Source organism: Microcoleus pseudofavosus SVA1_A4 (genome assembly GCF_036700565.1).
Lineage (GTDB): Bacteria > Cyanobacteriota > Cyanobacteriia > Cyanobacteriales > Microcoleaceae > Microcoleus.
The window spans coordinates 115,344-173,014 of record NZ_JAUBPE010000004.1 but is presented as its reverse complement, the minus strand read 5'-3'; the positions used below and the strand labels follow the sequence as shown (position 1 = coordinate 173,014).

General features: G+C 45.6%; 48 protein-coding genes, 1 tRNA gene and 3 pseudogenes (2 of these 52 cut by a window edge). 22 read left to right on the top strand and 30 right to left on the bottom strand.

Features of this window, described 5'->3' with window-relative positions; all coding sequences use genetic code 11:
* Positions 1-1,166, top strand: the 3' portion of a protein-coding gene (locus tag QUA02_RS03370) for an energy transducer TonB (protein ID WP_333025295.1). The gene continues 472 nt to the left of window position 1, outside the view; 1,166 of the gene's 1,638 nt are visible here — the last part of the coding sequence; its start codon lies beyond the left edge, outside the window; the stop codon is at positions 1,164-1,166.
* Between the two features lie 87 nt (positions 1,167-1,253).
* Complete coding sequence (locus QUA02_RS03365) at positions 1,254-2,339, top strand: MORN repeat-containing protein (protein WP_333025294.1); 1,086 nt, start codon at positions 1,254-1,256, stop codon at positions 2,337-2,339.
* 219 nt (positions 2,340-2,558) lie between these two features.
* Here QUA02_RS03365 and QUA02_RS03360 read toward each other — a convergent pair whose 3' ends face one another.
* From QUA02_RS03360 to purE, 5 genes are all read right to left on the bottom strand, one after another.
* Complete coding sequence (locus QUA02_RS03360; RefSeq protein ID WP_333025293.1) at positions 2,559-3,764, bottom strand: 4-hydroxy-3-methylbut-2-enyl diphosphate reductase; 1,206 nt, start codon at positions 3,762-3,764, stop codon at positions 2,559-2,561.
* Between the two features lie 270 nt (positions 3,765-4,034).
* Positions 4,035-5,414: an ammonium transporter gene (locus QUA02_RS03355; RefSeq protein ID WP_445305122.1), complete on the bottom strand. Its 1,380-nt coding sequence runs from the start codon at positions 5,412-5,414 to the stop codon at positions 4,035-4,037.
* A gap of 469 nt (positions 5,415-5,883) precedes the next feature.
* Positions 5,884-6,813, bottom strand: coding sequence for an SGNH/GDSL hydrolase family protein (locus QUA02_RS03350; protein WP_445305116.1), 930 nt, complete (start codon positions 6,811-6,813; stop codon positions 5,884-5,886).
* A 355-nt stretch (positions 6,814-7,168) separates the two neighbouring features.
* The gene (locus tag QUA02_RS03345) at positions 7,169-8,761 is read right to left on the bottom strand and encodes an ammonium transporter (RefSeq protein ID WP_333025289.1); all 1,593 of its coding nucleotides are present in this window, start codon (positions 8,759-8,761) and stop codon (positions 7,169-7,171) included.
* 82 nt (positions 8,762-8,843) lie between these two features.
* Positions 8,844-9,365, bottom strand: a complete 522-nt coding sequence (purE, locus tag QUA02_RS03340; protein ID WP_333025288.1) for a 5-(carboxyamino)imidazole ribonucleotide mutase — start codon at positions 9,363-9,365, stop codon at positions 8,844-8,846.
* A gap of 86 nt (positions 9,366-9,451) precedes the next feature.
* Here purE and nagA point away from each other — a divergent pair, with 86 nt between their 5' ends.
* Positions 9,452-10,681 carry an N-acetylglucosamine-6-phosphate deacetylase gene (gene nagA / locus QUA02_RS03335; protein ID WP_333025287.1) on the top strand — a complete coding sequence of 410 codons (1,230 nt, stop codon included), beginning with the start codon at positions 9,452-9,454 and terminating at the stop codon, positions 10,679-10,681.
* 53 nt (positions 10,682-10,734) lie between these two features.
* Here nagA and QUA02_RS03330 read toward each other — a convergent pair whose 3' ends face one another.
* The gene (locus QUA02_RS03330; RefSeq protein WP_333025285.1) at positions 10,735-11,373 is read right to left on the bottom strand and encodes a hypothetical protein; all 639 of its coding nucleotides are present in this window, start codon (positions 11,371-11,373) and stop codon (positions 10,735-10,737) included.
* Between the two features lie 745 nt (positions 11,374-12,118).
* Here QUA02_RS03330 and bchM point away from each other — a divergent pair.
* Complete coding sequence (gene bchM / locus QUA02_RS03325) at positions 12,119-12,805, top strand: magnesium protoporphyrin IX methyltransferase (protein ID WP_333025283.1); 687 nt, start codon at positions 12,119-12,121, stop codon at positions 12,803-12,805.
* A 118-nt stretch (positions 12,806-12,923) separates the two neighbouring features.
* Here bchM and QUA02_RS03320 read toward each other — a convergent pair whose 3' ends face one another.
* Genes QUA02_RS03320 through QUA02_RS03315 form a run of 3 tightly spaced genes read right to left on the bottom strand, consistent with a single transcriptional unit; the run spans position 12,924 to position 15,656 of the window.
* Positions 12,924-13,142 carry a DUF6887 family protein gene (locus QUA02_RS03320; RefSeq protein ID WP_333025282.1) on the bottom strand — a complete coding sequence of 73 codons (219 nt, stop codon included), beginning with the start codon at positions 13,140-13,142 and terminating at the stop codon, positions 12,924-12,926.
* 2 nt (positions 13,143-13,144) lie between these two features.
* A complete protein-coding gene (locus tag QUA02_RS33540) occupies positions 13,145-13,324 on the bottom strand; it encodes a DUF6888 family protein (RefSeq protein ID WP_333112348.1) in 180 nt (59 codons plus the stop codon).
* A 19-nt stretch (positions 13,325-13,343) separates the two neighbouring features.
* A complete protein-coding gene (locus QUA02_RS03315; protein WP_333025281.1) occupies positions 13,344-15,656 on the bottom strand; it encodes a tetratricopeptide repeat protein in 2,313 nt (770 codons plus the stop codon).
* 434 nt (positions 15,657-16,090) lie between these two features.
* Here QUA02_RS03315 and QUA02_RS03310 point away from each other — a divergent pair, with 434 nt between their 5' ends.
* The 3 genes and pseudogenes from QUA02_RS03310 to QUA02_RS33535 form a co-directional block, all read left to right on the top strand.
* Positions 16,091-16,414 (top strand): hypothetical protein, encoded by a 324-nt coding sequence (locus QUA02_RS03310; RefSeq protein WP_333025280.1) that lies wholly within the window; start codon positions 16,091-16,093, stop codon positions 16,412-16,414.
* A 464-nt stretch (positions 16,415-16,878) separates the two neighbouring features.
* Positions 16,879-20,862: pseudogene (locus tag QUA02_RS03305) on the top strand (RHS repeat-associated core domain-containing protein); the annotation flags it as partial.
* Positions 20,863-21,206: 344 nt separating this feature from the next.
* Positions 21,207-21,434, top strand: a pseudogene (locus QUA02_RS33535) (Ig-like domain-containing protein); the annotation flags it as partial.
* Between the two features lie 2 nt (positions 21,435-21,436).
* Here QUA02_RS33535 and QUA02_RS03300 read toward each other — a convergent pair.
* Together QUA02_RS03300 and QUA02_RS03295 are read right to left on the bottom strand one after the other, a co-directional pair.
* The gene (locus tag QUA02_RS03300) at positions 21,437-21,622 is read right to left on the bottom strand and encodes a hypothetical protein (protein WP_333025277.1); all 186 of its coding nucleotides are present in this window, start codon (positions 21,620-21,622) and stop codon (positions 21,437-21,439) included.
* Between the two features lie 7 nt (positions 21,623-21,629).
* The gene (locus QUA02_RS03295) at positions 21,630-21,911 is read right to left on the bottom strand and encodes a hypothetical protein (RefSeq protein WP_333025276.1); all 282 of its coding nucleotides are present in this window, start codon (positions 21,909-21,911) and stop codon (positions 21,630-21,632) included.
* Between QUA02_RS03295 and QUA02_RS03290 the strand changes: the two genes are divergently transcribed.
* The 7 genes and pseudogenes from QUA02_RS03290 to QUA02_RS03260 all read left to right on the top strand — a co-directional run bounded on the left by QUA02_RS03290 (position 21,807) and on the right by QUA02_RS03260 (position 26,081).
* Positions 21,807-23,144 (top strand): integrin alpha, encoded by a 1,338-nt coding sequence (locus QUA02_RS03290; protein ID WP_445305121.1) that lies wholly within the window; start codon positions 21,807-21,809, stop codon positions 23,142-23,144. The genes QUA02_RS03295 and QUA02_RS03290 overlap by 105 nt on opposite strands.
* A gap of 143 nt (positions 23,145-23,287) precedes the next feature.
* Positions 23,288-23,929 carry an ISAzo13-like element transposase-related protein gene (locus tag QUA02_RS03285; protein ID WP_333025274.1) on the top strand — a complete coding sequence of 214 codons (642 nt, stop codon included), beginning with the start codon at positions 23,288-23,290 and terminating at the stop codon, positions 23,927-23,929.
* Positions 23,847-24,494 (top strand): ISAzo13 family transposase, encoded by a 648-nt coding sequence (locus QUA02_RS03280; RefSeq protein ID WP_333025273.1) that lies wholly within the window; start codon positions 23,847-23,849, stop codon positions 24,492-24,494. The genes QUA02_RS03285 and QUA02_RS03280 overlap by 83 nt, the downstream gene beginning before the upstream one ends.
* 48 nt (positions 24,495-24,542) lie before the next feature.
* Positions 24,543-24,971: pseudogene (locus tag QUA02_RS03275) on the top strand (hypothetical protein); the annotation flags it as partial.
* A gap of 279 nt (positions 24,972-25,250) precedes the next feature.
* Positions 25,251-25,466, top strand: a complete 216-nt coding sequence (locus QUA02_RS03270) for a hypothetical protein (protein ID WP_333025272.1) — start codon at positions 25,251-25,253, stop codon at positions 25,464-25,466.
* A gap of 2 nt (positions 25,467-25,468) precedes the next feature.
* A complete protein-coding gene (locus tag QUA02_RS03265; protein WP_333025271.1) occupies positions 25,469-25,891 on the top strand; it encodes a type II toxin-antitoxin system VapC family toxin in 423 nt (140 codons plus the stop codon).
* On the top strand, positions 25,869-26,081 hold the full coding sequence (locus tag QUA02_RS03260) for a hypothetical protein (protein WP_333025269.1): 213 nt from the start codon (positions 25,869-25,871) through the stop codon (positions 26,079-26,081). Before QUA02_RS03265 ends, QUA02_RS03260 begins: the two co-directional genes overlap by 23 nt.
* Positions 26,082-26,083: 2 nt before the next feature.
* Here QUA02_RS03260 and QUA02_RS03255 read toward each other — a convergent pair whose 3' ends face one another.
* The 4 genes from QUA02_RS03255 to QUA02_RS03240 form a co-directional block, all read right to left on the bottom strand.
* Positions 26,084-26,419: a DUF5615 family PIN-like protein gene (locus QUA02_RS03255; protein WP_333025268.1), complete on the bottom strand. Its 336-nt coding sequence runs from the start codon at positions 26,417-26,419 to the stop codon at positions 26,084-26,086.
* Positions 26,403-26,723 carry a DUF433 domain-containing protein gene (locus tag QUA02_RS03250; protein ID WP_333025266.1) on the bottom strand — a complete coding sequence of 107 codons (321 nt, stop codon included), beginning with the start codon at positions 26,721-26,723 and terminating at the stop codon, positions 26,403-26,405. The genes QUA02_RS03255 and QUA02_RS03250 overlap by 17 nt, the downstream gene beginning before the upstream one ends.
* A 190-nt stretch (positions 26,724-26,913) precedes the next feature.
* Positions 26,914-27,333: a helix-turn-helix domain-containing protein gene (locus tag QUA02_RS03245; RefSeq protein WP_333025265.1), complete on the bottom strand. Its 420-nt coding sequence runs from the start codon at positions 27,331-27,333 to the stop codon at positions 26,914-26,916.
* 58 nt (positions 27,334-27,391) lie between these two features.
* Complete coding sequence (locus tag QUA02_RS03240) at positions 27,392-27,616, bottom strand: type II toxin-antitoxin system HigB family toxin (protein WP_333025263.1); 225 nt, start codon at positions 27,614-27,616, stop codon at positions 27,392-27,394.
* Between the two features lie 652 nt (positions 27,617-28,268).
* Here QUA02_RS03240 and QUA02_RS03235 point away from each other — a divergent pair.
* Positions 28,269-28,661 (top strand): DUF423 domain-containing protein, encoded by a 393-nt coding sequence (locus QUA02_RS03235; protein ID WP_333025261.1) that lies wholly within the window; start codon positions 28,269-28,271, stop codon positions 28,659-28,661.
* A gap of 50 nt (positions 28,662-28,711) precedes the next feature.
* On the opposite strand, the gene QUA02_RS03230 is transcribed toward QUA02_RS03235, so the two are convergent.
* Positions 28,712-29,806: a bilin-binding protein gene (locus QUA02_RS03230; RefSeq protein WP_333025259.1), complete on the bottom strand. Its 1,095-nt coding sequence runs from the start codon at positions 29,804-29,806 to the stop codon at positions 28,712-28,714.
* Between the two features lie 619 nt (positions 29,807-30,425).
* Between QUA02_RS03230 and QUA02_RS03225 the strand changes: the two genes are divergently transcribed.
* Both QUA02_RS03225 and QUA02_RS03220 read left to right on the top strand, forming a co-directional pair.
* Positions 30,426-31,859, top strand: coding sequence for a phosphoglucomutase/phosphomannomutase family protein (locus tag QUA02_RS03225; protein ID WP_333025257.1), 1,434 nt, complete (start codon positions 30,426-30,428; stop codon positions 31,857-31,859).
* Positions 31,860-32,228: 369 nt separating this feature from the next.
* A complete protein-coding gene (locus QUA02_RS03220; protein WP_333025255.1) occupies positions 32,229-32,504 on the top strand; it encodes a LapA family protein in 276 nt (91 codons plus the stop codon).
* A gap of 16 nt (positions 32,505-32,520) precedes the next feature.
* Here the strand turns inward: QUA02_RS03220 and QUA02_RS03215 are convergent, their stop codons facing one another.
* From QUA02_RS03215 to QUA02_RS03205, 3 genes are all read right to left on the bottom strand, one after another.
* The gene (locus QUA02_RS03215; RefSeq protein ID WP_333025253.1) at positions 32,521-33,546 is read right to left on the bottom strand and encodes a hypothetical protein; all 1,026 of its coding nucleotides are present in this window, start codon (positions 33,544-33,546) and stop codon (positions 32,521-32,523) included.
* 155 nt (positions 33,547-33,701) lie between these two features.
* Positions 33,702-34,769 (bottom strand): hypothetical protein, encoded by a 1,068-nt coding sequence (locus tag QUA02_RS03210; protein ID WP_333025252.1) that lies wholly within the window; start codon positions 34,767-34,769, stop codon positions 33,702-33,704.
* A gap of 558 nt (positions 34,770-35,327) precedes the next feature.
* Positions 35,328-36,002, bottom strand: a complete 675-nt coding sequence (locus QUA02_RS03205; RefSeq protein ID WP_333025251.1) for an Npun_F0813 family protein — start codon at positions 36,000-36,002, stop codon at positions 35,328-35,330.
* Positions 36,003-36,801: 799 nt separating this feature from the next.
* Here QUA02_RS03205 and QUA02_RS03200 point away from each other — a divergent pair.
* The 4 genes from QUA02_RS03200 (at position 36,802) to QUA02_RS03185 (ending at position 40,623) form a co-directional block, all read left to right on the top strand.
* A tRNA-Arg gene (locus QUA02_RS03200) sits at positions 36,802-36,875 on the top strand.
* Between the two features lie 480 nt (positions 36,876-37,355).
* Entirely contained in the window at positions 37,356-38,882 is a 1,527-nt protein-coding gene (locus QUA02_RS03195) for a site-2 protease family protein (protein WP_445305119.1), read from the top strand.
* Between the two features lie 227 nt (positions 38,883-39,109).
* The gene (locus tag QUA02_RS03190; RefSeq protein ID WP_333025248.1) at positions 39,110-40,054 is read left to right on the top strand and encodes a PIN domain-containing protein; all 945 of its coding nucleotides are present in this window, start codon (positions 39,110-39,112) and stop codon (positions 40,052-40,054) included.
* A 134-nt stretch (positions 40,055-40,188) separates the two neighbouring features.
* Positions 40,189-40,623, top strand: a complete 435-nt coding sequence (locus QUA02_RS03185; RefSeq protein WP_333025247.1) for a hypothetical protein — start codon at positions 40,189-40,191, stop codon at positions 40,621-40,623.
* Positions 40,624-40,679: 56 nt separating this feature from the next.
* Here the strand turns inward: QUA02_RS03185 and QUA02_RS03180 are convergent, their stop codons facing one another.
* The 3 genes from QUA02_RS03180 to glpX form a co-directional block, all read right to left on the bottom strand.
* Positions 40,680-43,679 carry a UPF0182 family protein gene (locus QUA02_RS03180; RefSeq protein ID WP_333025246.1) on the bottom strand — a complete coding sequence of 1,000 codons (3,000 nt, stop codon included), beginning with the start codon at positions 43,677-43,679 and terminating at the stop codon, positions 40,680-40,682.
* A gap of 229 nt (positions 43,680-43,908) precedes the next feature.
* Positions 43,909-45,201: a glutamyl-tRNA reductase gene (locus tag QUA02_RS03175; protein ID WP_332979618.1), complete on the bottom strand. Its 1,293-nt coding sequence runs from the start codon at positions 45,199-45,201 to the stop codon at positions 43,909-43,911.
* Between the two features lie 173 nt (positions 45,202-45,374).
* Positions 45,375-46,412 carry a class II fructose-bisphosphatase gene (gene glpX / locus QUA02_RS03170; protein WP_333025245.1) on the bottom strand — a complete coding sequence of 346 codons (1,038 nt, stop codon included), beginning with the start codon at positions 46,410-46,412 and terminating at the stop codon, positions 45,375-45,377.
* A gap of 430 nt (positions 46,413-46,842) precedes the next feature.
* Here glpX and QUA02_RS03165 point away from each other — a divergent pair, with 430 nt between their 5' ends.
* Positions 46,843-47,460, top strand: coding sequence for a CP12 domain-containing protein (locus QUA02_RS03165; protein ID WP_333025243.1), 618 nt, complete (start codon positions 46,843-46,845; stop codon positions 47,458-47,460).
* A 128-nt stretch (positions 47,461-47,588) separates the two neighbouring features.
* Here the strand turns inward: QUA02_RS03165 and QUA02_RS03160 are convergent, their stop codons facing one another.
* The 8 genes from QUA02_RS03160 to QUA02_RS03125 all read right to left on the bottom strand — a co-directional run.
* Positions 47,589-47,993 (bottom strand): MAPEG family protein, encoded by a 405-nt coding sequence (locus tag QUA02_RS03160; protein ID WP_333025242.1) that lies wholly within the window; start codon positions 47,991-47,993, stop codon positions 47,589-47,591.
* A gap of 29 nt (positions 47,994-48,022) precedes the next feature.
* Positions 48,023-48,412: a VOC family protein gene (locus tag QUA02_RS03155; RefSeq protein WP_333025241.1), complete on the bottom strand. Its 390-nt coding sequence runs from the start codon at positions 48,410-48,412 to the stop codon at positions 48,023-48,025.
* 598 nt (positions 48,413-49,010) lie between these two features.
* Positions 49,011-49,874 (bottom strand): class D beta-lactamase, encoded by an 864-nt coding sequence (blaOXA, locus tag QUA02_RS03150; protein ID WP_333025239.1) that lies wholly within the window; start codon positions 49,872-49,874, stop codon positions 49,011-49,013.
* Between the two features lie 122 nt (positions 49,875-49,996).
* The gene (locus QUA02_RS03145; protein ID WP_333025238.1) at positions 49,997-50,668 is read right to left on the bottom strand and encodes an SOS response-associated peptidase; all 672 of its coding nucleotides are present in this window, start codon (positions 50,666-50,668) and stop codon (positions 49,997-49,999) included.
* 363 nt (positions 50,669-51,031) lie between these two features.
* The gene (uvsE, locus tag QUA02_RS03140) at positions 51,032-51,976 is read right to left on the bottom strand and encodes a UV DNA damage repair endonuclease UvsE (RefSeq protein WP_333025237.1); all 945 of its coding nucleotides are present in this window, start codon (positions 51,974-51,976) and stop codon (positions 51,032-51,034) included.
* Between the two features lie 210 nt (positions 51,977-52,186).
* Positions 52,187-52,393, bottom strand: a complete 207-nt coding sequence (locus QUA02_RS03135) for a hypothetical protein (RefSeq protein ID WP_333025236.1) — start codon at positions 52,391-52,393, stop codon at positions 52,187-52,189.
* Between the two features lie 473 nt (positions 52,394-52,866).
* Positions 52,867-53,931 (bottom strand): sigma-70 family RNA polymerase sigma factor, encoded by a 1,065-nt coding sequence (locus tag QUA02_RS03130; RefSeq protein ID WP_445305118.1) that lies wholly within the window; start codon positions 53,929-53,931, stop codon positions 52,867-52,869.
* Between the two features lie 566 nt (positions 53,932-54,497).
* On the bottom strand, positions 54,498-57,671 hold the 3' portion of the coding sequence (locus QUA02_RS03125; RefSeq protein ID WP_333025234.1) for a DEAD/DEAH box helicase family protein. It continues 138 nt past the right edge of the window; 3,174 of the gene's 3,312 nt are visible here — the last part of the coding sequence; its start codon lies beyond the right edge, outside the window; it ends in the stop codon at positions 54,498-54,500.

Genomic DNA, 57,671 nt, shown 5'->3' with positions numbered 1-57,671 from the left:
CGATTCCAGAGGAGTCACAGGTTGCGGCAGCGCCACCACCAGAGATTAATAATAAAGAGCAGCCCTTAACGGAAACTTCGCCACCAACTCCTGTGGAGCCTTCCCCGATCGCACCTACACAAGATTTCAATTCCCCAGAAAATCCTAAAACCCCGATCGCCAACGAACCCCAAAACCCCTCGCCCGATCCAAAAATTGATAGCCCCAGCACAACGGCGAGCCAGGAATCCCTTCCCAGCGAACCACCCGTTACCGCCTCCCGCCCCAGGGGCGCTAGGAGTTCCGCAGACTTTACAAAAGATGCTGGAAACCCCAAGTCCTCCGACAGCCCTGAAAAAAATAACCCGCTCTCCCCATCTGCTTCGGCGGGTAGCGGTGAGCCTTCCTCAGATGCACCAAATTTTTCTTCCGGGCCCATACAGCGATCGCCCGGGGCTGGCTCGCCAGTCACAGCTACTAGGCCAGGAGGAGGCGGCAATTCTGGAAATGCGATCGGAGGTGTAGGAAACCTCGCCTCCTCTGGAAGCCCAGGAGGCGGAAGCCCTGGAGGAAGTGCGTCAAACTCACCATCCGGCGGCGCCACCGAAAATGGCGACATACCTTCCTCAGAGCCATTTGGGACTGGTTCGGGGCGATTGGGGGGCTCGTCTGCTGCTGGCTCACCAGTCACAGCTACTAGGCCAGGAGGCGGTGGCAATTCTAGAAATGGGAACGGAGGTGTAGGAAACCTCGCCTCCTCTGGAGGCCCAGGAGGCGGAAGCCCTGGAGGAAGTGGGTCGAACTCATCATCCGGTGGAGGTGGAAATGGCGGCGGGCTTTCGTCAGAGCCATTTGGCAGCGGTTCGGGAGCGGTGCCAAAACCGACAAATCCAGTCCGAAGGGTGAGTCCTTCGCGGGCTTCCGGCCCGGCTCCAGGCACTTGCATTAGCTGCGATAAACCTGACTATCCGAGCGCAGCCAGACAAGAAGGGCGGGAAGGCCGAGTGCAAGTCAAGTTTGACGTTGACCCCAACGGTAAGGCATTCAACATCGCAATCTTGATTTCTAGCAACTACGACGACTTCGATCGCGCAGCGATTAAAACAGTAGAAAAATGGAAATTCGCCTCATCAGAGAGTGGCATTCAAGGAAAAACAGCATCCATTACCTTCCGGCTCGATGATTAGGGAATTGCTGGAAACATCAGTAATTTGCCTGGGAATTCAGTACCAGGCACGCAAGTGCAAACTTAAAAATTTAATTTTTTGTGAATTATGAATTTGGGAATATCGTCAGAAAAATTAAGTAAACTTCAGCGACTTGGACTCGCTCTATTACTTGGTTCTAACTTGGGAATGGCTATGTTGTTTGCCAACCCTCACAGCGCAATGGCAGGAGTAATTACTTTACCCGATGGCGGACGTTGCGAGGGAGAATTGAGTGAGGGAAAACTCAGCGGCCCCGGCATCTGTCAATATGCCAACGGCGATCGCTACGAAGGCCAATTTCTCAACGGCCAACCTCACGGTCAAGGCATCTATACCTTTAAAGAAGAAGGTCGATACCAAGGAGAATTTGCCTTGGGTGAATTCAACGGTCAAGGTGTCCGCGAATTTCCTAACGGCAACCGCTACGAAGGCAGTTTTAAAAACGGTGAGTTCGATGGTACAGGTACTTTTACCTCAACTAACGGCATTCGTTACGAAGGCTCTTTTACCAATAGTTCTCCCAGCGGTCGAGGGGCTTTTACGTTTAGTGATGGCACTCGCTGCGAAGGAGATATTAAAGAAGGAAAAGTTAACGGCAAAGGCGTCTGTCAATATGCTAATAAAAACCGCTACGAAGGAGAGTTGCTGAATAACTTGCCTCACGGACAGGGAACCTATACCTTTGCTGAAGGAGGTCGTTATGAGGGGCAATTTAGTGAAGGGCAATTTCACGGCAAAGGGGTTCGCGAATATCCGAACGGCAACCGCTATGAAGGAGATTTTGTGAAGGGCAACCCTCAAGGTCAGGGATTGCTTACTTTTAAAGAAGGGGGACGTTATCAAGGGCCGTTCGACAGTGGAGACTTTAGTGGTGAAGGTGTCCGCGAGTTCGCCAATGGAAATAGCTATAAAGGCACTTTTGTCAAGGGTAAGATGAGCGGGAAAGGAGTTTACGTTTTTGCGAATGGCGATCGCTGCGAAGGCGAATTTCGCGAGGGTCAGTTCAGCGGCAAAGGTAGCTGCATTTACGCCAATGGCGATCGCTATCAAGGTGAATTCCTCAACGGTCAAAAACACGGTCAAGGTTCCTACATTTATACAGATGGAACTAAGCTAGAAGGAAATTGGCAACAGGGGCAGCTTCAAAAATAACCCTATAACCTATCTCGTCCTACTTGTTTCCCCCCCTCCTCACCAATGACATCATGTGCTTTATAGCCGGCATACTGGCGTTTTATAGCGCTTTTCAATTTGATGAGTGTAGGGGAGGGCTTTTAATTTCACCTCCGATTTACACTCTTTTTGCGAGTGCGGTCGATCGCACTGCACCCAGAAAATTCTGATTTCGAGTGCAGTGGGGAAACAAGATAATTAGATAACAGCAGGGGCTTTCATCGCCAAAATGCGATCGATCGCATCCTCAACAACCTTATCAGGCGTCGAAGCACCCGAAGTCACGCCCACCACAATTTTACCATCAGGCAACCAACCTTCAGCCACGACCAAATCTCCCCCCAAAGGCTTGTGTTCGATCCGATTTCCAGGTAAAATGCGCTCCGCACAATCAATGTGATAAGAAGGAATAGTTTTATCGATCGCAATCTCCTGCAAGTGCGTAGTATTAGAAGAATTAAAACCCCCAATTACCAGCATCAAATCCAACTTTTCCTCAACCAAACTCAACATAGCATCTTGCCGTTCCTGAGTCGCATCGCAGATAGTATTAAAACTCAGAAAATGCTCGTTCAAATTCTCCGGTCCAAACTTCCGCATCATCGTCTTTTCAAACAACTTGCCAATGTTCTCTGTCTCAGTTTTGAGCATAGTAGTTTGGTTAGCAATCCCTACACTTTCCAAATCCACATCTGGGTCAAAACCAGCAGAATAAGCCTTGCTAAACCTAGCAAGAAACTCAGCCCGATCGCCCCCGTGCAAGATATAATTGCTGACATATTCAGCTTCGTGCAAATTCAGCACAATCAAATACTTATCAGCAAAAGAACTCGTCGCCACAGTTTCTTCATGCTTGTACTGACCGTGAATAATCGAAGTATAATCCCTCTTCTTGTGCTTCTCAACAGTATTCCAAACCTTAGAAACCCAAGGACAAGTAGTATCAACAATCTTGCAGCCCTTATCGTTAAGCAACTGCATTTCTTGCACGCTCGCCCCAAAAGCCGGTAAAATTACCACATCGCCGCTATCGACAACCGAAAAATCTTTAAGTCCCTTTTCAACAGAAATAAAACCAACTTCCATATCCCGCAAATGCTGATTTACAGAAGGATTGTGAATAATCTCATTAGTAATCCAAATCTGTTGGGAGGGGAAATGCTGGCGAGTCTCGTAAGCAATAGCCACAGCGCGTTCCACCCCCCAGCAAAAGCCAAAAGCCTGAGCCAGCCGGATCGTGACTGCGCCGCGTTCCAGCCTGTAATTATTGTCGCGAATTTGCTGGATCAGACTGCTTTGATAAGCCGTATCCATCACAGTCGCTACTTCCGCTTCATGTCCGAAACCCTTGCGGTGGTAGTTTTCAGACTGTTGGAGCGATCGTTTAAAAGCTTTAGTATCCATGCGGTATCGAGTTGAAATCTAGGTGAATTACCTTTGATTTTAGAACCATTGGAGAATTCCTATCTCAAATTTGAAAACCCCGTCTGCAACAACGGCAAAACGGGGCTACACAAGTATTTTTGACTTTGACTGCAAATCCTAGCTTCAAACCTTCTTCAGCGCAAAATCCGGCAAAGAAACCCGGTTTCTTAGAAAAATTTGCTTGGGAGCTGATAAATCTACAAAAAAACCGGGTTTCACAGGCTTGAGTGCGTCAGCCTTATGATAGTTTCAAACCTTTTTCGGCGCAAAAGGAGAACCCGATTCAAGCGAAGTGAAACCGCCGGCAAAATCCTCACCGTAAGCTTCTTCCCCGTGCTGGCCGATATCCAAACCTTGGTCTTCAGCAGATGACGGCACTCGCAGTTCCATAAGCTGCCCCAGAATTTTCAGGATGACAAAAGTGCCGACAGCCGCAAACACGTAAGTAGCTAGAACGCCTACAAACTGGGTCACGATTAGCCCCGGATTCCCGGCAAACAGCCCGTCATTTCCGGCAGCGTTAACCGCTTTAGTCGCAAATACGCCAGTGAGAATCGCGCCTACAGTTCCGCCGACGCCGTGAACCGGGAACGTATCCAAAGAGTCGTCAAATCCCAGCTTAGCCCGCCAACTAACGGCAAAAAAGCAGCAAACCGAAGTGATCGATCCGATCAAAAGCGCTCCCACTGGAAGCACGAATCCAGCCGCAGGTGTGATGCCCACCAATCCCGCTAGGAAACCGCTAGCAATTCCCACTGCTGTCGGTTTGCCTTTGAGCACCCATTCTACAATTGTCCAAGTTAAACCGCCTGCTGCTGTTGAAATCATGGTGGTGACAAAAGCCACTGTTGCTAAAGAACCAGAGCCCAAAGCACTACCACCGTTGAAGCCAAACCAGCCGAACCACAGCAGCCCAATTCCCAGCAAGACGTAGGGTACGTTGTGGGGGGTGTGGGGCTTGTTCAAGTGGTCTTTGCGGGGCCCGATTACCCAAGCTGCGACAACGGCTGATACGCCGGAACTGATGTGTACGACTGTGCCGCCGGCAAAGTCTAAAGCTCCGATCGCCTGCAGCCAGCCTCTACCCCAAACCCAGTGGGCTAAAGGAGAGTAGATGAAGGTAGACCACAGCAGCACGAACCAGAAATAGGTTTTAAATGTTACCCGTTCGACGATCGCCCCGGAAATCAAGGCTGGAGTGATGATCGCGAACATCATCTGGTACACCATGAAGACTTGGTGGGGTATTGTCGGTGCGTAGCCGATCGGATCTGGTTTGTCGGCCGTGACGTTGTTCAAGAACATCCAGTCGAAGCCGCCGATAAAGGTTTCGATCCCTTTACCAAAGCCTTCGGACGCTGGAGTGGAAACGTCAAAGGCCAAGCTGTAACCCCACAGAGTCCAGGTGACGCCGATCAGTCCCATCATGACTAAGCTCATCATCATGGTGTTGAGGACGTTGCGCGATCGCACCAGTCCCCCGTAGAAAAACGCCAGCCCCGGTGTCATAAGCAATACCAGTGCTGAGGAAACCAACATCCACGCCGTATCGCCGGTGTCGATCGGATTCGGTGCAGCAACAGCAGCAGCAGCAGCAGGGGCAGTGTCTTGAGCTAAGGCATTGTCCATCAGCGGCCCGCTTAGCAGCCACAGGGCGATGATGCCGATCGTTAAACTTTTTTTGATCACGTTAGTTGTACCTTCTCATACTCAGCAATTTTCAGGGAAGACCGGGCCAATTTTAGATGCGAGAATTTTAGATGCAATAGTGCTTTGGTTTTAAGTCCCTGTTTTAGCGGAACAAATCTTCAATAGATAATTCCCCCATCCTCAACCCCCGACTTCGTATAGCCGGACTCATCTAAATTCGTCAACTATCAATCCAATGGTCTATGCCTTTTGGATTGCACCATTTGTACAAACAGGAATTCTGTATCACCCTATACTAAATAGCTCAGGATCGTATTTCTTAATCTATCGGTCGCTACTTGACATAGCCTTTGACAGCAGAGTATTTGGGGAGGGCGAGTTGAGGAGAGGGGGAAAGTTTTGAGTTGGGGAGGGTGGGAAAATATGACTTCATCCTTCATCCTTCTAACTAATGACTCATTAGTGATGACTCATTTTTCAACTGCATCTGACCGAACATTTGCAGGGCCGATCGCCAAACCAGATAACCTCGATCGTTAAGGTGCAAGCCGTCTGTGCTGAGTTCAGTTAGTAAATTGCCGTCAGCATCAGCAAACAGCGGGTGCAAATCCAGATACAAAACATTTTCAGAACTAGCAATTTCTTTCAGTCGCCGATTTATTTCCCGAATCCGACTGTTAGGAATAGCCAAAAGCCGATCGCGATTTTCCCAAGTAGCTTGTTCCCCGCTGTGCGGCAAAATCGACTGCACCACCACTTGTGCTTTGGGGTGAGCCCACCGCAAATCGCGGATAATCTGGCGCTGGTTGTCCACAATCCCTTCGTCGCTGGCCCCCCGCAACAAATCGTTAATCCCGATCATCACAAACACCGTATCCGGCACAGTTCGATCGAACAACTGCAACCGCTTCAGCAAACCCACGGAAGTCTCCCCCGAAATCCCTTGATTCAGCCAAATTCGATCGGGCGGTAACAGCTTCGTCGGAAACCACATACTCAGAGAATCCCCAGCCAAAACATTCAGTTTTGGGGGTCGATTCGCCGCCGCCGCCTCAGCTTCTCGGCCCAACTGCGTCACCCACTGCTGGTAAGTCCATTTGTGTCGCTGTCCCGGAACGGGCACGTCTAGCACTGCCTTTGCAGAGTTTGTCGCCGGGCGAATTTGTTCATCAGGGCTTTCTACCGTCACCGCAGCACTAGCCGGGGAACTTTCTGCCAAGTTGTGTCCCCGCAGCAGTTGAGCGACTGCGAGTATCAGTACCCCGTTCGTCAGCAGAGATAGCAAAGCCCAAACCGGAACAGTTTTCGATCGGCGCCCTTCCATCCCTAAGAGGGATTTATGATTTCTACTTCTGCTAACTCCTCCAAACTTCTCCATAAACTCAAGCGATTTGCAGGCACCACACTGAATAATTGGCACTTATTGCTACATCAAATTTTGCCGCTCAATTAAAGCCTCAATTCTTGTAATAATCAAGCACTGTGCTGTCTTGGGCAAGGGCGGCGATGCAGAACTTTGCTTTTTGGCACTACTGTACCATAATTCGCATCGAAGATTTGAGGGCGATCGCCAAAACAAGGCACATATCGCAATCTAGGAGGCAGAAACCAGGTTTTTTAAAGTAATTTGGCGATCGTAGCAGCAATTTGAGAACTTTGAAAAAGCCCTAGATTCGCGTACAAATCGCCAATCTAGGGCCCGAAAGCTGCTGCCGGTCGATCGAGCGCGCGGTCTAAAGTTGAGTAGTCCTCCCCCCAGAACCGCCGCCGTAGCCGCCCTCAATTCTGTTGTCCAAGCTAGTTTCCTTCACAAACCCGGTGTAAGCTTCCATCCCGTGTTCGCCGATATCCAAACCTTCAGCCTCCTCTAAAGCAGAAACGCGGATACCCAGCAAAGCTTTAAGTGCCATCCAAAAAATCGTAGTCAGCAGCACGGTCATCCCGCCCACAGAGATAATGCCGACCAACTGCGCCCAGAGTTGACCGAAACCTCCGCCCAAAAGCAATCCGGCTGCCGGGCCTGCGGTATAAAGTCCAGTTGTAGGCCCGTCAGCAAATAAGCCAACTGCCAGAGTTCCCCATATGCCGCAGACTAAGTGAACTGAAGTTGCGCCTACAGGGTCGTCAATTTTTAAGTTGTCAAAGAAAGTTACGGCGAAAACTACCAGAATGCCGGCGATCGTGCCGATAATGGCAGAGTTGGGAACGTTGATCCAAGCACAGCTAGCTGTTACCCCGACTAAGCCGGCGAGGATGCCGTTGATAATCATCGAAAGGTCTGGTTTGCCAAGGTACAGCCAAGCAGTAATTGTTGCAGCAACTCCCCCGAAGGCACCCGCAGTGTTGGTGGTGATCGCAATGTGGGCGATCGCATTTGGATCGACTGCCATTGTCGAACCGGGATTGAACCCGAACCAACCCAACCACAGAATCAAACAGCCCAGGGTGGCAATGCTCATATTGTGACCCGGCATCGCCACAGTATCGCCGTCGCGGTACTTGCCGTTCCGCGGCCCCAAAAATGCCGCTCCCATCAAAGCAGCCCAACCGCCTACCGAGTGAACCACTGTCGAACCTGCAAAATCCCAGAAGCCGGCTTTTGCCAGCCAGCCGCCGCCCCATATCCAGTGTCCGGTAATCGGGTAAGCAATTCCTACTAGCAGCAAGCTGAAAATTAAGAATTCAAGGAATTTAATTCGCTCTGCAACGGCTCCAGAAACGATCGTGGCAGCAGTTCCCGCAAAAACTAATTGGAAAAAGAATTTAGCGTTGAGGGGGACTCCCGTCCAGTTAAGCGAGTCGAAAATGCCTTGATAAGCCTCTCCTGTGGCGGGGCTGTTGTCCGCTACATTCCACAGGAAATATCCGCCGCTGCTGCCGATAAAACCGTTGCCGTCGCTGAACATTAAGGCAAAGCCGATCGCCCAAAATGCGATCGTTGACAGCGCAAAAACAATCAAGTTTTTGGACAGCACGTTAACCGCATTTTTCTGGCGGCAGAAACCGGTTTCCAACATACCGAAACCGGCGTTCATAAAGAACACTAGCATCCCAGCCACCATGACCCACATGGTATCCATGCCCACCTTAAGGCTGGCTAATTGTTCCTCGGTGGTTGGTGTGGCAGGGGTTTGGGCTACCGCGGCATATCCCCACACCAAGACGATGATTGCAGCTAAAGGTATGCAGGCTTGCCAACTTGGACTGAGGCGGGCGATCGTCCTTTGTAATTTCTTCAACCTGTTAACTTTGGTCAAAAAGTTAGCTGCTGGCAAATTTAAAGACTCCCGCCTGACTTGTTTCGACTTTTTCTTTCCGACAGTCATTTTAATCACTTTCACCCTCTTTACGGCTAGTAAGCTCAGCAATATTCGGAAAACTTTCCAATTTTACTACAAAGTTTAGAGATTATTTGTTCAGATTGAGATAGTTTTGATAGCCTAGCTCTTCTAGCTGAGTTTGTTTTTTCATTACTGATTCGGACAAAGTTTTGCGGTACTGCAGGACCCGCTCTAGCAATTCTGGCTGATGAGCTGCTAGTATCTGAACTGCCAGCAAGCCAGCATTCTTAGCGTTGCCGATCGCCACTGTTGCTACGGGTATCCCGGCTGGCATTTGCACGATCGAGTACAGCGAATCTATGCCTTGCAGGTGGCGGCTCGGTACCGGCACCCCAATTACTGGCAAGGGCGTTAAAGATGCTACCATACCCGGAAGGTGTGCCGCTCCCCCGGCACCTGCGATAATTACTTTCAAGCCCCGTTGGTGCGCGGTTTGGGCGTATTCCACCATGCGCGAGGGGGTGCGGTGGGCCGAGACGATCGCCACGGAGCAAGGTACGTTGAATTCTTCGCAAACTGCGATCGCATCTTTCATGGTTGGCAAATCCGAATCGCTACCCATGATAATTCCAACTGTCGGTTGATTCATGCAATTTTAAGATTTCAGACTTCAGATAGATGCTAATTGTAAATTATTGTATTCCCTCAAATTTATAAATTTTCCTCTAAATAGTGATGAATAAAGCCACAACCCCAACTGCCGCCCCCATAGATATTCTGAATGCTCGCCTCCCGGGCTGCAAGGATTTGCAGATGCTTGCTGTTGACGAAACGGGCATCATTCAAGAAGTTTGCCCGATGGACGCGGTATTTAAACGGATTTCTGCTCCCGATTTGCAAGTGCTTGATGCAGCAGGCGATTGGCTTTCTCTGGGCGGTGTTGATTTGCAGATTAACGGGGCCCTCGGTTGGGCTTTCCCCGATTTAGAAAGCAAGCATATTGAAGTTTTACCGAAAATTTGTCAGTTTTTATGGTATCAGGGAGTCGATGCTTTTTTGCCGACTTTGGTGACAACTTCGCTGGATAAATTTAGGCGATCGCTCTCGACTATAGCTAATTATATCCGCACTGCAAAAACCGCTGCTCCGGCAAGCAATAAAACCAAAACAGCGGAAATTCTCGGCGTTCACCTCGAAGGCCCTTTTCTCAACCCCCAGAAGCGAGGAGCTCACCCAGTTGAGTTTCTACTACCGCTAACTATAGAAAATGTCAAGCAAGTTTTAGGAGATTGTGCCGATATTGTCAAAATAATTACTTTAGCGCCGGAGTTAGACAGCACGGGCGAAGTCATTTCCTATTTGCAAAGTTTGGGAATTGCCGTCAGTCTCGGACACTCCCAAGCGACGGAAGAGCAAGCGCAGCAAGCCTTTGCCCGGGGAGCTTCAATGGTAACTCACGCTTTTAATGCGATGCCCAGTTTGCACCACCGAGAACCGGGTTTGTTAGGAGCGGCGATCGTTTATTCGGGCGTAAAATGCGGTTTAATTGCTGACGGGAAGCACGTTTCTCCGACAATGATTGATTTTTTGCTGCGCGCTGGTAGGTATGAAAAAGGCGTTTTTTTAGTGAGCGATGCTTTGGCTCCTTTGGGTTTGCCTGACGGTGTTTATCCTTGGGATTCCCGACAAATTGAAGTCAGAAAAGGTACGGCTTGGGTAAGATTAGATTACCACTCGCCCCTGGAATCTGCTACTTTGGCGGGTACAACTCTGCCGCTGTTGGCGGGTGTGCAGAATTTGGTGAAGTGGGGGATTTGCGATGTCGAAAGTGCGATCGCCCTGGCGACTGATTCTCCCAGAAAGGCGATCGCACTTTCGGGAATTATCGGCAATTCGGCAAGTCAATTGTTGCGCTGGAATTTGGATGAGCAGACAAAGGAATTAACTTGGCATCGGTTGTTTTAAGTGTTGTCAGATCCTGTTAGGTTAATTTGTTCTTCCTTATTCGTTCTGCTATGCTAAACGCTGGTGACAGCAATTCGGTGTTCTCGGCAAGTTCGATCGTAAATATGATTTAATTCCACAGCCAAGCAAATCTCGCCCCGCAACCACAGCGGTAAAACAGGGAGCTCGCAGCCGACAGCCAGTTTTTCCTGCCAAATATCGAGGCATTGGTTGCCGTGAAGCTCGATCGGTCGATAAGCTGTAGCATAGAGGTCAGCGTCGAAGGGCGAAGCGCTTCCTCCCGCCAAACGGACTAACAATTCATTGTGAAGATTTGCCTTCCTTCCTGTCACAACATCAACTATTACCAACCCAATTCCCTGCCGCAAATACGTCTCGCACTTAGAAACAAAAGCACCGCGATGAGTAGAACGATCTTTGTTGGCAGGACTTACTAATTCAATTGCACCGGCTAATACCGGGCCAGATTCAGTGTTAAAAATACTGACTTGCACGGTTTCCGCCGCAGTTAGAAAAGGCACGGTTTGGGCTGGCGGTGGCAACCAATTGTTTGGGAAATCTATTGGCAAACGAATTACTGTCTCTGGGTTCTCAAACTCCGGTAACGATTCCTCTTCTTCTGCTACATCAATTTCAATCCCAAACTGCACGTTGGGTTCGGCAAAGTAACCTTCGGGTAATTTGGTATTCAAATCTGATGCAATATAGCAATCCTAAATGAGTCGTAAATTTTTTACCCCACCCCAGCCCTCCCCTTAGTAAGGGGAGGGAGTAAGAAAGTCACAAATGATTTAGGATCGCTATATAAGTCGCCCAGGCATTGTGAAAGGCGTGCCAGTGACGGCGCACCGACAGCGGCGGGCGGAAATGGTCTTGTAGTAAGTAGTTGGACAGAATTAATTACACAAAATAGAATCTGAAATTCTCTTTCTGTGAGCCTTGCAAAATTATATCTGTGTAAATATTTATGTCCATGTACTTACCATATTTTTAAAAGTTAGGATTTATTGAAATTATCGATCGCACGGGCGATCGGCTGCAACTCGGTTTTTATGGAATTAGTTTCTAAATGCGGGATTGTTCGAGTTGCGATCGCCCGTATCAATAAATCTAACTCAATTTAATTGAGTCATATCAATTCCGGCGCAGCCGGAATGATAAGCGAGGACACGGCAGTGCCGTTTCCCTACAATTAATCTGGCCTAGGGAAACGGCAATGCCGTGTCCTGATTTCGGGTAATATTAATTCCGATGCAACCGGAATTGATATCAATCGATTTTAGATTTTAGATTTTAGATTAAAGAATTGAAAATTGAAGAACTGACCCCACTGATAAATCCGGGGGCCTCGGACTAAATTACTTTCGGTCAACAATAACTGTCGCTGTGGCTTTATAATATTTAACCGTTGGCAATAACTCAGCAGCAGGCAGAAAGATGAATTTGGTAGATGACAAGACTATAGTTAGACAGTATTTTAACTCCACGGGATTCGATCGCTGGCAGCGAATATACGGCGACGGCAAAGTCAATAAAGTGCAGCTAGACATCCGCACCGGGCACCAGAAAACGGTGGATACAGTGCTCGGCTGGCTGCAAGCTGACGGCAATTTGCGCGGGCTTTCTGTCTGCGATGCCGGCTGCGGTGTGGGATCTCTGAGCATTCCTCTGGCTGAGGCTGGGGCAATTGTTTGTGCGAGCGATATCTCTGAAAAGATGGTAGCAGAAGCCTACGATCGAGCTACAGCCGTTCCCGGCAAGCTCTACAACATCTCCTTCGCCGCCCAAGATTTGGAAGCTTTAACGGGCAAATTTCACACGGTGATTTGTTTGGACGTGCTGATCCACTATCCTCAAGATAAGGCTGCGGAAATGATCGCTCACCTAAGTTCGATCGCCCAATCGCGACTAATTCTCAGTTTTGCCCCCAAAACTTTAGCACTCACCGCCCTCAAAAAATTTGGCGAACTTTTCCCCGGCCCGAGCAAAACTACCCGCGCTTACCAGCACCGCGAAGCAGATATTATCAAAATCCTAGAAAGCAACGGCTTTGTTGTTAACAGAACAGCCATGAATAGCACTAGCTTTTACTATTCTCGCTTGCTGGAAGCCGTTCGGAAATAGGGTAAAAATATCTGCCCATTCTGAGGCCAGTTTATATAATTTGTCGGCGGGGTGGGGGCGGGTTTATACAATTTGTTGATGCGTGTCAAAAATTTAGGTGAATCCGCCCTAACTACATCTAAGCTGATTCTTGGTGACCCGGATCGCGGCGGAGTTTTTCTATAAACTCTGGATAATTTTCCATATCTTCTAAAGATTTTGCGGGTGGATGCGTTACCCGGTTCCCTTCAGCATTGATTTTATCAATATAGGCATAGAATGCCTCATTATCATCTCGATGAGCGAGTACATAAGTGCGTAACTCTTTCTTGCTCATTTCATTGAAGTTGGGTTTCATATTTACTCAATCCATTCTCCGTCGGGTTTAATTTCCATTTCGATTTCTTCACCAACCAAGATGAACACATTTCCTGTGCGCTCATCTATACGGACTAAGTTAACACTCCGATACAATTTTGTTGCCCAGCAACAAAGAACGAAGGTTTGCCATATCTGTGCTGTTGTGGGAATATCTTGCACTCCTGAAATTCACCACTTTTCATTTTACACTTTCTTTGCTAAAATAGCCATTGAGACAAGCTTCAACTTTTATCACCAGTTTAGGCGTTTTCATTTGATTAAATATTTTAATAGCTTGCTGCCAGTGATTCTGAGCTATTTCTAATTCTCCCAAATCCCGGTAAGTCAGCCCGATGTAATAATTGCTAATCCCTAATTCGTACTTAGCACCAATTTTCGTATAAAATTCAATGGCTTGGTTTTGATATTTAAAAGAAGCTGAAAAATCATTACTTTCCCGAAAAACATCGCCCAAAATGTACCAGGCACGGGCGATGTCTGATGTAAAGTTGCAATTTTGGGCGATCGCCACAACTTGCCCTAAAGTTTGCTTAGCTTGTTCGTACTCGCCAATATGTTTTTGAGCCAAACCAGCCATATTCAAATCCCAGCAAGCTTGCCAAGGCGGAACGCTTTCTAAAGGTTGTTGCAAGTGTCTTGTAGTTTCTTTCAATGCTGCCTTTGCCTCACTCGCTTGTCCTAAATATGAATGCAAAAGAGCAACTTCGCAATAGCAACTATTTAGCCTAGATTGAATTGCAGGAGATACTGGAGATAAAGCTAGATTAAGTTTGGCTTCATAAATAGCTAATCCTAACTCGTATTCACCAGCAGCAATATAGCACAAACCCATATCACTGTATGAATTAAATTCTGTCCATTTATCGCCTTCACGCTTAGCAGCAAATTGAGCTTGGCGGTGATATTCTAAAGCTACCTCAAAGCCATCCGCTAGCAAATAGGCGTGACAGTCACCGATGCAGCGATACAGACTTGCCTCCCGGCTAGGCGAAACTCGATTTAACAGTTTTTCTGCTAATTCTAGAGTTTGGCTGATGTATCCCCAAGATAAAAAATATAGAAACAATTCTTCTGGTAAAATAGGTATGGCAGGGCGGCACAATACATCCCAGGCTGAATCATAATCTTCAATTTCTCGGAAATGATAATAAGCTTCTAAAACTTGCAAACCTAACTGAGGCGATTGAATGTGTTCTACACTGGTAAACCAATGTTGGGCGATCGCCCTTTGAGTTTGTTCCCATTCGCTGCTCTTTTGCAACTGATTCAAACCCGCCGCCCGAATTGCTGGGTGCATTCGGTATTTGCCCCGATGTAATTGTAGCAAGGAATAGTCGCACAACTGCCGCGTTACTTTCAATTGTTCTGCTGGCGTTACATCCCACAGCAAAGCCTTGATACAAGTATCTGGCAACCATTCAATTTCTTGATACCGACAAGCTCCCAAACGGCATAGCAAGCGGTAAGCTTGCTGAGAATGAGCGTTGAGGCGATTTAATTGATTGTCGATAAGAAATGAAAATGGATCTAGCTGCTGTAATTCCTGGCGGTTTTGTTGCCAAGCTTCGGCAATATCTCCATCATAATTATTTTGAATATAGTTGTAAAGAATCTCCATTGCGTAAGCATTGCCATTATAAAGTGCGTGCATTTCTTGCACAGCTTGTAAATCTTCTGAAGTTTGGGGATATTCAAAATATTGTTGCCATGCTTCTAGGCTCAAGCCTTGTAAAATGTGAGTTTGAACGCCTCTGACGTTTGGTTCATTTAATCTTTCTCTACTGGTGATCAGGGTGACTCCTCTGATGTTTGGATCGCTGAGTACCCGCAGCAATTCTACATAATTGCGGTATTCAGGTAAAAACATACCGTTGCGTAAGGCAGACTCTAAGTTATCTATAAAAATTGCGACTTTGAATTGACGCAGTTTCTTTTCTAGCAAGCTTAAACTCAGGCTAAAATCTCTGGGTGCATCTTCTTGAAAATCTAGTTGCAGCCAAGTCTGCACAAATGAATCGGCACTCCGCAAGTCTTCTGGAGTGTAGGCAATTTTCATATCTAAGATTTTTTCAAATTGGCAACTAGCTAAATATTGATGGACTAAGGTGGTTTTGCCGATGCCGCCTTCTCCTACTATTATCAAAATTTTAAAGTTTTCTGATGTCCATTTTTGGAGTTTAGTAATATCTGAAGTTCGTTCTACCCAGCGATAATTTAATGGTTGTGGTTCTCCAGGTGGCGCTGGGATTAGTTCGGGCATGAATTGAAAAAATAATGACTGCAAATCTGACCATTTACCACGTTTATTATCGTCGCTGATTCTAAAGGTTTCATAAGCTTTACTCAGATGTTGCCGGACAGTAGTTGCTGATTTGATATCGAGGAATTTGGTAATTTGTTGGTCAGTTTTTCCGAGTAATTTTTGCTGTAAAACTTGTCGGCATTTGTTGCCTAAATTATTGTAAATTGTGATAAATTCTGTTTGATTCATCGGTGGTTTTCCTATAGAAGTGCGATCGCGCGGCTATCTAGGGGGTGCGATCGCCTGGGATGTTTCAAAAAATGCGATTTCCTAAGTGCGATCGCGTAGGGCCGCAAAATGTCAGAGGTTGGTGACTGCTGCCTGTGACTGCACAATTGTGAGTTTTGAATGTTTATTGATTTTACACTGAGTTGCGGGTTAAAAAGTTATTCAATAATTTAATTTTTGCAAACATCCTTTTGGAGGTAAGAAGTATGGAGTTTCTGGCGGATGGGAATTGTGCGGATGCAACGCTGCTAATTGTTGTGCGATGCTGTGCGTCATCGTCTGCGACACTGGGAGCGATCGTGTAAATGATTGTTACAAAAGCTGGAAGTATGCGTAAAAACATAGGGCTATTTCCGAAATCTATGTAGAGGCTGAAATTTAGGGAGTAAAAAACTATGAGGTTGGTATCAGAGGATGCAGCAGGCGATTGGGCTGATAAAGCAGGCGACAGCAACAGCAAAGCTAAGTCTACTCAGAAGGTGGAAACAGATATGTCATCAGCGCCAGAAAACAGAGAGAATCAGATTAATAAGGTTTTGAATCGAATTGAGGACATTTTGTATGAAACTTGGACAGAAACAGGGTTTGGACAGGTGACTATTGAGAGTGAGAAGGCGGAAAAGGGTAAAGGTAAAATTCACGTGACTGTGAAGGGTTCTACTTTTTATCGGTATCACATTTCTGAGGAAGATGTTCGGGAGTGGAATTCCAAGGAATAAGATCGGTTGGGTGGGGGCGGGTTTTTATAATTTGTTGATGGGTGTCAAAGATTTAGGCGAACCCACCCCTACAGGTCTGGTAAAATATTCCTATAAATTTGTAGGGGCGGGTTCACCGATCGATTCTGTCACCCACAGATCGTCTTTTTAAACCCGCCCCCACCCCACCATGAAACTTACTAAAAAAAGATAACTGGAGTATTGACAGGTTAAATTAAATCGTGTAGATTATTTTTACGTCGGGTAAAGTACCCGCAATGATATACTCTGTTCAGCCTCGATGATGGGCGACAGCATCATTGTTTAAACAATTGAATATTAGGTAAAAACCTAGCTTGAGATATGAGGTTTCAATCCCCACGGGGCTGGTGAAAGGGCAAGCGCGATCGCTTCGATTGCATTTGTCACTTATCCGGCTCTTTGTGTTTTTTGGCAACAATTAGCTTTTTTGAGGAGATAAAGATATGGCTAACACCAATAACAACATACAAGTATCCATTAATGCCCCCCGTGGCATCCGCCCTAACAAAATAGGCGAGGTGACAGTTACCTACACCAATGTGGGTCAAACAGATGCCGTTGCTCCTTTAATTTCATTGTCAGCGACAGGAGCGCAATTACAGTCTGCTAGTGGCGAATTTGCGGAAAATGTACAGTTTTTGGGCATCAACAACCAAGGTGCTGCTGGTATTTTGCCGCCGGGAGCTAGTAGTAGTTTTAAAGTATCTTTTCAACCAACGGTAGAGGCTAATACTGATATTAAATTCAGTGCCGGGGTTGTAACAGAAAATGCGCCGATAGATTGGAATAGCATCAAAAATGACGCTCGTCCTGATAGCGTACCTGCCGATGCTTGGGATGTTATTTGGAATAATTTTACAGGTTCGGTTGGCAATACAGCCGGTCAATATCAGGCAGTTCTAGCTGATAACGCTACCCATCTCAGTCAGTTAGGCGACTATAGTAATGATGTTTCTCGGTTGCTGGCATTTGAACTAGAACAAGCTGGCAACTATGGAAGCATAGCTCAACGCTACAATCTGGGTTTCCTCGGTCGCGGCTCGACTTTTCCTTTTGACATTACGGCAACAGAAAATAGTGATGGCAATGTAACAGTTAACTCCTCTGGTAGTTTACGATTATTTCGCAAGCAAGCCGATGGAAAATATTTGAATCAACCGGGAAATGAGGAAACTTTAACTAAGGTAGAAAATACATTTCAAATACGGGAGAAAGGGGGAACTCTTGTTGTTTTTCGACCTGATGGCAAGTTCGATTTTATTGAAGATACTAACAGCAATCGCATCACAGCGACTTACACGGGAAACCAGTTAACTCAGATTAATTCTACTAACGGCGACAACCTCAGTTTTAGCTACAATTCTCAAAGCCGGATTAGCCAAGTTGTTGACCAAGCAGGAAGAACCACGACCTACAGCTATGACCCCACTGGTGAACTACTTCTCAGCATCACTGATCCTCAAGGCACAACTAGCTATACCTACAACGCGGCTAAAGCTCTTACCTCTGTGACTTTTGCCGATGGTACGCAAACATTATATGACTATGATGCTCAAGGACGGGTTATCAAACAAAGTCTGAATGGTGGTGCTGAGGCGATTACTTTTGAGTATGATTCTGCGGGTGGAGTCACGGCGAGTGATGCAACGGGAGCTAAGACAAAACTACTGTTAAATGATCTGGGTCAAATTGGTCAGTTACAAGATGCTCTCGGTCGTAACTTACAGTTTAAATATGATGCCGATGGCAACCTAATTCAGCAGATTGCACCAGGGAATATTAGCTCTAATTTTACCTACGATCAGCAGAGCAATCTCCTTAATCAAGTTGACCCCCTTGGCAATTCAGTTAAATTTACTTACGAGCCTACCTTTAACCAAGTGCAGAGTGTCAGCGACCAACGCGGTAATGTTACTGGTTACAACTACGATGATAAAGGGAATTTGGTAGAAATCGAGTATGTTCCCAGCAGCGATGAGCAGTTGAATTACCCTGTTGGTAATTTAAACGGTTTAGTCAGCAATCGTACTTTCGGACGGCTGGATAGTTTAAGCAATAGCACTGGCACGAATCCAACTGTTAGTTACTACGATAAAAATGGCAAGCTAATAACGAGCAAAGTTGCCTATACTAACGAGAGTATTAAAGAGCAGTTTGATTACGATCCGCAGGGTAATGTAGTTAAATATGTTAACCGTCGCGGTCAGGGAATTGAATACACTTATGATGACCGAGAACGGCTGATCGAACAGACTAACCCTGATGGTTCCCAAATCAATTTTACTTACGACCAACGTGACAATCTGATTTCTACTACTGATGCTAAAGGTACGATTACTCAAGAGTTTGACTCTGCTGACCGACTGACAAAAATTACTTACCCGAATGGTCGTTTTTTGCAGTACACCTACGATGCGGGAGGTCGTCGCACTCGCATGGTGGATCGAGATGGTTTTGCGGTTAACTATGGTTATGATTCAGTTGGGAGATTGGCGGGACTGACTGATAGCAACGGTCAAAAAATTGCTGGTTATACTTATGACAATTTAGGTCGTTTGAGTCGGGAAGATAATGGCAATGGTACTTACACCACTTATGGTTATGATGCTACTGGGCAACTGCTGAATATCGTCAACTACGCACCTAACGCTTCAGTTAATTCGCGTTTTGACTATACTTATGACCAGCTAGGTCGGCGTAGCAGCATGACGACTTTGGAAGGCACTTCTAAGTATGGGTACGATGCCAATGGTCAGCTAATTTCTGTTACTTTGCCGGATAATCGAACCATTCAGTATCAATACGATGCTGCGGGAAACCGGATTGCTGTTACTGATAATGGGGTTGCTACATCTTATGAAACGAACAGTCTGAATCAGTACACGGCGGTAGGGAAGGGAAACTACACTTATGATGCTGATGGAAATCTGATTTCTAAGACTGAGGGAGGTAAAACTTCGACTTACACTTATAATGCTGAGAATCGTCTAGTGGGTGTTGTTACGCCTGATGGGATTTGGAGTTATGATTATGATGCTTTTGGCAACCGCATTGCCAGCACTCACAACGGTCAACGGACTGAATATTTGCTCGATCCCAGTGGTTTTGGCGATGTGGTGGGTGAATACAGCAATGGTAATTTAATTGCTCGTTACACGCATGGATTAGGGCTGGAAAGTCGCGTTGATGCTACTAATACGATAGATTATTATGATTTTGATGCGATTGGATCGACAGCAGGATTAACAGGAGGAAATGGCAGCTATGTTAACCGCTATAGCTATCTGCCTTTGGGTGAAGATTTAAACAAAGTTGAGGCAGTTTCTAACCCCTTTGAGTATGTTGGGCAATTTGGGGTGATGGATGAAGAAAATGGTCTTGATTTTGTACGGGCGAGGTACTACAGGCTATCTGAAGGTCGGTTTCTCACCTCCGATCCTATTGGTCAAGGCGGTGGTTTGAATTTGTATGCGTATGTAGTAAATGACCCAATCAATTTGGTGGATGTTACTGGTAATGATGCAACTACTCCATATGGACTTAATGGAGCAGGCAAAACACCAACACCAAAGCAAACAGGACGAAATCCAGGAGGTGGTAGCAATGGTGGCCCATTTCAACAACCGGACAAACCAAAACCACAACCACCAAAAGAAACACCAAAAGAAACACCAACACCAAAACCACAATCACCAGGAATAGGAAAAGAGATTAATGTTGACGCAATTGTGTCTGCGGATATCACTAATCTCGTCAACACTGGTCTCAACGTTGCTGCTGGCGTTGCTGCTGTCGTTGCTGTCGTTGCTATTGCTGCTATTGCTGGGCCAGAGCTTTTAGCAGGCGCAGCATTTTTACGAGCTGCTACCGGACTAGCGACTCTAGTATTATTACTCCCAAGATCTGATAGCGCTCAAGCCAGCACCAAACGATTCCCACCCCCTCCACCCCATCCAGAAAACAGCGCCAGTACCTACAACGACCCCCGCATAGTAACTTTCGACAAACAATATCACGACTTCCAAGCCGCCGGAGAATTTACCTTAATCGAGTCAACAAGTGGCGACCTAAAAATCCAAGTTCGACAACAACCTGTTGGTAACGACCCGCGCAATAATGTTTCCGACAACACTGCCGTAAGTACAATTATCGGTGAAAAACGCATCGGAATTTACAAAGACCAAGGACTTTTAATAGATGGAGTTCCTACTGAAATTCCTGACCTTGATTCCCTCGCTGTCGGAGATGGTCGCATCTACCGCGAAGGCAAAACTTATACTGTTGTTTATCCTACAGGAGATCAACTCGTTGCTAAGGTAAGCACAAGTCGCGTCAACATTAATGTTTTCCTAACCAAAGAAAGGGAAGGTAAAATTACCGGACTACTCGGCAACTTGAACAAAAACCCCAAAGATGACCTGATTAAGCGCGACGGAACTGTATTGACAGAACCCGTTGCTACCAGTCAACTTTATGGCGAATATGCTGATAGCTGGCGAGTCAATCAAGCTGAATCCTTATTCGACTACAATCCCGGCGAAAACACCAACACCTTTACCCTGCAAAATTACCCCCGCCAGAAAGTTAAAATCTCCGACTTAAACCCCGCCGATGTTGCAAAAGCCGAACAACTAATAGGCGATAGTATTACCAATCCCACGATTCGGGAAGCTACTATTATTGATTTAGTGCTGACGGATTTTGACCCTGAGATTCTTGAAGCAGCAATCAACGCACCAGATCCAGATAGCGTACTTGCGATCGCCTCCCCATTCACCGCCAACAGCGACTTTACCACCACCACCGTCAACACAGCAATCAAAATCAATGTATTAGCCAACGATACCACCGCCAAAGACCCCCTCTCCATCAAAGAATTCAACACAAAATCCGTTGCCGGCGGCATCATCACCTCGACAACAACAACACCCCAGACGATAAAAGCGACGACAAACTCACCTACACCCCACCCCCAGACTTCACCGGCACCGATAAATTTAACTACCTCCTAACAGACGGCAAACAAATACAAGCCGCCACCGTTAACATCAACATCAACAGCCTCAAACTTGACAAACTTTCCGGCAATAACGGCTTCGTCCTCAATGGCACAGAAGCAGGTAACTTCTCAGGAGTTGCTGTTAGCAAAACCGGAGATATCAACGGCGACAAAATTGACGATATCATTGTCGGATCATTCGGTGCCGACCCCAATAACGTCAACGCCGCAGGCAAAAGTCAAGTCATCTTTGGCACTCAAAAATTCCCCGCCAGCGTCAATCTTTCCCAACTCAACGGTCAAAATGGTTTCACCCTCAACGGCACCGATGCCGAAGGTTTCAGCGGCGGAACAGTCAGCAGTGCAGGGGATATCAACGGCGACGGCATCAAAGACTTTATTATTGGTGCCTTCGGTGCCACTGTCAACGGTCAAAATAATGCCGGAAAAACTTACATCGTCTTCGGCACAAATCAAGGATTTCCTGCTAACTTCAACCTCGCTAATTTGAACGGGAATAATGGTTTTGCCGTTACAGGAACCAACACCTTTGACTACGCCGGCCTCTTTGCTACTGGGATTGGAGATATTAATGGCGATCGCATTGACGACGTACTCATCAGCGCACCCGGCCCCCTCGGCGGCACACCCGGTAAAAGCTACGTCATCTACGGCCGCACCACAGGTTTTTCTCCTAACTTAAACCTAGCTGAAATTAACAGCAATAACGGCTTTGTAATTAACGGCATCGACGGCAATTCTAGCGGTACTGCCAGCAGCGGCGATATCAACGGCGACGGCATCCCCGACCTCGTAATTGGTGCAGATGGCGGTACTACCAACGGCGGCATTAATGCAGGCAAAACTTACGTTATATTCGGTCAGCAAGGAGGATTTTCTGGCAGCGTTAACGTCCCAGAATTAAATGGAACTACCGGATTTGTCATCGCCGGCCTCAGTGCCGAAGAACGTTCTGGAATCGCCCTCACCGCCACAGGAGATATCAACGGTGACGGCAATAAAGACTTGGTAATTGGTGCTCCAGGTGCGACAGTTGGCGACCAAATTAACGCAGGCAAAACCTACGTAATTTTTGGCAAAAAACAGGGATTTCCTGTCATTGTCAACCCTGCTGAATTGAATGGCAGTAACGGCTTTACAATTTCCGGTTTCGATGCCGAAGGCTCAGCCGGAAATGCCGTTAGCTATGCCGGAGATATCAACAAAGATGGCTTTGACGATTTGTTAATCGGAGCCTCCAGCGCCAACTCTGATGATAAAAACAATGCAGGCAAAACCTTTATTGTTTTTGGCAAAAAGGAATTTTCAGCTAATTTCAGTTTAGCAGAAGCTAACGGTAAGAATGCCTTAGTTTTAAATGGGGTAGAAACCGATGGTTTAGTTGGCACGGCTGTCAGTGGTGGCGGAGATATTAACGGCGACGGCATCGACGATATAATTGTTGGCGCACCTGGCAGTTTATTTCAAGATTCTCCCGGCAAAAGTTATGCCGTTTTTGGTAGCCGAGGTTTCGGTTTTGCTAATCCGAATAATGGTTTGCAAGGCACGGTTCAAGATGATATTATCAATGGAACCCAGGAAGATGATACTATTTCCGGCCGCCAAGGAAATGATAAAATCTTTGGCAATGTAGGTCAAGATGTGTTATCAGGAAATCTCAATGATGACTACTTAGGAATGAAAATTTAATAACATCAGCGATGTATAATAAATAAATGAGTGAATATGAAGAAATTTATGTTTCGGTAGAGATGTCAAATATTATACCTACTTAGTTCTTCTTATGTCGCCCAAGATTTTTTGATTTAAATCATTTCTTACTAACTTAATTTATGTGTTACTCAGACGAAATTACTGATTTAATGCGAAAACATCATCAGTCTTTATCTGAAAAAGACCAAAGAAAATATGCGGCGATAGAAGCCGTAAAACTTGGACATGGTGGAATTATTTACATAGCCCGAGTTTTGGGAGTAGACAGGAATACAATAGCCAAGGGAATTAAGGAATTAAAAACTGAATCAGACACTACTTTTGATCGACAGAGAATTCGCCGACGTGGAGGAGGAAGAAAAACTAGGGAGTCTGAAATACCTGATTTAAATGAGCGTTTTTTAGAAGTCTTAAAAAACCATACAGCCGGAGATCCCATGTCGGAAAAAATTAAATGGACAAATCTTACCCAGCAACAAATAGTTGAAGGTCTGAAAGCTCAGGAAACAATAGTCAGTACAACAGTTGTTCAAAAACTGTTAAAAAAACATGGATATGTGAAACGCCAAGCTCAAAAAAAACAAACAACCGGAGTAACCAAGAATCGTAATGAACAATTTGAAAATCTTGCCAGAATTACCGCCGAGTATGAGTTGCAGGGAAATCCGATTGGAGCGTATGGACACGAAAAAAAAGGAATTTATTGGAAATCTATATCGAGCAGGAAGTCTATATACTACGGAAGCTATTACGACATTTGACCATGATTTTTGGAGTTTGGCTGAAGGAAAAGTAGTACCTCATGGAATTTATGATCTGCAACATAACCGAGGATATTTAAACCTCGGAATCAGTAAAGACACGAGTGAATTTGCTTGTGAATCGATAAAATTATGGTGGGTTAATTACGGAAAATTTATCTACCCTCAAGCCGATTCAATTTTGATAAAATGCGATGGCGGTGGCAGTAATAATTCCAATCATCATATCTTTAAATCGGATTTACAAAAATTAGTTGACGAGCTAGGAATAGAAATTAGAATCGCACACTATCCCCCCTATACATCGAAGTATAATCCGATTGAACATCGTTTGTTTCCTCACGTAACCACAGCCTGTCAAGGAGTAATTTTTACTTCTCTTGAGTTAGTGAAAAAACTCATGGCAAAAACTCATACTAAAACCGGGCTTTCTGTGGTAGTAAATGTGAGCGATAAAATTTATGAAACTGGTCGAAAAGTAGCTAAGGGATTTAAAGAAACAATGAAAATTATTTTTGATGAATATCTACCAAAATGGAATTATCGTGCAGTTCCGACTATTTAGCAGACGCTAAAGTTATTAAATTTTCATTCCTTAGATGGTGAGAAAGGGCAAGACATTCTCATCGGTGGTGATGGCAATGATAGCCTATTTGGTGGACTTGGTAACGACGTGCTTAAAGGCGACAATGGTAACGATATCCTCACCGGAGTTGACATCAATGCTATCAACCCCGGAATTGAGGAAATTGACACTTTAACTGGTGGAAGTGGGAGCGATATTTTCGTTTTAGGAGATGTCAATAACACTTACTACGATAACCTCGATAGCGACTACGCGCTGATTACTGATTTTAATGCCAGTGAAGATAGTATTCAATTGCAGGGTAAAGCCGATGATTACTTGCTAGTTCCTTTCTCGCAAGCTAACCAAACTGGTACGGCTATTTACCGCAAAGCTTCGGCTCAAAATGAATTAATTAGCATTCTCCAAGGAGGTGCAAATTTGAGCTTGAGTGGTGGCTATTTCAGGTTTAGCTGAGTTAAATCTAATTTGTAGGGGCGGTGCCCCCGTGCCCGCCCGATCGATTATGCCACCCACAGATAATCTTGATAAACCCGCCCCCACCCAACCGTGAAACTTGCTACAACAATAAAATATTGCGATCGCCCTTATTCCATTCACGTTTATCTGCGGTAAAAAAGGGCGATGCGATCGCCTTTCTCCCATCCACGTTTATCTAAAGTGCGATCGCTCATCCCACGCATTGTAAATAAAAATGATAGACTGATATTGTCCTAAAATCCAGGTCAATCCACCATGTCAACCTTGTCAATTGAAGAAAGAGTCGCCGCGCTAGAAGCCGAAGTCGTACAGATCAGACAGAAGGTAGAAAGTCCAGCAGTTTCGGTAACGCCTTGGTGGGAAAAAATCGCAGGTACTTTCGCCCAAGATTCGGTTTACAATGAAGCCATGAAATTGGGCCATCAATATCGGCGATCACTCCGCCGTCAAGGACTCCGAAAACGAAACTAATCATGTACATTCTTGATACAGATTCCTTAAGTATCCTCGAACATAGTGGAGCAAATACGCGACGTTTATTAGCTAAACTCTCTACCCTGCAAGCCGATGAGTTATCAGTAACCATTATCAGCTATGAAGAACAAATGCGCGGTTGGTTGAGCTATCTTGCCAGAGCCCGATCGATTCAAGCACAAATTGAAGCTTATAAACGCTTAAAAAAGCAATTAGAAAATTATTGTGCTATCTCAGTCATTGAGTTTGATGACAACTCTGCTGCCGAATTTCAACGGCTGAAAAAGCTGTATCCTCGTCTGGGTTCGATGGATTTGAAGATTGCAGCGATCGCCATAGCTAATGATGCGATACTTCTCACTCGTAACTTAACAGACTTCGGGCAGATTCAGGAATTACGTGCTGAAGATTGGACGGTTTAAATTCATTAATTTTGACAAAAGTTTTGGGATTGTCGTTGTCGTTGAGGCTCAGGCGTTGCATTCCCCAAATTCAGTTATCGATCGCATCAAAGATTCTCGTGGGAATGCTTCGCGCCTACAGATATTGTGGGGCGATCGCTTTTTTGGAAGAAGGGCGATCGCCTTTCTGGATAGGAAGGGCGATTGTTAGTCTTAAATAAACTCCACACGCCCTGTCAGATCGTCCAAATCAAGATACTCCCAAATCATTACTAAACTTCTCAAAATTTCCCCAATTGATCGACTATTTTTCTGACAGTAAATAATTCCATTATGAGGTAATCCAGCTTGATGTATCCTTAAAAAATCTGCATCTTGAGTAAAAATCACTCTCCCTTCTGCCATCGCAAATTCTACATGAAGTTCATCAGGCTTTCCCAATAAGCCTGCTTCAGTTGTAGTCGTCACATTAATCTCATACCTTCGCAGGCCGATCGCAATGGCATTACTTACATTTTCATCTAAATGAAAGTTAATACTTCTTGACATTTAGGCTTTTTAATTTTTGCTGAAGGATAGACGGATTTTGGGCTTGCAACTCGCGGACAAAGGTTTCATCTGCTCTAATTTGTGTCCTAATTTCTTCACGACGATCGTGATAATAAGTCAAAGCCGCATAAACATCAGCTAGAGTAATTGAAGGATAATGGTAAATAATCTCCTCTGGTGACATTCCCATTTCCTCATGCCAAATTACCACATCTTGTACCTTAATTCGATGTCCAGTAATGCAAGGTTGCCCACCGGAAAAACCGGGATTAATTGTAATATGTTCAGAAATTATGTTTACCATAAATTAGCCTTTGAGTCAGTTTTGTTAGTTCATCCGATCGGTGTATTTTACCAGTTAATAATCAGAGAAGTAGATATTTATTTTACCTGACACAAACTTGGGTGTCAAGCCAGTCGTGAGGAATGCGAAAGCCACTACAGATATTGTGTGGCGATCGCTCTTTTGTGTGAAAGGGCGATCGCTGTTGCTGTTAGATAGGCTGCGATCGCGATTCGATAAACAAACTAAGATCGACTTGGAAAAAGTCGGCGATTTTTCTGGCTTCATCTATTTCGATCGCCCTTCGATTAACCATAATTTCCTCAACCTCTGTTTCCGTTCCCAAAACTGGAATCAAGTCAGATTTATCTAAATTTCTCGCATCCATTAAATGTTGCAATATTGAAGCAGAATTGCCTGCGGTTATTGGATAATTTTCAGCTTCAAATTTTTCAATCAACGTTATCAAAAGATCCAGAAATATATCTTCCTCCGGCGATCGCGCGGGGCGGTGTTCCAGTTCGCAAGCGAGAGCGATCGCGGCATCGTTTTCTGCTTCAGTTGCGATCGGTTTTGGTTGATATCGAACCAGTAAATCTGTATAAGATTTTGCATCAAAAGTACGGAGCATTTTTCCACTCATCCTTATCATACTCAGCGTGAGTCAAAACATATTTGATGTAGATCCTTTAAGAATCGTAAACCAAATCAACTATCAGGCGATATCGATTTCCCTTAATATTAAATACGGTAAAATTTCCAACTGCTTCAGCTTTTGGATAAGTCTGCTGAACATCAATTAAGTTCTGCCATTCAGCTTTACTTGACACTCTATACCAGTCATAAAGTACATCACAGGAATCCGCATGGCTTTCACAGAAATCTCGCAGGACTTTTCGGCTGATAACACGCATTTAACCTTTTTTTATAAACCACACCAGATTTTGTTCTCAACTTACGCATTTGTCATATTATAAACATTTGTAAGTGCGATCGCAACATTATAGCCATAACGACATGAATAGGATAAATTATATCATACTATTATTCGATTAAACAAGCTTTTTGTTAATTTTTATAGCGACTTTTCCACCACTACCGTCAACACAGCCACAAAAATCGATAAAAGCGATCGCCCCTCTCTCTCCATCAAAAATAATGGACATGAAGCTGCTATAACTTTAGCGTTAATTAAGGTAAAAATCCGATCCAGTTCTAATAAACTTGCTAGTTCTACAACCTCTTCTGAAGTTAAAAGATTAGCCTTTTTTGCTCTGCCAATTCTTTTAATCTAGCTTGCAGATTTTCCGTAAATTTGAATAAGTAAAGATTTCTGACTTTCTGAATCGAAATCTCACTATCAATCCAGTAAGAAGGTTGTACCATAAGTTCAGCTATCATGGTGATTTAATTGCTCAATTACTACATGGATAGTCTTAATTTTATCATAAAAACGATCGCCCTTTCATCCATCCACATTTATCAGCGGTAAAAAAAGAGCGATTGCTTTATCGACAATCCCCACCCAACGGTAAAATTAAATTAAATTCAATTAATCATTAAATTATGTCATCACTAATCTTAACTCGAATCTTCCTAGCAACCGCAGCCGTATTCGGAGGTTTATCTGTCGCCGGTGGCGCCTTTGCCTCTCACGCTTTAAAAGAGAAATTGACCGATCAAGCTTTAGCAATTTTTGAGACCGGCGCCCGATATCAAATGTATCATGCCCTGGCTCTATTACTCGTCGCTTTACTCTTGAGCCGCGCCCAAGAGTCTCAAACCTTTTTTGCAGTCGCTGGATGGGCTTTTATTGCCGGCACGATCGTCTTTTCCGGCAGTTTGTACGCCCTGAGTTTGACTGACATCAAATGGCTGGGTGCCATTACCCCATTGGGAGGAGTTGCTTTTATTGTCGGTTGGGGATGTTTGGCAGTTGCAGCTTGGAGTTTCAAATAGAGATTGGCAATTACCCATGCCCAATGCCCCAATGCCCCATTACCAATTACCTAATTTTCAAAGACATTCCTCGAAAACATCTCTGTCAAAGTACGCAAATAAGGTAAAAATACCGTTAAATCTTCAGTAGGAAGCCGATCGGATATTTCCCCACACAAAATTAGCAGCATATCCTGCACTAGCTCCCAACTTACACGAAGTTTCGGATACAGCATCACGCAAATTGGAAATAATTCTTGCTGTACCGGGCCCATGCTTTCTTCCAAAACGCACCAGCACAAATAGCTTTGAAAAATCTCGACATCCCGGATGCCAGAAATTTTTACCTCCCGATCGCTCAAATAACCGCTGCTGCTGCGGTATCCTTGATGCTGGGAACTAGCCCGATCGTACACTGCACTAGCAATCTTAGTCGTCTGCTGCAACAAATGCTGAACCGCTAATAGAGCTCTTGAATTCGGGGGCTGATTCGCCGCAGCCTCGTTAATCTCTCCGTAGGGAATGTGCAGGTAATCGTCTACAACTTTGAAGTATGGTGCAAATTCCGATCGCTCCGACTCCGAAAGACATCCTAACAAGATTTTGCTAGTGTATTGAAACTCTAACGTCACAAATCCCAGCACTAACGGATCTGTCTCTGAGTATTTCCGCCTCACTTGGATAATATCTTTTCCCACCAGCACTGACAAGCGGAAAACAGGTTCTCTATCGGCGTAAGCGTCTATTGCTTTCCGATATAAAGTGCTAGTGTCGGCAGCAATTTCTAAAGGATTAATTAAGCTCGGATCGATCGCGTGCCGCTCTATTTGTTCCCCTAAAACAGCTTCTACTCTACTCCAAGCTATCTCGCTGGCTAATTTCAGGGTATTTGTCAATTTGTCAACTATTTTAGCTCGATTTCCCTCAAAATTAGTCAACTCTGGGCTTGGGGGAATTTGCCGCTGCGCTTGGTTTTCTCGTGCCGCCACGGTACTGTAATATTTTTTTGCCCAGCTAACTGCAAAGGAAGAAACGCTGACACTTTTAGCCTCTGGGATTTTGTGAGTGTCCGAGTCGGTAATACCCTGTGACGCAAGACTGTCGCCCTGTTGAATTTCGTCTGCTGCTGGTAAAGACTTTGAAGATACTTGTGAAATATCCGTCATCAGAAACCTCGTTTTTTTAGAAAATCGCACTCGATCAGTTCTCCTAATTTTTAATGTTGTTAACTACAATTTTCTGCATTTGTACGCTGACAGTCATCCGCCATTGTGCTTAAAACTATAGGTCATTTGGCTATACTGCCTGCATTTTTTATAATATATACGTTAATAACGTTATTGATTGTGCTTTAGAACACAGTCATCCTGTGAGTCGCCACCATATTTTTTTTTACCAGTAAAACCTGCAGGAAATAAAATTAATTTGTCTTACAAGTTCAGACTTAAAGTCAATTGTGTCTCAAAAAAAGTGAGATTTGAAATATTTTATCTTTGTTTTAAATCGGTTTTGTCGATCGCCCTACTTTCTCAAAAAATCTAGGCTACAGCACGATCGAGCGGTGACTTTGATTAATTTATCTGTCGTAGTGGTTTGGGGGGATTTGAGATTTTACCCACTCCGGCTGGTTCGAGTCCTCCTCCCGCAGAGAGAGCTTGCCCCTACAACGATAAGATTAGGTTGATTGGGCCCCACGGGCGATCGCTCCTCAAAAACAGCACGGCCACTAGCTCTTTAAGGCTATACCTTCGGGTAGGATTAGTAGGACGAGAGGAAGTGGATAAAATGAGCGCCAGCAGCAATTCAACAGAAATTAAGTTCGGAACCGATGGGTGGCGGGGACTGATTGCCCATGACTTTACTTTTGCCAACGTGCGGAAAGTCACCCGGGCGATCGCCAGTTACCTAGAAACCGCTTACACTAAAGACCGCCCAGTTCTAGTCTCCTACGATACCCGCTTTCTGGCAGACGAGTTCGCCCGCACGGCGGCTGAAGTCTTGGCAGATTTGGGATGGACGGTGCTCGTGGTCGATCGAGATTGCCCCACACCAGTCATCGCCTACAGCGCCAAGCATCTCAACTCCGCAGGAGCTCTGATGTTCACGGCTTCGCACAATCCCGCACCTTACTGCGGCATCAAATACATCCCCGACTACGCGGGCCCGGCAACCCCGGAAATTACCGATACAATTGTGGCAAATATTGCTGGTGCTTCTGATGCCCCAGCCAAAGGCAGTCACAACGATAAAATCTCCACTTTTGACCCGAAACCCGAATATCTGAAGTTTCTTTATACTTTGATCGATGTGGAGCGGATTCGCTCTGCTAAGTTGAAAGTCAAGTACGACGCTCTTTATTCGACTTCTCGCGGCTATCTCGACGGCGTTTTGGAACACTGCGGCTGCGATGTCGAAAGTTTTCACACCTACCGCGATGTGCTGTTTGGGGGCGGAATGCCCGAGCCCAAGGGCGAACAGTTAGTCGAGTTGGTGGAAGCTGTTAAGAAGGATGCGGCTGATTTGGGTTTGGCTACCGATGGCGACAGCGATCGCTTTGGGATTGTTGACGAGTTGGGAAATGTCTTGACTCCAAACACTGTGCTGTTGCTGCTGGCGCGTCACTTAGTTAAGAATAAAGGCTTGACTGGGGCGATCGTCCGTACCGTCGCAACTACTCATTTGCTCGACAATTTGGCCGCCAAGTACGGTTTAACAATCTACGAAACCGCAGTCGGTTTTAAATACATCGGCGAAAAAATGCGGGAAACAGCGGTGCTCATCGGCGGCGAAGAATCCGGCGGTTTGAGCGTTTTGGGTCACATCCCCGAAAAAGACGGGATTTTGGCTGATATGCTCGTCGCCGAGGCGATCGCTTATGAAGGCAAACCGCTTTCTCAGCTAGTCGAAGAAGCCATTAAAGAAGCCGGCGGCCCCCTGTACAACAAACGCTTGGACTTGCACCTAGATGAAGCCCACAAAGCAGCCGTTTTGGATTCTTTTACCAAGAATCCCCCGACGGAAATAGCGGGTATTGGTGTTAAGGAAATCGGCCGCAAAGACGGAATTAAACTTTATCTTGAAGATGGCGGCTGGGTATTGCTGCGGCCTTCGGGAACCGAACCCCTAATGCGCGTTTACATGGAAACAAATTCTGTGGAAAAAGAAGCCAAAGTTGCCGAATACATGGAAAAGGTAATTTCCCACTTAGAACCTGTTTAAATTTCCACCTATTCCAATGCGGGGTTTTTTCCCTACGGCTTGAGATTGTAGGGTGCGCACTGCGCACCTTACGTATTTTTGATAACTCTTGGCACCGCGTCTGAACATTAATTATCGATACTGCTCAGTCAGTTATATATTTGTAATACAATTGGATTTGCTTAAGTTTGGGATTTGTAAATTTATTTATTTTAATTTATTTTTTAATAGTTAAAAAAAATCCGAAATTTTTTCCGCCTCTACTTGACTTTTCCCCTAATCTTATTGTATATTAATAAATAATGGGATGGTTGCCAAAATATTATTGGGACACAGATTGGGATTATGAAAAAAGTATATCAGTTAAATTATTAGTCTGTCAACCCTTTTATGAAAACAATTCCTCTGCTCGCCATTAGTTTTTTAGTAGCAATTTTAGCAAGCGCGATCGGCATTATCTCAGTGCAGAACGCCGCCCCAGTATCCTTAAACTTTATCTTGTTTAAATCGATACAAATGCCCGTAGGAGTAGTATTGGCAATGAGCATTAGTGCAGGACTGATCGGCGGTGCGCTGCTGCAACCGCTGTGGAACCTTTCCGATTCCCAAGGTTCGCGGCCCAAATTTCAGGCAAATCCAGAAGAATCCGACACCGCAGAATATTAAGTTAATTGCTGAATCCTTACAAGGAGTACACCTGACCGTCAATCAGCAGCCGAGTAATTCCCTTAGCTAGCAAATAAGGCGCAGCTTTTTGCAGCAGCCTGCCATCAGGAATCTTGAAAACCCTTTGATTGCGAGTAGCAAATCGGCGGGCCACTCGGTGATTGTCAAAAACAGGCAGAGTTTTCTCGCGAATTTCCGCCACCGGAATTTGACCCAGTTCGCCAAAAGCTTTCAGAGGTCTAGTGATTAACTCGGAGGCCCGATCGACTACCAAGTAGCAAATTTTGGGCAGAGATACTTCGCTTAAAGGCAAAACTTGAATCAGCCCTTTAGCCCGAAGCTCGTTAGCGAAGCCCTCGAAGAGGATCGACTCGCCCGAGGATATAGAACCCAGCAGACTGCTTTCAAACAGAGAGTTTTCATCCTCTAAATCTTCGTCGAAGTCGTCATCTAAATCGTCCTCATCCTCGTCCTCATCCTCGTCCTCATCCTCATCCTCATCCTCGTCGAAATCGCTAAAATCTTCACCTGCGAGCAATCCTGCGTCGGGCAGCATTGCCTGTAGTTCCCCAGTCACAACAGGGAGCTCGCTGCGAGGAGCAACATAGGTTGCTTCGGCATCTGGCAAATCAGAAACATCCAAATCCGACTGTAAAGTTCCTCGAATTTCGAGATCCGCAACTGGTTGGGCGTCTGATAAAGAACGCTTTCGGATCGTCGGCCTCGAATTTTGGAGTGAGTGCGGGACGGGGACTGACTCAGACAGGGGGACACCTACAGGATCGGTTTCGCGATCGGCCGCCGACGATTCAGCAGTCGCCTCTGTCGGTTCAGAAACACTGGTGCGATCGGACAAACGCTTTTGTTTTTGCTGGACCAGAAATTCGTATTCTGGCTCCGACAAAGCGCCCTGAAGGATGCGCCTCACAGTCGAACTGCTCACTCCGTAGCGCTTGGCCAGAGTGATAGTATTCTCGTCCGACTGTCGGTACAGTCTGAGGATTTCCCGTTTGTCTGAATCGGAGAGTTTTGTGGGCGTCATGCCAAGTTTTCCAGCAAAAAGACGTGAAAAGACGCAGGAAGTGCGATCGGCGAACTGTGATTTTTCATTTTCGATTTGAAGTTGAGAGATGCCGGCAAGGACAAAAAAGCTGGGGCGTCCCAATCGCTTGCCGAAGCAACCCAAATCTCCAATCGCTACGCGGTGCGACGAGTCCGCCTGCTCTGGCGAGAACGGGTTGAGATGTCATGTTCCAAGATAGCTCCAATTCCGAACAGGATGGCGCTGAAAACAAAAAAGACTTCCAGCAAACTGCCGCTTTGATAACTACCCTCAGCCTGAGTATCCCGCCATTTAAAGTACATATCTGCGATGTAAAGCGAAAAAGTTGCAGCCGCAATCATCCTCCAAGATTGGGAAAAACGTCCTCCCCAAAACGCCAGCAGCAGTGCAGTAGCAATAATCAGCAGAAAAACGTCTCCGACGATGTAAAACAAATTGATTGCATTTTTGTGAGGCGACAGTTGCTTGTCAAGTGCCATCACCCATGCCGGAGCTTTAGTTGGTTCTGCTGCTGCTTCTTCTTCTTCGGGTGCTGATTGAGCATCAGTCGCTGCTGCTCCTTTTGCCTGTAACTTGGACGAATTGTCCAAAGCAGGCGCTCTTTCTTTGGTAGCGGTTGCTGGTGCCGATTCTGTCACTACTTCCTGAGTGGCTGCCGGAGCCATTCCTAGCTGTACCCTCCAAGAGTCAGGGGCCGCAACCCAGATAGCTACAGCAATCCCGAAGGCTGCTATTCCCGCTAACAAACCCCACTGCCAAATTTCTAGATTCAGCCGCTTGGAAGTCACAGCTACAACCATGCCCCCGATCAGTACCACATAGCTGCCCAGATAAAAGGCATCTGCAGGAGACACGTCCGGATCTAACCCGAAATAGAGTTCCCAAATCCCGAACAGCACGCCGCCTATGAAATAGAACAGCATCCCCAGACCAATGCCCAGCCAGACGTTGCGCCCGCTGGCCATGTGCGGGCTTTGCCAGTTTCTAAAACAGACTAAAGCCGCTCCGAAGTATGCTCCGCATTCAAAAATATAAGTGCCGATCGAGTACCAAAGAGGTAAACCCTCTTCTTGTGAGAGGGGGACGCTGAACAGCAAAAAGAACAGCAGCGCCATGACAGCCCAGACAATGCCCGCAATCACTAGGGTCTGAGCTGACAGTAAAGATGGAGATGTAGATGACTTTTCTGAAGTGCTACTCATAGGGATTTCACGAGACCTAACTAGCGGTTGAACGCACCCCATCTCAATCTTTAATTTTTGATTGTAGATGAGGATTATTTCGCCAAATAACATTGATCTGACGCTCCGGGAAAAACTGGCGTCAAGCGTGCGTGTCGTCGGGAATTTTGCCCTCGTACACTAAGAGAAAGACTAAGCAAGAATCATATCTATTTACTAATTCAACGAATTAGTCGTTAGTCTATCTTTTGCCCGGTAATAGATGATAGAAAGACGGTTTATGTCTCCACCATTAAGGCTTTTACACTACCCACTATCTCTCTTAAATTATACCCTCAAATGTTGCTGTTTCTGTTTTTTTGCTTTCGCACTACCCCACTCATATCAATGATTGTGGGTGGGGAGTGCGAGCTAAATTTAGCTAAATTGCCAGACTGTAGGTTGCCTCCAAACCGACTCAACAATTTGGTTGGTCAATACAAGTTAGCAATCCAACCTGTATATCGCGTACCCCCTACAGTGCAATTATCTCGGCTCAATTATCTGCGTCCAATTGTCTGAGCAATTGTCAAAGATTTTCTATGCTGCGAGCCACAACTTGTTGAGGGCTGATTGTTTCAGCCAATCTAGAAACTGAGTGCGATCCGGTGCTGGCATATCTTGCAGCACATCGCTAACTCCCTCAGCGAAGCCCGTATCGCCAAAATATGATTTGCCCAAACGGTGGAGTTCTTGCAATAAGGTCTTGAGATGTTGCTCTTGCCAAGGGGGCACCTTGTGACTTTGCAAGGGACTAACGGTTAGCCAATTTTTGATTGCATCAGGGGAGTCTGCCTGGGGGAAGTTTCCCTGCTGAAATACCTTGGCGATATCTTTCTGAAACGATGCGGCTTGCCTTGCGCCTAAGAGGTCTTCTACATCGAAGTAAACAGCTTGGAGCAGCAGCAGGCAAGCCTGCGCGAACAGCGGTGCTTTGGCGGATTCAGTACCTGCCGGTTCTTCGCCGGCAAGCTGATCTAAACGGACTTTTCCCCAGACGCTATATCGATCCGGCTCTTCTAGCAGAACACAGGCTTTGCCTCGGTTGTCGGTTAAGTCCCGCCACAAGGCTCTGGCGTCTTCTGCTTGCTTGCCGTTGAAGGCGCTGATTAGGCGAAAAGTCTGCCCCTGATAATTGAGAATGGGAATTTGTTGATCCCGTTTTGGGTGTTGAAAATTGGTTATTTCAACATCCTGCCGTTTCAGAATAAACATGACACTGCGATTTGACTCCTGTCATGGCCGAGGTGCTGTGCTTTTGACACTCTCCAAGCCTAAAGGCGAGGGGATTCTTGATTCAACGAGTCCACTTAAATTAGCAGGATTGCCCTCCTCAAGCGTTCCGATACTTTTTTGCTAACAAATGCTAACAAATATCTAAGCTGAGATTGTTTCTCAACCTTGGCATATAAACTAATGCACGAAGGAAAATCCCCCGCGCACAACTTACGACTGCTGTACTGGCAACGCTTGATTTTCGCGATCGTGCCGATCGGGCGATTGACTATTGTGCTTTGATGCCATAGAGTCCGCTTATATATTGAGGCTCCGTACCATCAGGGATTTTCACCTGAGTCTTTCAATCCTAGTTCTACCACATTTTTCTCAAATATCAACTCGATCGGAAGGTTCGCACACATAGCTAAAGATCGGCAAATTAGTCACTGTGGCTCAACTGCTATACAAAACTCGGCTAAATTTATCAAAAAATTGGGTTTTAAACCCCGTCCTCAAAGCACGGCTTTGTGTTATGACCGCGCTCCCGTCGAGATAGGGAACTGCCACGACTCTAAATAACCTGGTCGAAAACGTAAGACTATGCTTGCGGAGTGGATGGAGCTCGCCAGTGTCAAGAATCACCGCACCTCATAGTCGGTGAGTGTTTCAAAACTATTGCTTTTGATGCTTGAGGTATTTTCGTACATCAAACCGGTTTATGCGTAAGTCATCAAATATTTACTTGCTCGATCGCACACTGCACCGATACAATAATGTTGTTAGCGATTTTTGAGTTGGGTGCGTAACTCAGTTGGATAGAGTAGCTGCCTTCTAAGCAGCGAGCCGCAGGTTCAAGTCCTGCCGTACCCGTTAATAAAACCTAATACCATCAAGGGTTTGGGCCGTTTTCTACCGTAAAGGAGACAGTGGCCCAAACCTGATTTATTTCGGATTTGTTTCGGATTTGTTTCGGATACCGGTATCCGAAACATTGCTTGTCTTGAACGCGCGAAATCCAGCAGCCCAATTTCCGATTGATACGGGGCTAATCTTCCCGCTTCCCGATCGACACTGCTACCCCTCTGAGTAGATGTTTGCCACAGCCGAGGTGCTATCATAAAAAGTCTATTGTGTCAATAGCCATCGCCTGCGATGTTAAAACAGCAGCAGCAGCAGCAGCCGGTTGTGACCCGAGTAGCCTTCAGGCGTTATCCTTAGTAGTCAGGCTAGTTTCCGACAGGTTTGGATATGTTCCCAGCAACTATATTTCATATTCCCCAAAATTTAATGCTATTACTCGACCGCAGCGCGATCGACCGATTAAAGCCCGTATTCGCGCAAGCAACCGGAATGCCGATAATTGCATCGGAAAATACGGCAACAATTGCACTCATATTGGTTGCTCTGGGAATTCTGGGTTGGGGATTCTATCGCGCCAGATATTTTGGCAAACTGGGAATTTTGGCTTGGTTGCAGTCAGTTGCGCTGATGAGTCCCTGGCTGCTGTTCTTTGGTTTGTTCGCCGCCGGCATTTACCTCAGTCTAGTTGCGGTATTGTTGCTGCTCGTCGCATCCACGGGATTGTACATTTATCTGGGCCGGCAATTGCGTAAGGCTGCCTCCGATGCAGTGCGGAGCTCGCGCGATCCTGCTGAGTTAAAGTCCCAAAGCGATGGTTTCTCGGCCCCTGACTCTGGGCCGGCACCAGCCAAAGAAATCATTAAGATCGTCACATCGCCACTTGCAACTAATGAATTAGAAATAATTCCCGTTCCAGTTGAAGACCTCAAGGCAATTAAAGGCATCTTTGGCATCGATACTTACTTTGCCACAGAAACGATTCCCTATCAAGATGGGGTAATCTTGAAAGGCAATCTCCGGGGAGACCCCGAACAAGTACACTCGCGTTTGACGGCAAGTTTGCAAGAAAGATTAAACGATCGCTACCGCCTATTTTTAGTAGAAAATCAGGACGACAAGCCGGTAGTTATTATCTTGCCCAGCACAAACGACCCGCAGCCAGCTACCGTATCTCAAAAAATCCTAGCAGTCGTGCTGTTGCTGGCAACAATTGCTACCAGCTTGGAAACAGGCGGTTTGCTGCTGGGTTTCGATTTCTTTAACTCGCCGGGTCGATATCTAGAAGTTTTGCCAATGGCAGCGGGAATTTGGGCGGTTTTAGGCTCTAGCGAAATTGCTCGCCGAGTGGTGGCAAATCGGTACAAGGTTCGCTTGAGTTGGCCATTTTTTATACCAACTTTGCAGATAGGTTCTTTTGGGGCGATCGACCGTTTTGAGTCGCTGCTACCCAACCGTAAAGTTTTGTTTGACATCGCTTTTGCTGGGGCCGCGGCTGGGGGAACAGTTGCTCTGGCAATGCTGGTAACGGGTTTGCTGCTGTCTCACCCCGGCAGTTTGTTTCAAATTCCCGCAGAATATTTCAAGGGCTCGGTTTTGGTGGGAATTTTGGCAAAAGTGGTTTTGGGTTCGGCCTTGCAACAGCCGATTGTTGATGTTCACCCGCTGGTAGTTATCGGTTGGTTGGGCTTGGTAATCACGGCGATTAATTTGATGCCGGCGGGACAGTTGGATGGGGGTAGAATCGTACAAGCAATCTACGGCCGGAAAATAGCCAGTCGCGCGACTTTGGCGACGTTTGTGGTGCTGGCGATCGCTTCTTTAGTTAATCCTTTGGCTCTGTATTGGGCGATCGTGATTCTGATTTTACAGCGGAATCTGGAGCGGCCGAGCCTCAACGAGCTGACTGAGCCGGACGATGCTCGCGCGGCTTTGGGTTTGCTAGCTTTGTTCTTGATGGTTGCTGCGCTGTTGCCGCTGACTCCGGCTTTGGCGGGCCGTCTCTTAATCGGGAACTAACAGCAGCCGCGCGACTTTCATGTAATCGGCTATTGGCTTGCGGTAGATTAGTGAAATGTAGGAATTAGGCGATCGAACTGGGGAACGGAAGGGCGATCGCGTTCCTAATTACTAATTGCCCCCTGGTTATTTATCTATGACCAAAGTTGATTTCTGTACAAACCAAAATTTGTTTAAACTCGATCGATAAAGTAAAAATCATCTATCTGAGCATCTAGGATAAAGTCATGGCTAATCAACTTCCTCCTGTATTGGTAACTTTTGATGCAGATGTTTTGATGGCTGGCAGGACCCAAGTGTGGCAAGAATATGCCAAGGTGGGAACTTGCTATATCCCGGAAGTAGTGTACGACGAAATAGATCGTCTGACAGGGCAAGCGGTGGAAAAAGCTCAAGAGCAAGTAGCTAGAGAGTTTATGCGATTTTTTGCCGACAGCGGCTGGATTGCAACTGACGCTCAGGAAACGCACCGAGCTCTGGAACCTTCGATTAAAAATCAAAGCAAGCCAGCAATGCTGGTGGTGGCGACGGCTCAGTGCGTTTACGGTTTGGCTCAGGAACATCCAGAGGCATTGGTGATTTTTGTGTCCAACAGCCAGCCTCTGCTGAAGCGGCTGGCTTCTGTGGGGGCTACGAATCTCTGCGGGATTACCGGGGCGATGCTGTTAAATTGGGCGAGGAAAGGGGAACGCCCGCCGGCGGCGACTCAGCAATTGCAAAGTTTGATGCGCACTCTCGCCGAACGCAAATTGACTCAGCGCTCTAACAGCAGAATTCAGGATGCTGCTGTTGGCAAAACTGGGACTTCTGCTAGCAAGTTAACGGAGACGCGCACTTCTGAGTTGAAGTCGCCCAGCAGTTCTACTAAAACTAATAAAACGGGTTTGACTGGGAGCCGCAGTGCGAGTTCGCGCCCCAAAACGCCGCGAAGTCGCGAGGAGACGAGAGATTACGAGCCGGCTGTATATCGCATGAAACATATTACACCTCCGAAAAAAAGGGACAGCGGTTTTCTGTCTAGTGCGTTCAATTTTTTGGGAGCGTTATTTTTCTTGACGGTAGCGGTGGGTATTTTGTGGCGAGTTTTCGATGTTAAAGGTTTTAGAAAGACTTTTGTGCCGGCTCTACCGCAGCCTGTGCGAGAGTTTGTCAAGTCGATAGACCCTAGGTAAACGATCTCGTTACCGGAGCAAATAGTTAATATCTAACTAAATCACCGATATTACAGCTTCGGAAATTTAGAATTTTTTACCGCAGATGCAGGCAGATTAACGCAGATTAACGCAGATATCGTGATGTTTGAATAATGCTGAACTGGAACGAAATCTTTAGTGGATTGGCATTAGCTTTGGCAGGATTTGCTTATGCTTTTGCAGTCTGTTTTATTTTTTTTTGCACTGCACCGTTTTGGGATACAGTAATTGCGATCGCAGGAGCTTTAGTTGGAACTGTAGCCACTTATTGGGTGCTGACTTCATCCTTGCCGAGTTTAGGGATTTTGGCGCTAATGTTTCTTTCGCAAGCGGTGACAGTAGGATTTGCAGGCGCGTTTCTGCCGGAAGGAATGTACGCAGGCGTTTTCTTGAACGCGGGGACTCTTGCGCTAGGAATTACCAGCCGTTATACAACTTTTTCGCAACAAAAAACAATGCTAATTTTGGTTTTGTTTGTGGCGCTTTTTCTACCTGTTTGGGCTGCAGATTTCTGGCGGCGAAATGGAATTAGTCCCCACAATTATTAACGCCAATTTGCTCGATCGACTGGGCGCTGAGGGCGCTATAATAAGAAAGTTAAGTATCAATTCAAAGCCGGGGCTGTTCCTTCTACAGGTCGAACAATCGCAGGTTTATTGGTAGATTTTGCCTGAAAAAGTGCCTTGAGTGCCTTGTCGAGATTTTCGGCCATGACGATGCGGTTTTCATAGGCAGCAATAACTCTGACTAAAGTTGGTAAACTATTGCGCTCGGCCTCTAAATAAAGAGGTTCCACGTACAACAAAGATTGTTCAATGGGAATTACTAATAAATTGCCTTGAAGCGCTTTTGAACCCTGGCGATTCCAGAGAGATATTTGTTCGGAAATAACCGGATCTTGGTTGATTAAAGCTTCTATTTGTTCCGGGCCATAAACTAATCGCTGTTTGGGAAATTGGTACAACAGCAATTTTCCGTAATCTTCCTCGTCAGATCGCCCTGCAATCCAAGCAATTAAATTGTTGCGACTTACTGGTGTAAATGGCAGCAGCAAAATAAATTCTTCTGCTGTTTCCGTTGGCAGTTTCGTAATCAAATAATACGGCTCTACCGGCTGCTGTTCGCTGCCGTAAATTTCATTGGGAACTCGCCACAAATCCTCCCGATTGTAGAATACCTGCGGGTCTTCCATGTGATAAGTTAGCAAGCGTTCCGATTGAATGCTCAACAAATCTACTGGATATCTGATATGTTTGCGGAGGGCCGGAGGCATTTTCTCAAGGGGTTTGAAGAGTCCGGGAAAGATAGCAATCCAACTGTTAATAATCGGATCGGAGGGATTGGCAACGTAGAAGTCAACAGACCCGTTGTAGGCATCAATCACTACTTTAACGGAGTTGCGGATGTAGTTAAATTCATGATTTCCCGGGTCAGAATACGGATAGCGATCGCTCGCTGTATAGGCATCAATAATCCAGTAAAGATAGTTGGGAGATTTATCAGTCGCCGAGGGTGAAGGTTTAATCTCGTTGCCATTTTCATCTTTTTCTTTTTCTATATCATCTTGGCTAAGATTGGCATTTGCTACTACTAAATACGGGTCGGAATCGTAGTGCAAAAAAGGGGCGATCGCCCGGACTCTTTTGTTAATATTTCGGCGGTACAGCAATTTAGTTTCTGGCGTAAAATTGCGGGTTAGCGCCATTTGCCAATTTTTAAGATAATTAGCAAATAACCAGCGCCGCCACATCGATCCGAGATCGATTCCGCCCCTACCGCTGTAAGTATTGTAAACATTGTCTTCGCCGCTGGGATAGTCGAATTCTTTGACTTTTGTGGGTGTCATCGCGTTTGTATCGGTGACTTCGCCGTAGTAAATTCGCGGGTAGCCGATCGGGATACTGGCCCGAATTCGATCGTTGGTTATTGCCAAAGCAGTCTCTCCTGTCTGGGCTGCAACTCCAATATCTTTGACAAAATAATCGGGTAAACCGCCGACACCGACTCTGTTTACGGGAGAAAGAGTAAAGCCGTAACCGTGAGTGTAAACTAGGTGTTCGTTCACCCAAGTTTGAGCTTCTGGCGCAACTGCTGTGTAATCTAATTCCCGCGCTGCCAGAAACACCTGTTGGCTTTCCGAATCTCCCTTTTGTGCTTTTTCATTTTTGATTGTGTACCGATCGATATCAGCATCAGGAAATGTATAATAGGGTCTGATTTGCTGTAACTGTCGGTTTGTTTGCAGCAGCGGTCGCTTGTCCCACAAGCGGATGTTGCTAATAGTCAGTTGATTTTTTTCTAAGTCGGCATAAGTAAGTTTTCCGGCGGGATCGAATGTTTTTATTTCGATTTTGTTGAGGTCAAAAGCTTCTTTAGTAAAGGCAATGCTGCGCTGGATGTACGGCTGTTCTCGTGCTAGTTCGTTGGGTTTAACTATCAGTTGCTGCACAATTTTTGGCAGCAGCCAATTTCCCAAGCAACTTAAACTCAGCCACGCTAGAATAATCTTTTTGATGAGTTGATTTTGATTTTTGAATTGGCAAACCTGCCACAGCATCAAAAGTGCGATCGCCCCCGCCAAAATACTCAAAAATCCGTAGCAGGGCAGCCGCACTGTCACGTCAGCATAATTCGCCCCGTAGGTAACGTCTCCGCGCGAGTACAGCAATGCGTAGCGCCCCAGCCAGTACAGGAGTGCGGTGGCTAGCATGAAAGCTGCACCCAGGCCGTACAAGTGCCTCTGTTGCGATCGCGAAAACCCCAAAAATATCCCTTGACTCAGGCTATTTCCCGACAGCAAATATGTTAAAGCACAAGATACTAAACCGTACAAAAAGACAACTGTCAGCCAGAAGCCTAGCAACTCTAAAATTGGGAAAATAAATACATAAAAGCTAATATTTTGATGAAAAAGAGGGTCGGTTGTGTTAAAATTAGTAGGGTGGAAATATTGCAAAACATTTGTCCAGCGACTGGCTGCAATAAGCCCGATCGCCAAACTGAGCAAAAGGGCGATCGTCCGCAGCCAAAAATCCGGCTTAATTACCACAGCTAACATTGTCCCCAGCAGCAATCCCAACTGCCACCAATGAGAAAATATCTGCACTGCTATTTGTGGGATTGCCTCAACTCCAAATTGTACGGGCGGTGCAGGCAAATTGCCAGCTATACCGAGATAGGTGAGACTGTTGGCAGCTAACAGCCCGCAGTGAATTACTGTCAAAGTTGCGATCGAACTCAATCCAAATACCGCCAACAGCAGCCAGGAAAAGGTAATTTGAGATTTAGCAACAGGTAATTCGTAATTCTTCCCCGTTTTGTTCGCCCTCGGCGAAGCGAATAGCGCCCCCGCTGATTTTATGTTTTCTGCCGGATGTTGCAGGCGGCGCGCTAAGGCTAAATTTCCCATCAAAAAAACAACAGAAATGGCAGTTGGAATTACCCCCAGTAACCCTTGAGTTTTCAGCCTTAACAGGAAAACCTGAAGATATCCAACTTCCTGAAACCAGAGAATTTCTGCCGCAACGCGGGAGGCTAACTCCACAACCAGCCATAGCCCTACAAGCAGTAAAATTAATTGATAAATTCGCCTTCTTAAAATCATAATATTATGTCTGCTCGAACGATCGCTATAAAATTGGTTTGCAGCATCGGAATGCAAGTCCTCAGATTTTTATGAGGACTTTCATTCCGATGCTGCAAACACCTTGATTGCGGGTAATTGACCGGACATGATATAAGTTACGAGTAAGGACACGGCAATGCCGTGTCCCTACAAATATAACGTGCAATTAACCGAATTTGAATCGAAATTTGAATCGAAAAAAAACCAGCTAGCTGTACTGCTGATTGACATCCACATCCAAATTAAACAGCGTTTGCAAAGTGTGCATCGCTTGCCTGCGCGCCTCAATATCCTGCTGAGCGCGCAACTGTACCATCGGATCGTGCAAAATCTTATTCACAATTCCCCTTGTTAAAGATTCAATCACATCTTGATGTTTCTCCGAAAATTCGGAACCCAGACGCGATAAAGCTTTTTCTAACTCTTGTTCGCGAATCAATTCGATCTTATCCCGCAAACAGCTAATAGTAGGAACAGTTTCCAGACTGCGCCACCAGACATCAAAAGCCTCTACTTCCTGTTCCAGCAGGCCCTGAGCTTCCATTGCCATTTTGCGGCGGCTTTCGTGATTTTGAGCTACCACTGCTTTCAAGTCGTCCACATTAAACGACTTCACATTAGCGAGTTCCTTCGCATCCGAGTCAACGTTGCGCGGCACAGAAATATCCACCAACATCAAAGAGCGATCGGGTTCTAAAACAGCTTCCAATTTAGCTTTATTTAACAGCGGCTCTGTAGCGGCTGTGCTGGTAAAAACCAAGTCAGAGCCGGCAATTACCTGCATCATTTCCGAGAGCTGATACAGGTGCAATTGAGCATCTTTAAACTGACCTGCCAACTCCAATGCGCCCCGCACAGAGCGGTTGACGATCGAAATATGGCTAGCTCCTTTTGAGAGCAAATGCTGCACCAAAAGCCGCGACATTTTGCCAGCACCGATAATCGCAATTTTGCTGCTTGCTAAATGCTGACCCTTCATTTGAGCCAATTCTGCAGCCGCCGAAGAAATCGAAACCGCACCGGTACCGATGCTAGTTTCCGTGCGAACTCGCTTCCCTGCTGTGAGAGCTTGCTTGAACAAGCGCTCTAAAATTCTGCCGACACCTTTGTACTGCTGGGCGAGTTTGTGAGTTTGTTTCACCTGAGCCAAAATTTGTCCTTCTCCCAGCACCAAGCTGTCGAGGCCAGAGGCCACTCGCATCAAGTGCATCACCGCATCTTCGTGCAGCAAAATGAACAGGTGAGGGCGCAAAGACTGCACGTAAACTTTACTGCATTCGGAAAGGAACTGAATAACCTCTCGCACACCAGGCTCGGACTCGCTGGTAACAATATAAATTTCTAAGCGGTTGCAAGTGCTGAGGATGGCAACCTCTTGAATGTGCGGGTAGCCGCGCAGTTGGGCGATCGCCGCTTCAATTTTCTGTTCTGGAATGCTCAGTTTTTCGCGAACTTCAACCGGTGCTGTTTTGTGGCTGAGACCTACGACTGCAATATTCATATCTGTGATTTGTCACTATTTATTTCTTAGTTGTTAACAGTCACCTGTTATTAGTTCTTAGTTTATCGCTAATTGCTAATCACTGGTGACTGTCAACAGTCAACAGCCAACAGCCAACAGCCAACAGTCAACCGTCAACAGTCAACAGCCAACAGTTAACTGTTAATTAATGACTACTTCAATTGCAGAGATTTCGGCTGGTCAAACATATGGATTGTATCCACAAACCGAGCAGTTTTCGACTGAGAAGAAATTACCAAACTTTCAGTGCGAGCGCCGCCGCCAAAGAAGCGAACTCCATCCATCAGCGTTCCGGGAGTAATGCCGCAAGCTGCAAACAGAACTGTTTCCCCAGATGCCAATTCTTCAGCATTGTAAATCTTGTCCGGGTCTGTGATGCCCATTGATGTAAGTCGAGCGATATTGCTCTCTTTGCTTTCACCGATCAAACCAGTTTTTACAACAGCCGGATCGTAAATTAACTGCCCTTGGAAGTGACCGCCCAAGCAGCGCATTGCCGCTGCGGAAATCACGCCTTCGGGTGCTGCGCCAATACCCATAAGCGCGTGGATGTTGGAACCAGAAAACGCGCAAGAAATCGCTGCCGAAACGTCGCCGTCGCTGATCAGCCGAACTCTTGCACCCGCTTTCCGAATTTCATTAATTAAATCTTTGTGCCGGGGGCGATCCATCACCACCACCACCAAATCTTCAATACTGCGGCCGAGACAATCAGAGATAATTTTGAGGTTTTGGGTTGGCGTTTTGCGAATATCTACATGATTCTTAGCAGCCGCAGGAGCAGCCAATTTGTTCATGTAAAAATCGGGTGCAGCAAACAAACCTCCTTTTTCAGAGATTGCCAAAACTGCCATCGAACCGTTTTGACCGTAAGCAACTAAGTTAGTACCTTCGCAGGGGTCAACAGCGATGTCAATTTCTATCAATTCATCTAGGTTGCAGACATCTTTGGCATCTTCGCGGGTACAAATACCCACTTGTTCCCCGATGTAAAGCATGGGTGCGTCATCGCGTTCGCCTTCACCGATGACGATGCGGCCGCGCATATGAATTTTGTTCATGCGTTCCCGCATGGCTTCTACAGCCACTCTGTCGGCTTCATCTTTTTCGCCTTTGCCCATCAAGCGAGCGGAGGCGATGGCTGCCTGCTCAACTACTTCGATAATCTCTAAACCGATTACATTGTCCACGAACTAGATCCTCTCAACTGCTGATGCGTGCCTTGTGCTCTTTTGCACTCCCAGCCATCAAGTTTATCAGAGGCGGGGATCTGTGCGAGCGCAAGCAGTGGCTTAGTTTGTGTTAACTTTTGCTTCTTTGAGACTGGGGCTGGAAAATTGAGGCACAGGAGAGGGGGGAGGTGGGAGATGGGGAGAGGGGGAAAGTTGAGAAAATGTTCCTTCTTGCCTCAATATCCATCCGTTAAATCCGTTAAATCCCGTACATTGCTCGTTGCCGAACTTACGCACGCGTATTTATGCTTAGACCCCGAGTCGATCGATCGCCATCCTTGATTTATCGTAACAGTTGCCTCAGTCCTGAAGTTTTATGATGATTGGAAATCAAATTTTCTGCCCAAATCGGGACGCACTAGATTTTATCAACGGGGAGCAATAAAAAATGATGATGAAAGCCCAAGATATTATGACAACAGAAGTTGTTACCATTCGCGGTTCGGCAACTGTAGCTGAAGCGGTGGCGATGATGAACGAACTCTGTCTGCGCGCGTTAATTGTGGAACGCCGCCACGAACAAGACGCTTACGGCATTGTCACGGAAACGGATATTGTCTACAAAGTAACAGCCTACGGAGTAGACCCGCACAAAGTCCGCGTCTTCGAGATTATGACCAAACCGTGCATCACAGTGAATCCCGACTTGGGCGTGGAATACGTGGCGAGGCTGTTTGCGAATACCCGCATCCGCCGGGCGCCGGTGATTCAGGACAAACTGCTTGGCATTATTTCGGTAACGGATATCTTGACAAAAAGTGATTTTGTCGAGAAGCCGAAAAGTGTTTTATTCGAGGAAGAAATCGAACAGGCGATCGCGGATGCCAGAACTATCTGTGCCGAGAAAGGCGCTACTTCTAGAGAGTGCGCGGTAGCGTGGGATATTGTAGAGGAAATGCAGGCTGAGGCTTCTCACCAGCGATCGATCAAGCTTGACAAAACGGCTTTTGACGAGTATTGCGAGGAGAATCCCGAGGCGGCTGAAGCCCGGATGTACGAGAGTTAAGTTAGTCAGTTGACAGTTGGCAGTTGATAGTTGGCAGTTGATAGTTGGCAGTTGATAGTTGGCAGTTGGCAGTAGGAAGAATAAAAAAAATTCTGCCTTCTACCTTCTGCTTCTGTTAAATTCTGCCTTCACAAGAATGTCATCACAGTTAAGGCGACCAAGCAACCTAACTGAATCACTAAGCACAAAAGGCGAAATATTGGATTAATCCCAGCGATGTGAATGACTGAGTGTACCAGCCGAAACACGATGTACGCAACAGTCAGCAAATCTACCGCTGTCCCAGATACGCCCCTCCAGGTCAGCAGGAAAACAACTCCCAGATATAAAGGCAGGTTTTCTACTAGATTGGACTGTACCCGAAATAGCCGCCACAGCAAACTTTCATCGTTTGGTGTGCCAAAATCCTTGACAGATCCACCCGCAGATAGATGCCGGATTCTGACTGTGAGTAAAAGGATAACGACAGCAATTATCCACACAATGAAAATTGCTAAACCCCAGAGGGGAAAGGTCATGTTAATAGAGTTCATAAACAAACCTCGCAAAACGTACTAATATTTTAGGAAGCTGGCTGCTGAATCATACAAAACACGTTCAACTTATTGCCATCCAGATCCCGAAAATATCCCGCATAAAACCCCGGTAACTCGCCTCTTGGTCCTGCAGCTCCTTCATCCTTAGCCCCAAGTTCGATCGCCTTATTGTACACTAAATTGACTTTTTCTGGGCTGTCAACTTGAAGAGCTATCATTACTCCATTGCCAACAGTTGCTCTGTTGCCATCAAATGGTTTTGTAATAGCAAGTCCTGGTAGCTCTGGAGAAACGCTCCATGCGATAAATTGCTCGAATTCCATGAATCGTCGAGCGCCAATTTCAGCAAGCAAAGCATCATAAAACTTGGCTGCACTTTCAATATCGTTGGTACCGAGTGTAACGTATCCGATCATATTTTTGATCCTTTCCCTGATGTGAAGATGAAGATTTTTTTTAGAAAATAACAACTGAGTTAAACTGTGGCTTAGATCACTAAAGCTACAATTCAAAAATCCTCTTATATTATAACTCAAACTCTCTCGATTTTGTCCGCTCCAATGATATCAATTTCGGTTGCATCGGAATTAATATCACCCGAAATCAGGACACGGCAGTGCCGTGTCCCTACAATAAATCTGGCGCGCAAGAAACGGCACTGCCGTGTCCTCTATATCATTCCGGCTACGCCGGAATTGATATGATTGCCGATCGCAGATTCATCAATTGATAGCACCAGTTAAGGACATAATCTCTATTTCCAATTTTAGGTATTTTCCAGTAAACTGAGACTTTTGGCATTGGAAGTATCATAAATCTCCACATTCTCTCCACGGCGGAGCATTCGCTTACCTAGACGAGGAAAATCTGCGCTCTCAACATCAAGATTTTCCCCCCTGGAGGCACACAGACCAAAGAAACCGGGTTTTTTGCCGAATCTGCGATGCTCTAATCAAATATTTCCGTAAAAAACCCGGTTTCTGAACCCCCATGCGTAAGTTTTATTTGTCAGAATTATAGCAATTTCAAATCATTAAAACAACGACGTGTTAACTCTATTCTATTGCCTGCATCTTTCGGGTTCTGAATATCGATGTTGGTGGCAAAAAAGTAAGTATTATCACCCTTTTCCAAATAACCCACGTACCACCCAATCTCTGGTTTTGCCATGCCCTCAAATCCTACCCAACCTGTCTTGGCCCGAATGGTGTAGTCGGGAGTTTTTTCGACAATCAAAATATCTTTGACAATCGAGAGAGAGCGCTCAGAAAAGGGCAAATTATTTTGGTGCAGACGGCGCAGGAACTGAATTTGCGCTTGAGGGGTAATTCGCAGTTCTCCTTGTAACCAGAATCGATCGATATCCTCTTTGCCGCCGATTTTCTGGTTGCCATATCCTGCTTGAGTAACCCATTTCTGCATCCGATCGTACCCCACTCGGCGGGCGAGAACTTGGTAAAACCAAACAGCAGAAACCTTGATTGCTTCCCTCATATTCAAATCTCGATTCCATGCGGGAATTTGCCTTTGAATACCGTCCCAAGTTAGAATCTGAATTTCATCGGCAATCACCCCTGTTTCTAGGGAAATCAAGGAATTGAGAATCTTAAACGTCGATGCAGGTAAGAAAGCGGTGGCGTTGCGCTGGGGATTGTATTGGTAAGTGCGACCGTACTTTAAATCCTCTATGAGAATTGACCCTGTAACTCCCAACTCTTGAAAATGTCGCCCAAAGTCGATCGACTGGGGAATTTCTGTAGGATTTTGAATTGTTCGAGTTGGCTGAGTGAAAGCAAACTGTGTAGGGTGAAATAGGGTAAAAGTTAGGCAAGCTAACGCTAGTAAGGCAACAATTATCCAACGAGAAACTTTGTTCATCAGCCTGTCTTAGTTTGTGAAGGATCGGCAGCCTAGAACTACACCCGCAGATTTTCTAATTTCGGAAGTATCAAGCGAGTTTTTTTACCGGGTTTCACAGCAGGCTGCGCTTAATTCTAGGTTTATTCTATTGCTTGAATGCACTCGGGAGTGTCTCTAGTGGGACTGTTGACGATCGCACTTACCGCATTTGCTTTCATTGCTGCTGGATTGTAGGGCTTTAACAGCGGCAAAACTTGCTGAGAATTGTTAATTGAGGGGTCAAGCCACTGTTCCCAATCGCCCTCGGGGAGAATCACCGGCATTCGAGCGTGCACGGGCTGCACGGTTTCGTTAGCAGCAGTAGTAATTATACTGCAAGATACAATGTTTTCTGCTTCTGGCGATTCCCAATTTTCCCACAAACCGGCAAAAGCAAAAGGTTCGCCGTTTGCCATTGTAAAATAGTAAGGCTGTTTTTTCTTGCCCTGGGGTTGCCATTCGTAGAAGCCGTCAGCGATTATCAAACACCGCCTGTGCTTGATGGCGCTGCGAAAAGCTGGTTTTTCTGCTACTGTTTCCGATCGGGCATTGATGGTATGGCTGCCTATTTTCATGTCTTTCGCCCAACTGGGAATCAAACCCCAGCGCATAAATTGAAACTGTCGCTCAATATTTTTGGAATCGACTGTGACGGTAGCAATTGATTGAGTTGGGGCGATATTGTATCGCGGTTTGATGTCTGGAACTTCGGAGAGTTTGAAGAATTCAGCGATGATTTTAGCTGAAGTATTTAGAGTGAATCTTCCGCACATAATTTATAGGTGGTATTAACGCGGTTTTTTCTCAATTCCGGCAGTCCGGCAGGGGTTTAAACCCCTGCCTCAAAGCAAAAGTCGGTTAAAACCGACTGAAAAATTTGACGGAAATCTATATCTATTTTAGTCCTCTTTTAGAGGACTTTAGCTATGAGACAGGGGTTTTTAACCCCTGTCGGACTGTCGGACTCAACCGGGCGGGCTTCCCGCCCACCCCACCACAAAATTCATTCTTTGTGGAACAGGCATCTTGTTCTTTATGGAACAGGCCGGAAAGCCTGTTCTTGGGATTTACCGTTGGGTGGGGGCGGGTTTTTGAGATGATTGGTTTTAGGCAATTATGGTTGGTAAAACACGCCCCTACGAGACATTGCTAAATTGTGGAACATTCGCAGACAACCATTCGGCCCGCAACTTGTCAATAGCTAATTCTTTAAATTTAGCTTCTACTTCAATCCAAGGAGCATCATAATAGCAATTGGGCATATCTGCAATCAAGTCGCTGTGGCGCGGATCGGCAAAAAATTCTCGGCCGTTTGATATGTGTACTAATTGCCATTCAGGAACGCGCCAAGTAGTGCTGGCTGCTGCTAGCATTTGGGCCACACTCGGATCGTCATAACTTTCTAAATGTTCGTGAATGACGTGGTGGTGGGCGTCAAAAACCATCGGTACTGCGGTATCGAGACAAACTTCTAAAAGTTCCGAGGAACTGTAAGCGTATTCGTCATTTTCAAAGGTTAAGCGCGATCGAATTGATTCGGGTAAATCGCGGATGACTGACTTGAGTTGCGAAGTGCGATCGCCCTTACCGCCGTGAATGTTCATCAGTGCCCAAGGATCTCGGGGCTGTCCCAACTTGTCCATAATTAAAGCATGAGTCGCCAGAATTTTAATGCTGTTTTTAACGACATCAGGCTTGTCGGAACTGAGGACAACAAATTGATCGGGGTGGAGCACCAAACGGATGTTGAGGGAAATTGCGCGATCGCCCACTCGGCGCAATTCTTCACTCATGGAAGTTAACACTGTTTCCCCCAAATCTGTATCTGCAAAAGGAAAGAGTGCAGAAGTCATTCGATACAATTTAATCGCATTGGCACAGCAGAAGTCGATCGCCTTGTCAAGTCGTTTTAAGTTATCTGCATACAACTCGCGCAATACTTTTTCTTGTTCAATTTCTGTTAGCTGCAACAGCCGCTTCCGGGTGACAGTGCGGAAACGAACTGCATCGGATGTTGTAATGCAGACTAATCCTAATTCTGGCAATTTGTCCTTTTCCAATACTTGGTTAATCCCGCTCATGTCTCAATAATAATCCCTAACTTTAATTTTATGTTAAATAGTTTCTATGTAGGGCGGGCCATAACCACCGGTGGGCATTGCTTGTTTGTAAGGTACACAGCCGTTTTAGGGACACGGCAATGCCGTGTCCCTACGGGGATCGATCGCGGGGGTGTACTTCATAAACTTGCAATCTGCTGTAGCATATCGATGCCAATTTAATCGATATAACTATTGCTGTTCTTCGCCAGACTCAGCCTCTTCGCCGGGCCGCGCGGTGGCAACAGGATTTTCCATTGCTTCGTTATGGAACGGATAACCGGATGTTTCTTGATTTAGGGGATCGGCTGGTTGGTCGTCAGGGGATGTAATTTGACCGTTAGTGTTGGTATTGGGTTTTGTGGAAGAACCTTTATGGCTGGCGTGACCGCTACTCATCTGTTTTTCCTCAATTAGGTCGATCGAACAATTTCTAGCTTAGACTTAGCTGCTGCGGGCGATCGCCTATCTTAAGTCAGATATCTGCTATACCAGTCTTGCAGCAGGTTTGACCAATTCCCTTTAACTAATGCCGGTTCGCGGCTGAACCATAGGCAGGTACAGGACAGCGATTTTGGTCAAATATCGGCTCAGCATTAACGTCAATCCAGGTATATTGTCCTCATTTTTTGACTTTAACAGATTCTATGTTCAAACCGAGGTTGCTTATAATTTGGCGAACAGCTTTCTCTGTGATTTCTTGATGCTTTCCCTTGGCTACAAAGCAAGTTTTGGGCATATCAGCGACTTTTTGGGCTTTGGCTCCCTGCGGCCTCTGAATTTTTGCGATACTTTTCCCTTGGGAAATGTTTGTAATTAGCTCTTACTTTTTATTCGCTTTTTTTCTCTGAGTTTGGTCAATTGCTATAGGGCTAGTCAAGATATTCTCTTAATCTGTTTCTGCGTTTGGGCTGGCGCAACTTTTGTAAAGCCTTATGCTCAATTTGCCGAATCCGTTCGCGAGTAATTTTAAATATATTGCCGATTTCCTTTAGAGTCTTCTCCCGTCCGTCATCCCAACCGTAACGCAGTCGCAGCACGTCACGTTCTAGGGGGCTGAGATCATCTAAAACGCTTTCCAAATCTTCGCGGAGCAAACTTTTCGATACTTCCTCTTCTGGTGTTTCCCCATCAAATTCAATCAACTCTCCAAATGTAGAACTTTCATCCTCACCCATTCGAGTATCTAAGGAAATGATCGGCCGATACGATTGAATAACAAAGCGCAAGTTTGCAGTTGTCATTCCCAAACAATTGGCGATTTCTTCCATCTTGGGAATGCGACCAAATTCTTGAGAAAGCTGTTTGGTAGTTTGCTTAACCTCGGAAATTGTTGACCACAAGTGATCTGGTAGCCGGATGGTGCGGGAATGGTTGTGAATTGCCCGCGTAATTCCTTGACGAATCCACCAATATGCGTGGGTGGAAAGCCTGTTGCCCTTCCTGCAATCAAACTTTTCTACGGCCTTGATTAAACCCAGATTTCCCTCCTGAATCAAGTCTAATAAATCCACCCCTCGATTTTGATATTTTTCAGCGATTGAGACTACCAGCCGCAAATTAGACTCTACCATTTTATGTTTAGCTTTTCGCCCAATCAGCAGGCGCAGGTTCAATTCTGGCAAGGGGATTTTTGCAGCGTCAGCCCACTCTGCATCCTGCAGAATTCTATTTAGCTGGCAAGACAATTGCGATCGCACCTCTTCTAATTCCAACAACTCAGCAATTTTTAGAGCTAATTCAATCTCTTCGTAAGCTTTGAGCATGGGAAATCGACGGATTTCTTGCAGGTAAACGCGAAGCGAATCTGGGGGTATAGGGTCTTCTTTAAATTTGATGCTGTCAGGAACAGTTTGATGCAAAGCTTCATTAAATTCGTCAAAGTTGCTAAAGCCGTGATTTTTATGCAACTGTGCTAAGAAAATCTCGAAGAGCATTTTTAAATGAGAGTTTGTCGGGCTGGCGAATGGGATATCTTTAAGATGTTTGACTTTTCCTAATACATCTTTAGATTCATTGCGTTTGTGTTGGCGGCGGTTTATCATGGAGAAAGTCACAGTTGCTCCATGCTGAAAAAGCACGATCGCTGGCATCGGGAAAATTTTATTAATCTCGCGGACAATCCCGTCAAGTTGTTCGATAGTGTACGCGCTCCTCCGCAGTGCGATCGCGAAAAACAAGTAGGAAGTAAAAAAGGCACTCTCACCACTGCTAGTCTCAAATTCGACAAGCTGGTCATTATCTGCAATTTCTCTCCCGGTAAATTGGAAGAGGAAATCAACCGACAGCCATTCCTCTAAGAGAGCTTTTTGGTGAGTTAGCTTTTTATCAATATCAAATTTTGCAATAAAATTATCCGAACTATTAGGTTCTAGCGCATAAATTATATCACTGCGGTAGCCAAGAGCTAAAAACAAATTTCTAGCGTTATCCGCTAGTTTTCCCTTGGCAAAACTACTTAAAGCTTCATTAATAGATGCTTTGGCTTGTTGTTCGCTGACGCTCATTTAATCACCAGCCAGGTAATCAGTTCAAAATCAGTTGTTGCTTTAACCTGATGGGCTTGTTCAACCAACACAGCACTGCGACTAGACAGCAGATTTCCGATGAGCCGCTTGTTGTAAATACCTGCAATTGAATCAACGGCCTGCTTTAGCAAATCGTTATACAAACTCATATCAAATCCGTTATTAGTTTGTCGATCGAACAAGTTGCACAACTCTTCATAGGGAACACTACACCCCGCGCACAGCAACTGATATATTTCAAGTATTTGTTTGGGTTGAGCAAAAGTTAATCGCACTTCCTTATTTTCTCGAACGTAAACTAAAAAGTATGGTTGCAGCGAGTTGACGGTTTTATTATCAAGAGAATCGCCTTTCTGTTTGAGGCAAAAAATTACTCCCGGAGCAATTATCGGGTACTCCGAGTTAGTTGGAACTACTGCATAGAGTCCTAAAGGAGCATCTTGGAGTAGTTTGCGGTTGCTCTCAATATATTTGGCCAGTTCCATTCGGAAATCATCGAGAGTGAATTCCGTTAGGGCGACACTTTCGGTGAAATCTTCGAGATCCAGCACCTCGTCTTTCAATCGCAGCAACTGCTTGTCGCGGTATTTCAAATCACTCTCAATCAGTTCTTGAATTTCCTTTGCCTCCAGCAGGTTATCTTCAAATGTACCAGCCATGTCCGCTAAAGCCATCCGTGCTTCTACTCGATTTTTCAGATTGATGTATTGATCCAAGTCCTCTGTCGGCCAAAAATTGATTAATTGTACCGTGTGGTTGGGGCTGCCAATGCGATCGCACCTACCGAACCGCTGGATAATCCGGACTGGGTTCCAGTGTATGTCGTAGTTAATCAGATAATCACAATCTTGTAAATTTTGCCCTTCGGAAATACAATCTGTGGCAATCAATAGATCGATCTCGTCGTCTTGCTGCATAGATGGAATTTGGGCGCGTTTCTTGGCGAAAGGCGAAAAATTTGTCAGGATGTGATTGAACTCGTTTTTGCCAAAGGTAGTCTTATTTGCCGCCGATCCCCCAGTGACCAAAGCTAAGTTAATTTTCAATTCTACTCTTGCCCATTCCTGCAATCCTTCGTAGAGATAGACTGCCGTATCTGCAAAGGCAGTAAAAACTAAAACCTTGCGATTTGGTTGGCCATGCTTGTTAGTTGTAGGATTCCTAACTTTCGCGGCGATCAGTTCTTTTAACTCAGCCAGCTTGGCATCGCGTTCAACAGAAATGCTTTGGGCAGAATTGTAGATTTTTTCAAGCTGTTCCTTGTCACGTTTCAGGTCTTTTAACCAGGTTTCGACATCGAGGTGCGCCATTTGAAATATCAGCTTCTGACCTACTTGTATGGCATCTTGCAACTCTTCATCCTCCAAGTCTTCAATCATCAAATCGCTGAAAATAACTGTCTGGTTAGCCTCGCGAGATTGCTGAAATTGCTGAAAATTTTTAATTTTTGTCTCTAGATATTCAATTTTGGTAATTGTGCGCTCCATTGTCAGCGCAAAGGAATGGATGGAGCTTTCTAAGCGTTTAAGGAAATTGACTTTCATCATGCCGATCAAACAGCGTTCGCGATCGCTCTGTTTGAAATTTCGCACTCCTTTATTTTCATACACCGAACGGTATGGGGACAGGACATATTTTGAAGGGTTGAATAGCGAGAGTTGATATTGAGAAATTTCGCTGTTAAGCTGTTCGTAGGACATGAACTCGCCCTTTAGGTCAATCTCAGGAAATACCGAGATGGGTTTGAGCCGTTCTGGAAAGCCGCCTAATTGGGCGATCGCATCTTTATAGTATTTTTGAATGTGCTTGCGCGATCGGGCGATCGTCAATTCGTCAAGCAGTTTGAAAAAAGCAGAACTAAGTTCTTCCAGCAGTTCGCTAGTTTTGCGATCGCGACTTTTCTTTGCCCACTTGGTAAATTTCCGTTGAGCATCAGCTAGTGTATCCCGCAGACTGGCAATTCCCAGCGATTCGCTAAAGGCAGCATCGCGACCTTCTGTGATAAAATAAAGTTGATTCCGCAAATCCTTTAAATCATTGTTAACCGGAGTTGCTGATAAGAGTAGCACCTTAGTTTGGACACCGCTCTTGATAATATCATCCATCAGCCTTTCGTAACGGCTCTTTCTAATTAGATTGCCAAATTCGTCCCGTTTACTCTTGATGTTGTTGCGAAAATTGTGGGATTCGTCAATAACTACCAAGTCATAGTTACCCCAATTAATCGTTTCTAAATTAATGTCCCCAGACCAACCGGAATCGCGACTCAAGTCGGTGTGAGATAGGACTGTATAGCTAAAGCGATCTTTAACCAAAGGATTGATATCGCTATTGTTCTGTGCTAGATATACAGTCCAATTCTCGCGGAGTTTTTTGGGACACAGAACCAAAACTTTTTCATTGCGAAGTTCAAAATACTTAATAACCGCTAGAGCTTCAAATGTTTTACCTAAACCAACGCTGTCAGCAATAATACACCCGTTATATCGTCGGATTTTATTGATGGCTGCCTTAACTCCGTCTTTTTGAAATTCAAATAGAGCTTTCCAGATTTCTGTATCAAATAGGTGTAGCTGTTCGCTGAGAATATCGCTTTTTTCTAGGTCATCTAGAAAAGTCTCGAAGATATGAAACAGAGTTTTGTAGTAGATAAACTCAGGAGTATTATTCTGGTAAAGTTGCTCTAGGTACAGCAGCACATCTTGTTTGACATCTTCGATTAGTTCGGCATCATCCCAGAGTTCATTAAACCAGGCTTTAAGGTCGCGGGTATCGCGTTTACTATCTACTTCTAGATTGAGTTCAATATTGTTATATTTTGTACCTAATCCCAGCCCCCGCACGGTAAAATTAGAACTGCCCATAATAGCATTTTCAGTTCCGTTATGAGCAATGTGATACATCTTGCCGTGCAGTAAATTAGATTGCTTTACCGACCGTATCTGTACTTTTTTTTCAATCCATTCTGCACATTCTTTCGCAACCCGCTTTTGCTCCAACCGATTTTGTAGCTGCAAACCCTCATCCTCAATTTGGAACGCCTTTTTATCGGTTTTACTGGGGTCAAGGGACTTGATGAAGCGCGGTTCGCCAAACAGAAATTTCAAGCTTTTAATACCTAGAAGTTGTTGCTTCAAAGCATCAAAAGC

Excerpts from the sequence above, each read along its gene's own strand:
- QUA02_RS03365 (WP_333025294.1), top strand. The coding sequence starts at position 1,254 with ATGAATTTGGGAATATCGTCAGAAAAATTAAGTAAACTTCAGCGACTT.
- QUA02_RS03360 (WP_333025293.1), bottom strand. The coding sequence starts at position 3,764 with ATGGATACTAAAGCTTTTAAACGATCGCTCCAACAGTCTGAAAACTAC.
- QUA02_RS03355 (WP_445305122.1), bottom strand. The coding sequence starts at position 5,414 with ATGGACAATGCCTTAGCTCAAGACACTGCCCCTGCTGCTGCTGCTGCT.
- QUA02_RS03350 (WP_445305116.1), bottom strand. The coding sequence starts at position 6,813 with ATGGAGAAGTTTGGAGGAGTTAGCAGAAGTAGAAATCATAAATCCCTC.
- QUA02_RS03345 (WP_333025289.1), bottom strand. The coding sequence starts at position 8,761 with ATGACTGTCGGAAAGAAAAAGTCGAAACAAGTCAGGCGGGAGTCTTTA.
- purE (WP_333025288.1), bottom strand. The coding sequence starts at position 9,365 with ATGAATCAACCGACAGTTGGAATTATCATGGGTAGCGATTCGGATTTG.
- nagA (WP_333025287.1), top strand. The coding sequence starts at position 9,452 with ATGAATAAAGCCACAACCCCAACTGCCGCCCCCATAGATATTCTGAAT.
- bchM (WP_333025283.1), top strand. The coding sequence starts at position 12,119 with ATGAATTTGGTAGATGACAAGACTATAGTTAGACAGTATTTTAACTCC.
- QUA02_RS03320 (WP_333025282.1), bottom strand. The coding sequence starts at position 13,142 with ATGAAACCCAACTTCAATGAAATGAGCAAGAAAGAGTTACGCACTTAT.
- QUA02_RS03315 (WP_333025281.1), bottom strand. The coding sequence starts at position 15,656 with ATGAATCAAACAGAATTTATCACAATTTACAATAATTTAGGCAACAAA.
- QUA02_RS03310 (WP_333025280.1), top strand. The coding sequence starts at position 16,091 with ATGAGGTTGGTATCAGAGGATGCAGCAGGCGATTGGGCTGATAAAGCA.
- QUA02_RS03300 (WP_333025277.1), bottom strand. The coding sequence starts at position 21,622 with ATGATATCGTCAATTTTGTCGCCGTTGATATCTCCGGTTTTGCTAACA.
- QUA02_RS03285 (WP_333025274.1), top strand. The coding sequence starts at position 23,288 with ATGTGTTACTCAGACGAAATTACTGATTTAATGCGAAAACATCATCAG.
- QUA02_RS03280 (WP_333025273.1), top strand. The coding sequence starts at position 23,847 with ATGGACACGAAAAAAAAGGAATTTATTGGAAATCTATATCGAGCAGGA.
- QUA02_RS03270 (WP_333025272.1), top strand. The coding sequence starts at position 25,251 with ATGTCAACCTTGTCAATTGAAGAAAGAGTCGCCGCGCTAGAAGCCGAA.
- QUA02_RS03265 (WP_333025271.1), top strand. The coding sequence starts at position 25,469 with ATGTACATTCTTGATACAGATTCCTTAAGTATCCTCGAACATAGTGGA.
- QUA02_RS03255 (WP_333025268.1), bottom strand. The coding sequence starts at position 26,419 with ATGTCAAGAAGTATTAACTTTCATTTAGATGAAAATGTAAGTAATGCC.
- QUA02_RS03250 (WP_333025266.1), bottom strand. The coding sequence starts at position 26,723 with ATGGTAAACATAATTTCTGAACATATTACAATTAATCCCGGTTTTTCC.
- QUA02_RS03245 (WP_333025265.1), bottom strand. The coding sequence starts at position 27,333 with ATGCTCCGTACTTTTGATGCAAAATCTTATACAGATTTACTGGTTCGA.
- QUA02_RS03240 (WP_333025263.1), bottom strand. The coding sequence starts at position 27,616 with ATGCGTGTTATCAGCCGAAAAGTCCTGCGAGATTTCTGTGAAAGCCAT.
- QUA02_RS03235 (WP_333025261.1), top strand. The coding sequence starts at position 28,269 with ATGTCATCACTAATCTTAACTCGAATCTTCCTAGCAACCGCAGCCGTA.
- QUA02_RS03230 (WP_333025259.1), bottom strand. The coding sequence starts at position 29,806 with ATGACGGATATTTCACAAGTATCTTCAAAGTCTTTACCAGCAGCAGAC.
- QUA02_RS03225 (WP_333025257.1), top strand. The coding sequence starts at position 30,426 with ATGAGCGCCAGCAGCAATTCAACAGAAATTAAGTTCGGAACCGATGGG.
- QUA02_RS03220 (WP_333025255.1), top strand. The coding sequence starts at position 32,229 with ATGAAAACAATTCCTCTGCTCGCCATTAGTTTTTTAGTAGCAATTTTA.
- QUA02_RS03215 (WP_333025253.1), bottom strand. The coding sequence starts at position 33,546 with ATGACGCCCACAAAACTCTCCGATTCAGACAAACGGGAAATCCTCAGA.
- QUA02_RS03210 (WP_333025252.1), bottom strand. The coding sequence starts at position 34,769 with ATGAGTAGCACTTCAGAAAAGTCATCTACATCTCCATCTTTACTGTCA.
- QUA02_RS03205 (WP_333025251.1), bottom strand. The coding sequence starts at position 36,002 with ATGTTTATTCTGAAACGGCAGGATGTTGAAATAACCAATTTTCAACAC.
- QUA02_RS03195 (WP_445305119.1), top strand. The coding sequence starts at position 37,356 with ATGCCGATAATTGCATCGGAAAATACGGCAACAATTGCACTCATATTG.
- QUA02_RS03190 (WP_333025248.1), top strand. The coding sequence starts at position 39,110 with ATGGCTAATCAACTTCCTCCTGTATTGGTAACTTTTGATGCAGATGTT.
- QUA02_RS03185 (WP_333025247.1), top strand. The coding sequence starts at position 40,189 with ATGCTGAACTGGAACGAAATCTTTAGTGGATTGGCATTAGCTTTGGCA.
- QUA02_RS03180 (WP_333025246.1), bottom strand. The coding sequence starts at position 43,679 with ATGATTTTAAGAAGGCGAATTTATCAATTAATTTTACTGCTTGTAGGG.
- QUA02_RS03175 (WP_332979618.1), bottom strand. The coding sequence starts at position 45,201 with ATGAATATTGCAGTCGTAGGTCTCAGCCACAAAACAGCACCGGTTGAA.
- QUA02_RS03165 (WP_333025243.1), top strand. The coding sequence starts at position 46,843 with ATGATGATGAAAGCCCAAGATATTATGACAACAGAAGTTGTTACCATT.
- QUA02_RS03160 (WP_333025242.1), bottom strand. The coding sequence starts at position 47,993 with ATGAACTCTATTAACATGACCTTTCCCCTCTGGGGTTTAGCAATTTTC.
- QUA02_RS03155 (WP_333025241.1), bottom strand. The coding sequence starts at position 48,412 with ATGATCGGATACGTTACACTCGGTACCAACGATATTGAAAGTGCAGCC.
- blaOXA (WP_333025239.1), bottom strand. The coding sequence starts at position 49,874 with ATGAACAAAGTTTCTCGTTGGATAATTGTTGCCTTACTAGCGTTAGCT.
- QUA02_RS03145 (WP_333025238.1), bottom strand. The coding sequence starts at position 50,668 with ATGTGCGGAAGATTCACTCTAAATACTTCAGCTAAAATCATCGCTGAA.
- uvsE (WP_333025237.1), bottom strand. The coding sequence starts at position 51,976 with ATGAGCGGGATTAACCAAGTATTGGAAAAGGACAAATTGCCAGAATTA.
- QUA02_RS03135 (WP_333025236.1), bottom strand. The coding sequence starts at position 52,393 with ATGAGTAGCGGTCACGCCAGCCATAAAGGTTCTTCCACAAAACCCAAT.
- QUA02_RS03130 (WP_445305118.1), bottom strand. The coding sequence starts at position 53,931 with ATGCTCTTCGAGATTTTCTTAGCACAGTTGCATAAAAATCACGGCTTT.